General features: G+C 49.4%; 53 protein-coding genes (2 of these 53 cut by a window edge). 39 read left to right on the plus strand and 14 right to left on the minus strand.

Annotated elements, in window-relative coordinates; all coding sequences use genetic code 11:
- Positions 1–638: the 5' portion of a PLP-dependent cysteine synthase family protein gene (locus tag CRO57_RS17050; protein ID WP_097154686.1), read on the minus strand. The gene continues 274 nt to the left of window position 1, outside the view; 638 of the gene's 912 nt are visible here — the first part of the coding sequence; its start codon is at positions 636–638; its stop codon lies off the left edge, out of view.
- Between the two features lie 120 nt (positions 639–758).
- On the opposite strand from CRO57_RS17050, the gene CRO57_RS17055 reads away from it, so the two are divergent.
- Complete coding sequence (locus CRO57_RS17055; RefSeq protein ID WP_097154687.1) at positions 759–1,154, plus strand: winged helix-turn-helix transcriptional regulator; 396 nt, start codon at positions 759–761, stop codon at positions 1,152–1,154.
- 34 nt (positions 1,155–1,188) lie between these two features.
- Here the strand turns inward: CRO57_RS17055 and CRO57_RS17060 are convergent, their stop codons facing one another.
- Positions 1,189–1,752, minus strand: coding sequence for a helix-turn-helix domain-containing protein (locus CRO57_RS17060; RefSeq protein WP_097154688.1), 564 nt, complete (start codon positions 1,750–1,752; stop codon positions 1,189–1,191).
- A 192-nt stretch (positions 1,753–1,944) separates the two neighbouring features.
- On the opposite strand from CRO57_RS17060, the gene CRO57_RS17065 reads away from it, so the two are divergent.
- The 14 genes from CRO57_RS17065 (at position 1,945) to CRO57_RS17130 (ending at position 14,846) form a co-directional block, all read left to right on the plus strand.
- Positions 1,945–3,129 carry a glycine C-acetyltransferase gene (locus CRO57_RS17065; RefSeq protein ID WP_097154844.1) on the plus strand — a complete coding sequence of 395 codons (1,185 nt, stop codon included), beginning with the start codon at positions 1,945–1,947 and terminating at the stop codon, positions 3,127–3,129.
- Positions 3,129–4,190: an L-threonine 3-dehydrogenase gene (gene tdh, locus CRO57_RS17070; RefSeq protein ID WP_244580130.1), complete on the plus strand. Its 1,062-nt coding sequence runs from the start codon at positions 3,129–3,131 to the stop codon at positions 4,188–4,190. Before CRO57_RS17065 ends, tdh begins: the two co-directional genes overlap by 1 nt.
- A gap of 132 nt (positions 4,191–4,322) precedes the next feature.
- Positions 4,323–5,093, plus strand: a complete 771-nt coding sequence (locus CRO57_RS17075; RefSeq protein WP_097154689.1) for an SDR family NAD(P)-dependent oxidoreductase — start codon at positions 4,323–4,325, stop codon at positions 5,091–5,093.
- 29 nt (positions 5,094–5,122) lie between these two features.
- Entirely contained in the window at positions 5,123–5,608 is a 486-nt protein-coding gene (locus CRO57_RS17080) for a MarR family winged helix-turn-helix transcriptional regulator (protein ID WP_210200923.1), read from the plus strand.
- Between the two features lie 2 nt (positions 5,609–5,610).
- Positions 5,611–6,432: an enoyl-CoA hydratase family protein gene (locus CRO57_RS17085; protein ID WP_097154846.1), complete on the plus strand. Its 822-nt coding sequence runs from the start codon at positions 5,611–5,613 to the stop codon at positions 6,430–6,432.
- Positions 6,432–7,595, plus strand: a complete 1,164-nt coding sequence (locus CRO57_RS17090) for an acyl-CoA dehydrogenase family protein (protein WP_097154691.1) — start codon at positions 6,432–6,434, stop codon at positions 7,593–7,595. Before CRO57_RS17085 ends, CRO57_RS17090 begins: the two co-directional genes overlap by 1 nt.
- A gap of 47 nt (positions 7,596–7,642) precedes the next feature.
- Positions 7,643–9,271, plus strand: a complete 1,629-nt coding sequence (locus tag CRO57_RS17095) for an AMP-binding protein (RefSeq protein ID WP_097154692.1) — start codon at positions 7,643–7,645, stop codon at positions 9,269–9,271.
- Positions 9,272–9,302: 31 nt separating this feature from the next.
- Entirely contained in the window at positions 9,303–9,542 is a 240-nt protein-coding gene (locus tag CRO57_RS17100) for an Lrp/AsnC ligand binding domain-containing protein (protein WP_097154693.1), read from the plus strand.
- Between the two features lie 108 nt (positions 9,543–9,650).
- Positions 9,651–10,802 (plus strand): ABC transporter substrate-binding protein, encoded by a 1,152-nt coding sequence (locus CRO57_RS17105; RefSeq protein ID WP_097154694.1) that lies wholly within the window; start codon positions 9,651–9,653, stop codon positions 10,800–10,802.
- 237 nt (positions 10,803–11,039) lie between these two features.
- Positions 11,040–11,963, plus strand: a complete 924-nt coding sequence (locus CRO57_RS17110; RefSeq protein ID WP_097154695.1) for a branched-chain amino acid ABC transporter permease — start codon at positions 11,040–11,042, stop codon at positions 11,961–11,963.
- Between the two features lie 3 nt (positions 11,964–11,966).
- A complete protein-coding gene (locus CRO57_RS17115; protein ID WP_097154696.1) occupies positions 11,967–12,962 on the plus strand; it encodes a branched-chain amino acid ABC transporter permease in 996 nt (331 codons plus the stop codon).
- 4 nt (positions 12,963–12,966) lie between these two features.
- Positions 12,967–13,734 (plus strand): ABC transporter ATP-binding protein, encoded by a 768-nt coding sequence (locus tag CRO57_RS17120; RefSeq protein WP_097154697.1) that lies wholly within the window; start codon positions 12,967–12,969, stop codon positions 13,732–13,734.
- Positions 13,731–14,420, plus strand: a complete 690-nt coding sequence (locus CRO57_RS17125) for an ABC transporter ATP-binding protein (RefSeq protein WP_097154698.1) — start codon at positions 13,731–13,733, stop codon at positions 14,418–14,420. The genes CRO57_RS17120 and CRO57_RS17125 overlap by 4 nt, the downstream gene beginning before the upstream one ends.
- Before the next feature lie 12 nt (positions 14,421–14,432).
- A complete protein-coding gene (locus CRO57_RS17130) occupies positions 14,433–14,846 on the plus strand; it encodes an acyl-CoA thioesterase (RefSeq protein ID WP_244580132.1) in 414 nt (137 codons plus the stop codon).
- 43 nt (positions 14,847–14,889) lie between these two features.
- Here the strand turns inward: CRO57_RS17130 and CRO57_RS17135 are convergent, their stop codons facing one another.
- A complete protein-coding gene (locus CRO57_RS17135) occupies positions 14,890–15,567 on the minus strand; it encodes a DUF2270 domain-containing protein (RefSeq protein ID WP_097154700.1) in 678 nt (225 codons plus the stop codon).
- A gap of 49 nt (positions 15,568–15,616) precedes the next feature.
- Positions 15,617–16,456 (minus strand): alpha/beta hydrolase, encoded by an 840-nt coding sequence (locus CRO57_RS17140; protein ID WP_097154701.1) that lies wholly within the window; start codon positions 16,454–16,456, stop codon positions 15,617–15,619.
- A gap of 253 nt (positions 16,457–16,709) precedes the next feature.
- Between CRO57_RS17140 and CRO57_RS17145 the strand changes: the two genes are divergently transcribed.
- From CRO57_RS17145 to CRO57_RS17160, 4 genes are all read left to right on the plus strand, one after another.
- Positions 16,710–19,007, plus strand: coding sequence for a bifunctional salicylyl-CoA 5-hydroxylase/oxidoreductase (locus tag CRO57_RS17145; protein ID WP_097154702.1), 2,298 nt, complete (start codon positions 16,710–16,712; stop codon positions 19,005–19,007).
- A 66-nt stretch (positions 19,008–19,073) separates the two neighbouring features.
- Positions 19,074–19,913: a tryptophan 2,3-dioxygenase gene (locus CRO57_RS17150; RefSeq protein WP_097154703.1), complete on the plus strand. Its 840-nt coding sequence runs from the start codon at positions 19,074–19,076 to the stop codon at positions 19,911–19,913.
- Between the two features lies 1 nt (position 19,914).
- Positions 19,915–21,111, plus strand: a complete 1,197-nt coding sequence (kynU, locus tag CRO57_RS17155) for a kynureninase (RefSeq protein WP_097154704.1) — start codon at positions 19,915–19,917, stop codon at positions 21,109–21,111.
- A gap of 26 nt (positions 21,112–21,137) precedes the next feature.
- Positions 21,138–21,581, plus strand: a complete 444-nt coding sequence (locus tag CRO57_RS17160; RefSeq protein WP_425291288.1) for a RidA family protein — start codon at positions 21,138–21,140, stop codon at positions 21,579–21,581.
- A 390-nt stretch (positions 21,582–21,971) separates the two neighbouring features.
- Here the strand turns inward: CRO57_RS17160 and CRO57_RS17165 are convergent, their stop codons facing one another.
- Positions 21,972–23,060, minus strand: a complete 1,089-nt coding sequence (locus tag CRO57_RS17165) for a response regulator (protein ID WP_097154705.1) — start codon at positions 23,058–23,060, stop codon at positions 21,972–21,974.
- Between the two features lie 155 nt (positions 23,061–23,215).
- On the opposite strand from CRO57_RS17165, the gene CRO57_RS17170 reads away from it, so the two are divergent.
- The 7 genes from CRO57_RS17170 to CRO57_RS17200 all read left to right on the plus strand — a co-directional run bounded on the left by CRO57_RS17170 (position 23,216) and on the right by CRO57_RS17200 (position 32,629).
- Entirely contained in the window at positions 23,216–23,761 is a 546-nt protein-coding gene (locus CRO57_RS17170; protein WP_097154706.1) for a heme NO-binding domain-containing protein, read from the plus strand.
- Complete coding sequence (locus CRO57_RS17175) at positions 23,731–25,143, plus strand: PAS domain-containing sensor histidine kinase (RefSeq protein ID WP_097154707.1); 1,413 nt, start codon at positions 23,731–23,733, stop codon at positions 25,141–25,143. The genes CRO57_RS17170 and CRO57_RS17175 overlap by 31 nt, the downstream gene beginning before the upstream one ends.
- 2 nt (positions 25,144–25,145) lie before the next feature.
- On the plus strand, positions 25,146–26,156 hold the full coding sequence (locus CRO57_RS17180; RefSeq protein ID WP_097154708.1) for a response regulator: 1,011 nt from the start codon (positions 25,146–25,148) through the stop codon (positions 26,154–26,156).
- Positions 26,157–26,176: 20 nt separating this feature from the next.
- Positions 26,177–27,352: an HD domain-containing phosphohydrolase gene (locus tag CRO57_RS17185; RefSeq protein ID WP_097154709.1), complete on the plus strand. Its 1,176-nt coding sequence runs from the start codon at positions 26,177–26,179 to the stop codon at positions 27,350–27,352.
- A 104-nt stretch (positions 27,353–27,456) separates the two neighbouring features.
- On the plus strand, positions 27,457–28,368 hold the full coding sequence (locus CRO57_RS17190; protein WP_210200916.1) for a phosphate/phosphite/phosphonate ABC transporter substrate-binding protein: 912 nt from the start codon (positions 27,457–27,459) through the stop codon (positions 28,366–28,368).
- The gene (locus CRO57_RS17195) at positions 28,353–30,284 is read left to right on the plus strand and encodes a sensor histidine kinase (protein ID WP_097154710.1); all 1,932 of its coding nucleotides are present in this window, start codon (positions 28,353–28,355) and stop codon (positions 30,282–30,284) included. The genes CRO57_RS17190 and CRO57_RS17195 overlap by 16 nt, the downstream gene beginning before the upstream one ends.
- Positions 30,285–30,610: 326 nt before the next feature.
- Complete coding sequence (locus CRO57_RS17200) at positions 30,611–32,629, plus strand: TonB-dependent receptor domain-containing protein (RefSeq protein ID WP_210200917.1); 2,019 nt, start codon at positions 30,611–30,613, stop codon at positions 32,627–32,629.
- Between the two features lie 90 nt (positions 32,630–32,719).
- On the opposite strand, the gene CRO57_RS17205 is transcribed toward CRO57_RS17200, so the two are convergent.
- Positions 32,720–33,178, minus strand: coding sequence for a MarR family winged helix-turn-helix transcriptional regulator (locus tag CRO57_RS17205; RefSeq protein WP_097154850.1), 459 nt, complete (start codon positions 33,176–33,178; stop codon positions 32,720–32,722).
- 271 nt (positions 33,179–33,449) lie between these two features.
- Between CRO57_RS17205 and CRO57_RS17210 the strand changes: the two genes are divergently transcribed.
- The 4 genes from CRO57_RS17210 to CRO57_RS17225 are packed head-to-tail and all read left to right on the plus strand — an operon-like array spanning position 33,450 to position 37,081.
- Positions 33,450–34,367, plus strand: a complete 918-nt coding sequence (locus CRO57_RS17210) for a siderophore ABC transporter substrate-binding protein (protein ID WP_097154711.1) — start codon at positions 33,450–33,452, stop codon at positions 34,365–34,367.
- Positions 34,368–34,383: 16 nt separating this feature from the next.
- Complete coding sequence (locus CRO57_RS17215; protein WP_097154712.1) at positions 34,384–35,376, plus strand: ABC transporter permease; 993 nt, start codon at positions 34,384–34,386, stop codon at positions 35,374–35,376.
- Complete coding sequence (locus tag CRO57_RS17220) at positions 35,370–36,326, plus strand: iron chelate uptake ABC transporter family permease subunit (RefSeq protein WP_097154713.1); 957 nt, start codon at positions 35,370–35,372, stop codon at positions 36,324–36,326. The genes CRO57_RS17215 and CRO57_RS17220 overlap by 7 nt, the downstream gene beginning before the upstream one ends.
- Complete coding sequence (locus tag CRO57_RS17225) at positions 36,323–37,081, plus strand: iron ABC transporter ATP-binding protein (RefSeq protein WP_097154714.1); 759 nt, start codon at positions 36,323–36,325, stop codon at positions 37,079–37,081. Before CRO57_RS17220 ends, CRO57_RS17225 begins: the two co-directional genes overlap by 4 nt.
- A gap of 18 nt (positions 37,082–37,099) precedes the next feature.
- Here the strand turns inward: CRO57_RS17225 and CRO57_RS17230 are convergent, their stop codons facing one another.
- The 5 genes from CRO57_RS17230 to CRO57_RS17250 form a co-directional block, all read right to left on the minus strand.
- Positions 37,100–38,176: a Gfo/Idh/MocA family protein gene (locus tag CRO57_RS17230; RefSeq protein ID WP_097154715.1), complete on the minus strand. Its 1,077-nt coding sequence runs from the start codon at positions 38,174–38,176 to the stop codon at positions 37,100–37,102.
- 215 nt (positions 38,177–38,391) lie between these two features.
- On the minus strand, positions 38,392–39,564 hold the full coding sequence (gene nagA / locus CRO57_RS17235; protein WP_097154716.1) for an N-acetylglucosamine-6-phosphate deacetylase: 1,173 nt from the start codon (positions 39,562–39,564) through the stop codon (positions 38,392–38,394).
- Complete coding sequence (locus tag CRO57_RS17240) at positions 39,564–40,613, minus strand: SIS domain-containing protein (protein ID WP_170956152.1); 1,050 nt, start codon at positions 40,611–40,613, stop codon at positions 39,564–39,566. Before CRO57_RS17240 ends, nagA begins: the two co-directional genes overlap by 1 nt.
- 40 nt (positions 40,614–40,653) lie before the next feature.
- Positions 40,654–41,409 carry a GntR family transcriptional regulator gene (locus tag CRO57_RS17245; RefSeq protein WP_244580133.1) on the minus strand — a complete coding sequence of 252 codons (756 nt, stop codon included), beginning with the start codon at positions 41,407–41,409 and terminating at the stop codon, positions 40,654–40,656.
- Positions 41,402–42,382, minus strand: a complete 981-nt coding sequence (locus tag CRO57_RS17250) for a glucosamine kinase nucleotide-binding domain-containing protein (RefSeq protein ID WP_097154719.1) — start codon at positions 42,380–42,382, stop codon at positions 41,402–41,404. The genes CRO57_RS17245 and CRO57_RS17250 overlap by 8 nt, the downstream gene beginning before the upstream one ends.
- 207 nt (positions 42,383–42,589) lie before the next feature.
- Between CRO57_RS17250 and CRO57_RS17255 the strand changes: the two genes are divergently transcribed.
- From CRO57_RS17255 to CRO57_RS17275, 5 genes are all read left to right on the plus strand, one after another.
- Complete coding sequence (locus CRO57_RS17255; protein WP_097154720.1) at positions 42,590–43,498, plus strand: N-acetylmuramic acid 6-phosphate etherase; 909 nt, start codon at positions 42,590–42,592, stop codon at positions 43,496–43,498.
- Between the two features lie 110 nt (positions 43,499–43,608).
- Positions 43,609–44,883, plus strand: a complete 1,275-nt coding sequence (locus tag CRO57_RS17260; RefSeq protein WP_097154721.1) for an ABC transporter substrate-binding protein — start codon at positions 43,609–43,611, stop codon at positions 44,881–44,883.
- A 127-nt stretch (positions 44,884–45,010) separates the two neighbouring features.
- Positions 45,011–45,922 carry a carbohydrate ABC transporter permease gene (locus CRO57_RS17265; protein WP_097154722.1) on the plus strand — a complete coding sequence of 304 codons (912 nt, stop codon included), beginning with the start codon at positions 45,011–45,013 and terminating at the stop codon, positions 45,920–45,922.
- Between the two features lie 12 nt (positions 45,923–45,934).
- Positions 45,935–46,780 carry a carbohydrate ABC transporter permease gene (locus CRO57_RS17270; RefSeq protein ID WP_170956153.1) on the plus strand — a complete coding sequence of 282 codons (846 nt, stop codon included), beginning with the start codon at positions 45,935–45,937 and terminating at the stop codon, positions 46,778–46,780.
- Positions 46,781–46,850: 70 nt separating this feature from the next.
- A complete protein-coding gene (locus CRO57_RS17275) occupies positions 46,851–47,972 on the plus strand; it encodes an ABC transporter ATP-binding protein (RefSeq protein WP_097154723.1) in 1,122 nt (373 codons plus the stop codon).
- 98 nt (positions 47,973–48,070) lie between these two features.
- Here the strand turns inward: CRO57_RS17275 and CRO57_RS17280 are convergent, their stop codons facing one another.
- Entirely contained in the window at positions 48,071–51,505 is a 3,435-nt protein-coding gene (locus CRO57_RS17280) for a molybdopterin-dependent oxidoreductase (protein ID WP_097154724.1), read from the minus strand.
- An 83-nt stretch (positions 51,506–51,588) separates the two neighbouring features.
- On the opposite strand from CRO57_RS17280, the gene CRO57_RS17285 reads away from it, so the two are divergent.
- The gene (locus CRO57_RS17285; protein ID WP_097154725.1) at positions 51,589–52,482 is read left to right on the plus strand and encodes a LysR family transcriptional regulator; all 894 of its coding nucleotides are present in this window, start codon (positions 51,589–51,591) and stop codon (positions 52,480–52,482) included.
- Between the two features lie 180 nt (positions 52,483–52,662).
- Here the strand turns inward: CRO57_RS17285 and CRO57_RS17290 are convergent, their stop codons facing one another.
- Positions 52,663–54,270 carry a BCCT family transporter gene (locus CRO57_RS17290; protein WP_097154726.1) on the minus strand — a complete coding sequence of 536 codons (1,608 nt, stop codon included), beginning with the start codon at positions 54,268–54,270 and terminating at the stop codon, positions 52,663–52,665.
- 426 nt (positions 54,271–54,696) lie between these two features.
- Between CRO57_RS17290 and CRO57_RS17295 the strand changes: the two genes are divergently transcribed.
- From CRO57_RS17295 to CRO57_RS17305, 3 genes are all read left to right on the plus strand, one after another.
- Positions 54,697–55,734, plus strand: a complete 1,038-nt coding sequence (locus CRO57_RS17295) for a GlxA family transcriptional regulator (protein WP_097154727.1) — start codon at positions 54,697–54,699, stop codon at positions 55,732–55,734.
- A 197-nt stretch (positions 55,735–55,931) separates the two neighbouring features.
- Positions 55,932–56,630, plus strand: a complete 699-nt coding sequence (locus CRO57_RS17300; RefSeq protein ID WP_097154728.1) for a corrinoid protein — start codon at positions 55,932–55,934, stop codon at positions 56,628–56,630.
- A 4-nt stretch (positions 56,631–56,634) separates the two neighbouring features.
- Positions 56,635–57,300 carry a DUF1638 domain-containing protein gene (locus CRO57_RS17305; protein WP_097154729.1) on the plus strand — a complete coding sequence of 222 codons (666 nt, stop codon included), beginning with the start codon at positions 56,635–56,637 and terminating at the stop codon, positions 57,298–57,300.
- A 19-nt stretch (positions 57,301–57,319) separates the two neighbouring features.
- On the opposite strand, the gene CRO57_RS17310 is transcribed toward CRO57_RS17305, so the two are convergent.
- On the minus strand, positions 57,320–57,671 hold the 3' portion of the coding sequence (locus CRO57_RS17310; RefSeq protein ID WP_097154730.1) for a GFA family protein. The gene runs 26 nt beyond the window's last position; the window shows 352 of its 378 coding nt (coding positions 27–378); its start codon lies off the right edge, out of view — the gene reads right to left on this strand; the stop codon is at positions 57,320–57,322.

A 57,671-nucleotide genomic window follows, 5' to 3' on the forward strand; every position in this document is an offset into this window, starting at 1 on the left:
CTGGTATCCCCACCTGAAACATTGCGCACATGGTAGGGTTCCACTCCGATGATGCGGGTGTTGGGATCATGGTTGGTGAGGATTTCGGCATTGCCGGAAATGCAACCACCACCGCCAACAGCCATGACGAATTCATCAATCGGACAATCAATCTGGTCTATGATCTCCTTGCCCATTGGATGATAACCGCGTTTATTGTCGAGATTGTTTACCTGATCCGGCCAGAAAGTGCCTTCATCTTTCGCTAGATCCTTGGCACGGGCAATCATGCGGTCAATCACATCAGCAGTCAGGATACCGTCCTCGGCATGGATGATTTCAACCTCGGCCCCAAAAGCACGCATGGTCTGTAATTTTTCTTCGGAAAAACCGTCAGAGGAAACAAAATGTGCCCCATATCCTCGCTGAGCACAGACCATGGCAAGCGAGCTGCCCGTGCTGCCGCCGGTATATTCAACCAGTTTTCCGCCCGGTTTCAGCTTGCCGCTTTGCTCAGCCCCTTCGATCATGGAAAGCGCCATACGGTCTTTCATGCTGCCGGTGGGATTGGCACCTTCCCATTTGACATAGATATCCGCGCAGTCTGGACCGGTCATGCGTTCCAGTTTGATCAGTGGTGTCTTGCCAATCGCAGTCATGATCTCTCTCCAGAAATTTCTCTTATAGTAACTTTCATATTTAAAGTGACTATATATTTCAAGCTTTTATTTTGAAAGTGAGTCCGTTAATCTGTAGTGAGCTACCAAAGGATCTTATGAATGAGCCAGCCAGACCATGACTTTCGATCTCGTTGTTCGATTGCTCGAACACTAGATATACTGGGAGATAAATGGACTATTCTCGTGATCCGCGATCTAATGTGGCATGGCAAGCATAGTTTCAAGGATCTTCAGTCAAGTGAAGAGAACATGCCGACAAACCTATTGGCCCAGCGTCTCAAAAAGCTGATGAAATGGGGGTTGGTCTATCGAGAGGTCTATCAGGAAAAGCCGGTGCGCTATCATTATTATCTGACAGAGCAAGGCAGGGGTCTCGAACCAATCCTGCTGCAGATCATGGATTGGGGCCACCATAATCTGGGTGGTGGCTTTTATGATCCGATTAAGGGCTTTACTGTTAACCCCGCGAAAGACTTAGACGCAGGGCCCAATTGAGTTGTTTGACCAGGTAGCAAAGCAATTGAATGCATCACTCGCGCTTGACGATCATGAAGATCCGGGCTTCATCTTTTGCTTCGATCTTGTGATGGACATCTGCAGGATAACGTGCGGTATCGCTCTCACTCAACTCTGTCATTTCCTCGCCACAGGTTAGCGTGATGGTGCCCTGCAGTACGGTAATTTGCTCCCGCGTTCCTGCACTATGTGCGTTGCTATCCAGACAACCGCCGGGCTTGAAGCGTAAATCATAGATCTCATGTTTCCCTACATCCTCTGGCGGCGAGAGAATGTGGATTGTGCAATCGCTGCCACCTTGATTGATTGCTGGTACTTCATTGGCTTTTAAAACTTCGATTTCTCGCTTGCGCGCGCCTTCATCCAATAGCCCGGCAAAATCAACCTGAAGGGCTCGTGTCAGATTCCAGAGCGTTGCAATGGTCGGGCTGCTTTCGCCGCGCTCAATTTGACTGAGCATGGAACGGCTTACTCCGGATAGCTTGGATACGGCTTCCAGTGAAAGGCCCTTGCCCTGTCTTGCCTTTTTCAGGCGAGCAGGAAGCTGGTCTAGTATAGTGGTATCTGTCTCCGTCATATTGGAACTGTGCGCAACCAGCGTTCAACTGTCAATCACCGAAATGATTGAACCAATTCAGGCATTGTGGTCCTGCAGAAGTCATCAAACTTTTCCTAAAAATCCTAAATAAAGGATTTTTTCCATTTTATTGGATTTCATGTGTTCAACTGCTTCTATGCTCGTGTTACGCTCAGAAAAATGGAGGATGCCATGACTGAGAAATTTCTGTCCCATATTGAAGGGATTCTGAGCGAAATCGACGCTGATGGCCTGATGAAGCGCGAACGCCTGATTACCTCACCACAAAGTGGGGAAATTACTGTGGGTGATCGAAAGGTCATCAATTTATGTGCCAATAATTATCTAGGATTGGCGGATCACCCGGATCTCATAAAAGCTGCGCAAGATGCCATGGCTGCAAAGGGATTTGGTATGGCATCCGTGCGTTTCATTTGTGGCACTCAAGATCTGCATCGCACTTTGGAAATGCGCCTGGCGAAGTTCTTGAACAAGGATGACGCCATTCTGTTTGCTGCCTGTTTCGATGCCAATGGAGGCCTTTTCGAGCCACTCCTTGGTCCGGATGATGCAATCATTTCCGATGCACTCAATCATGCTTCCATCATCGATGGCATCCGTCTTTGCAAGGCGAAGCGCTATCGCTATGCCAATAGTGACATGAGTGATCTGGAAACCAAGCTGCAACAGGCAAAAGCTGAGGGTGCTCGGCATATCATGATTGCAACTGATGGCGTTTTTTCCATGGACGGCTATCTGGCAAAATTGCCCGAAATTACCAAGATTGCAAAACAATATGATGCCTTGGTGATGGTAGATGATTGTCACGCCACCGGATTCATGGGTCCCAACGGTGCTGGCACTCCAGATCACCATGGTGTGGACGTCGATATCTTGACCGGTACTCTGGGCAAAGCTCTCGGTGGTAGTATCGGCGGTTATATTGCAGGTCCGCAAGCAGTGATCGATCTGTTGCGCCAGCGTGCAAGGCCTTATCTCTTCTCAAATTCCTTGCCGCCAGCAATGGTTGCTGCTGGTATCGAGGCTATTCGTCTCGTGGAAGAAGGCGCGGAGCATAGGGTGCAACTGTTTGAGAATGCCGCTTATTGGCGCGCTGGCCTGACAGATCTTGGCTTTTCATTGCTTGACGGCGAGCATCCGATCATTCCTGTGATGCTGGGGGATGCCAAGCTGGCTCAGAAAATGGCAGCGGGCCTGTTTGAAGAGGGGGTTTATGTCTCTGGTTTCTTCTTCCCCGTTGTGCCGCGCGGTCAGGCACGCATCAGAACTCAGATGAATGCTGCTCTTTCCAAAGAAGATCTGGATCGGGCACTGACTGCCTTCGGTAAGGTAGGGCGTGATTTGGGAGTGATCTGATGACTGCCAAAAGCAACATGATGACAGCTCTTGCCAAAACCAATTCCAAGGAAGGGCTCTGGAAGGTTGAGGCTCCCTTACCAGAAATTGGTCCTGATGATGTTCTGATCCGCATCAACAAAACAGGGATTTGCGGAACAGACATGCACATCTGGAACTGGGATGAATGGGCTTCTCATACTGTTCCGCTTGGTCTGATCACCGGTCATGAATTTGCGGGTGAGATCGTGGAGCTGGGTCGTAATGTCAGCAATCTCGATGTCGGGCAGCGCTGTTCGGGGGAGGGGCATCTGGTCCAGTCGGATAGCCGTCAAAGTCGAGCGGGAAAATTCCACCTTGACCCAGGCACCCGTGGTATTGGTGTGAACGAACAGGGTGCATTTGCTCAATATTTGCGCCTTCCCGCCTTTAATGTTGTGCCGCTACCTGACGATATTCCAGATGACATCGGAGCGATACTCGATCCATTGGGCAATGCCGTTCACACAGCGCTGAGTTTTGAACTGCTTGGCGAGGATGTTCTGATCACGGGTGCCGGTCCCATCGGTATCATGGCCGCCGCGATCTGTTTGCATGCTGGTGCCCGCCATGTGGTGATTACCGATATCAATTCCGATCGTTTGGCTCTGGCAGCAGACGTGGCTCCCAATGCACGCATTGTCGACGTCTCGAAAGAAGATCTCAATGACGTCATGCATGAGCTGGATCTGACGCAGGGCTTTGATATAGGGCTGGAAATGTCCGGAAATTATCGTGCCTTTGATCAGATGGTCGACGCCATGGTAATGGGAGGCAAAATGGCCATGCTGGGTATTCCTCCGGGAGAAATGCCTGTCAATTGGAGCCATATCATCTTCAAGGCCATCACCATCAAGGGCGTCTATGGGCGCGAAATGTTTGAGACCTGGTACAAGATGATTGCGATGCTGCAAAATGGATTGGATGTCAGCAAGGTTATCACTCATCGCTTTGACGTCACGGATTTTGAGCAGGGCTTCAAACTGATGAAAGAGGGTAAGTCTGGTAAGATCGTGCTGGATTGGACCGGGATTGGACCCTGAAGTTATCTTCTTGGACTGAGGTCATCAAAGAGGTATTGCAAGATATTTCAATAATAAATATTTTATGCTTGAAATAAATTAATTCTGCGCTAACCTAGGTCATAAGGATAAGACCGGATAGCAGGATGAGCAATGACCGATGATGATCTCGATCTTGGCAAACATGCCTTCGTAACCGGAGGCGGTAGCGGCGTTGGTGCAACCATTGCGCAAAGCCTTGCCGAGAACGGTTATGCTGTGACCATCATGGGCCGCAATGAAGCTGCGTTGGAAGACGTAGCCAATGGTCATGAAGCCATCGGCTGGGTCACCGGTGATGTAACTGATCCGGCCTCGGTTCAGAATTGTATGGATCAAGCGATCAATGGCGCAGGCCCGATCTGTACAGTCATCGCCAATGCCGGTGCTGCCAAAAGCAAACCCTTCAAAGCCATGACCATTGCAGATCTGGATGATATGCTCAGTGTGAACCTCAAAGGCGTATTCAACTGCTTCCAAACCGCATTGCCGCATATGGAAAAGGCCAAGCGTGGCCGCATGATAGCAATTGCCTCCACCGCAGGCCTTAAGGGTTACCCTTATGTGTCTGGTTATTGCGCCGCCAAACATGGTGCCATCGGACTGGTAAAAGGCCTTGCAGTTGAATTGGCCAAAACGAACATCACCGTCAATGCCATATGTCCCGGTTTTATCGAAACACCGATGCTGGAGCGTTCCATTGAAAACATCGTTGCCAAAACTGGCATGAGCGAGGAGCAAGCGGCCAAATCCTTGCGTGCAGGCAATCCGCAGGATCGCTTCATTCAGACCGATGAAATCGCCGCCAGCGTGCTTTGGCTTTGTTCCGACGCTGCCCGCTCCGTTAATGGTGCCGTGATCCCCATCACAGGGGGTGAAATATGACCAATTCTATTGAAGAAACAAGCAAGACCATGTCCCAAGACACCCAACCCAATGCCGCTGATGACCCGGCTTCCAAAGCGCGCCTTCGTCTCTGGCTGCGCTTGCTGAAAGGTCAGCGCAAGATCGAAAATCGTCTGCGTGAAAAGCTGCGCGACGATTATGGATCGACCTTGCCGCGTTTCGATGTGCTGGCAGCATTGAGCCGGGAACCGGACGGCTTGAAAATGAGCCAGCTCTCCGGTGTCTTGAAGGTCTCCAACGGCAATGTCACCGGCATCGTGGATCGTCTATCCAAGGATGGTTTTCTGGAACGGGTGCCAGTGGAGGGTGATCGCCGCGCCATGCGTGTTTGCCTCACCAAGTCAGGCCGGGATCATTTCGCAACTTTGGCGGAAGCGCACGAAGGTTGGATCGACGACATGTTGTCCGAATTTACCGCCGATGAGGCGGAAGATATTGCAGCCCGTCTGGCGAGCCTGCTGGATCATATGAATGAAGGAGATGACCAGGCATGACCATGACCAATCCACGTGCCAAGGCACGCACAGACATGCGGCATTTCCTTTGTGAGATCGAAGACGGTATTGCGCGTGTCTCACTTGATCGGCCAGAGCGCAAAAACCCTCTGACCTTTGAAAGCTATGCTGAGATGCGCGATTGGTTTCGCGATCTGCATTATGCCGATGATGTCAAAGCGGTGGTGTTTCTGCCCAATGGCGGCAACTTCTCTTCCGGTGGTGATGTTCATGACATCATTGGTCCACTGGTCAAGATGGATATGAAAGGCCTTTTGGCTTTTACCCGCATGACAGGTGATCTGGTAAAAGCGATCGTCAATTGCGGGAAGCCAGTGATTGCGGCCGTTGACGGCGTCAGCGTTGGGGCGGGAGCCATTATTGCAATGGCATCAGATCTGCGTATTGGTACTCCTGAGAGCAAAACTGCATTTCTATTCACTCGCGTCGGACTCGCTGCCTGTGATATGGGCGCTTGTGCCATTTTGCCCCGTATCATCGGGCAAGGTCGTGCTGCAGACCTTCTTTATTCCGGTCGCTCCATGTCAGGCGAGGAAGGTGAACGTTGGGGCTATTTCAATCGCCTGACTGATGCTGACAGTCTTGAAGAAGACGCCATCAATTGGGCCAAACGTCTGGCAGATGGACCGAATTTCGGCCACATGATCACCAAGACCATGTTGGCTCAGGAATGGTCCATGTCCATTGAGCAAGCCATCGAGGCGGAAGCGCAAGCTCAAGCCATCTGTATGCAGACCGGCGATTTTGAGCGCGCTTACCGGGCCTTCGTTGCCAAAGAAAAACCAATCTTTGAGGGCAACTGATGGCAGATCAATCTTATCTTTCCTGGCCATTCCTTGAGGACAAACATCGTGAGCTCGCGACGACCCTGCGCCAATGGGCAAGTGATAATTTAAGTAATATCGATCATTCTGATGTCGATAATGCCTGCAAGGATCTCGTTGCCAAACTGGGTACTGCTGGCTGGGCCAACCATTCAGCGATTGATCCGACAGATGCAAGCTCCAGGCTTGATGTGCGTAGCCTTTGCCTGTTGCGTGAGACATTGGCCTATCATGATGGATTGGCGGATTTTTCCTTCGCCATGCAAGGTCTGGGGACCGGGGCCATTTCGCTCTTTGGGTCTGATGCCCAAAAGGCGGAATGGCTTCCGAAAACACGATCAGGGCAAGCCATTGCAGCTTTTGCTTTGACAGAACCGAGTTCCGGATCTGATGTTGCCAATTCCACTATGACGGCAACCGAAGATGGCGATCACTTCATTCTCAATGGTGAGAAAACCTGGATCTCCAATGGTGGCATTGCGGATGTTTACACGCTTTTTGCGCGCACCGGTGAGGCTCCAGGCGCGAGAGGGCTATCTGCTTTTGTCATTCCGGCAGGGTTGGAAGGTTTTGAGGTCGCCGAACGACTGGAGACAATCGCTCCGCATCCTTTGGCTTTGCTGCGCTTTACTAATTGTCGCGTTCCCAAGTCCTGTTTACTTGGAGAACGTGGGCAAGGCTTCAAGATTGCCATGTCCGTGCTGGATGTTTTTCGCACCACTGTTGCCGCTGCAGCGCTCGGTTTTGCACGACGTGCATTGGATGAAGCACTGGTTCGCGTTACCAGCCGAAAGATCCAGGGTGCGCCATTGTTCGATTTGCAAATGGTGCAAGGCCATATTGCCGATATGGCACTGGATGTGGATGCAGCAGCCCTTCTTATCTATCGCGCAGCTTGGGCCAAGGATAGCGGCGCACCGCGTGTGAGCCGGGAAGCGGCCATGGCCAAACTATTTTCGACTGAGCAGGCACAAATCATCATCGACAAAGCCGTTCAACTCCATGGAGGAGACGGGGTTCGCCATGGTGAAATGGTGGAGCAGCTTTATCGCGATATTCGGGCATTGAGGATCTATGAAGGCGCATCAGACGTCCAGAAGATCATCATTGCTCGCCAGACACTGACGGCCTTTGAAAGTTAGAGACTGGCAAAGGCTTCTAATCAGAGGGACAGGCATTGGGAGGAACTATGCTGGGACCAACTGCACATATCGACAGCTTTACGCGGGACAATCTACCGCCCGCTGATCAATGGCCTGATTTCTTGCTTGATGGCTTTGATTACCCCGAGCATATCAATGCTGGTGTCGAGCTGACTGATGCCATGGTCGAGAAAGGCTTTGGCGATCACACTGCCCTCATCGGCAATGGCCGCCGCCGCACTTATAAAGAGCTCTCAGACTGGACCAATCGATTGGCCCATGTTCTGGTTGAAGATCTTGGTGTCAAATCCGGCAATCGCATCCTCATTCGCTCGGCAAACAATCCGGCCATGGTCGCCTGTTGGCTGGCTGCGACCAAGGTAGGCGCTGTTGTGGTCAATACCATGCCTTTGCTACGTGCTGGGGAACTGGCGAAGATTATCGATAAAGCAGAGATCTCCCACGCTCTTTGCGATACGCGCTTGATGGATGAGATGCTGCTCTGTCAGGAGATGTCCGAGCATCTGATATCTGTGACTGGATTTGATGGTACCTCCAATCACGAAGCCGAACTGGATCACCTCGCTCTCGAGAAGCCTGTTCTCTTTGATGCCGTGCAAACCGGACGTGATGATGTCGCCCTGCTTGGTTTCACCTCAGGCACCACAGGCTCTCCGAAGGCCACCATGCATTTCCATCGTGATCTTCTGATCATCGCCGATGCTTATGCCAAGGAAATCCTGAAAATCACGCCCGACGATGTTTTTGTCGGTTCGCCTCCACTTGCCTTTACGTTCGGTCTTGGCGGTCTGGCAATCTTCCCGCTTCGCTTTGGTGCAGCAGCAACGCTTCTTGAGGCTGCAACGCCACCAAAGATGATCGAGATCATCGAGAAATATAAGGCGACTGTTTGCTTTACCGCTCCAACGGCCTATCGCGTCATGCTGGCTGCCATGGAAGAGGGGGCAGATCTCAGCTCTTTGCGTGCAGCGGTCTCGGCTGGGGAAACACTCCCTGCACCGGTTTTTGATGATTGGAAAGCCAAAACCGGCAAGCCTATGCTGGATGGCATTGGCGCGACAGAAATGCTCCATATTTTCATTTCCAATCGATTTGATGACCATAAAGCTGCTTGTACCGGCAAGCCGGTTCATGGCTATGAGGCGAAAGTGATCGGGGAAGATGGCACCGAAGTGCCGAGAGGCGAAGTTGGTCGCTTGGCTGTGCGTGGTCCGACCGGATGCCGCTATCTCGCCGATGATCGCCAGGCAGGCTATGTGAAAGATGGTTGGAATGTCACCGGCGATTCCTTTAGGCAAGATGAGGATGGTTATTTTCATTTTGCAGCTCGCAATGACGATATGATCATCTCTTCTGGCTATAACATTGCCGGACCTGAGGTCGAAGCCGCGCTTCTGTCCCATCCGAATGTGGCGGAATGTGCCGTTCTAGGTGTGCCGGATGAAGCACGCGGCACGATTGTTCGTGCATATGTTGTGCTCAAAGACGGAATCACTGAGAGTGAAGACACGATTAAGTTGCTGCAAGATCATGTAAAAGCTACCATTGCTCCGTTCAAATATCCGCGCTCGATTGTTTTCACTCAGGCGCTTCCAAAAACTGAAACAGGCAAAATTCAGCGGTTCCGTCTGCGTGAGGCTGCAAAATCCGAATGATGCGAACCACGAACCAGCTTGAGGAAAGATCATGACACCTGCTGTCTTTGTACAAATCAGATGCACGCCGGGAACCACCTATAAAGTGGCCGATGAGATTGCCAAACGCGAGCTCTATTCCGAGCTTTATTCCACCTCTGGTGAATATGATCTTCTCATGAAGCTCTATGTGCCAAAGGACGAGGATATTGGACAGTTTCTCGACGAAAACCTGTTTGATATTCCGGACATCAAACGCACGCTGACAACCTTTACCTTCAACGCTTTTTAAAAAGGTAAGACAAGCGTCAAACAATTCAGCACTGACAACAATCATATCACCATCAATAAACCAGTCAGTGCTTTCAAAAAGACTATTCATATCTTCTGGGAGGAAATTATGAGAAAGATCAAATCACTCGCTCTGGCGGTATCCGCACTGGCTTTGGCAAGTGCAAGCTTTGTACCGGCACAGGCTGGTGCATTGAAAGTCGGCATGATCACCACCTTGTCCGGCGGCGGTGCTGGCCTTGGTATCGATGTGCGTGATGGCTTCTTGCTGGCGCTTAAAAAAGCTGGCCGCAAGGATATCGAGCTTGTCATCGAAGATGATCAGCGCAAGCCTGATATTGCCGTGCAGTTGACCGACAAGATGATCCAGTCCGAGAAGGTTGATGTTCTAACTGGTATCATCTGGTCCAACCTCGCCATGGCTGTAGTGCCTGCAACAACCGCGCAGGGCAAATTCTATCTTTCTCCGAATGCTGGCCCCTCTGCTTTGGCTGGTCGCGGCTGCCACAAGAACTACTTCAATGTCGCATGGCAGAATGATGCTTTGCACGAAGCGGCTGGCGCATATGCCAATGATGCTGGTTACAAAAAGTCCTTCATCATGGCTCCAAATTATCCAGCAGGTAAGGACGCTCTGACCGGCTATAAGCGCATGTTCAAGGGCGAACTGGCAGGTGAGGTTTTCACCCGTCTGGGTCAGACCGATTATGCTGCTGAAATTGCGCAAATCCGTGCCTCTGGTGCTGACAGTGTCTATTTCTTCCTGCCAGGTGGCATGGGCATCTCTTTTCTTAAGCAATATGCAGCATCTGGTATCAAAACCCCGGTCGTCGGTCCTGCTTTCAGCTTTGACCAAGGTATCTTGCAGGCGGTTGGCGCAGCAGCTCTTGGTGTGAAGAACACCTCACAGTGGAACAAGGATATCGACAATGCAGCCAACAAGGCTTTCGTCGAATCCTTCCAGGCTGAATATGGCCGTCTGCCATCCCTTTATGCTTCCCAGGGTTTCGATACTGCCAATCTGTTGATCAGCGCCTCGGCTGATGCGGATGTGAACGATCAGGATGCATTCCGCGCAGCGCTGAAGGCTGCAAAGTTCGACTCTGTTCGTGGTGACTTTGCCTTTGGTCCAAACAACCATCCAGTTCAGAACATCTATGTCCGTGAAGTCGTCAAGGAAGGTGATGTTTTCACCAACAAGCGTATTGCAACCGGCCTGACCAATCATGGCGATGTCTATGCCGCTGACTGCAAAATGTAAGCAGTCTTTCGCGTAAATCAAAATGGCATTCCCCCGCCATCAATCAAAACACATATACGGCGGGGCGATGCATCCAAACCAGTGATAGGTTTTCCCTGATATCAGGAGAGATCAACTCTCCTGATCATCGGAATGGGAAAGCTGCGGCCGGTCTTCTCGCTGTAAGTTGCCTGATAGCTAAGGCTTGGAAGCGAAAATTATGAGATCGAACCCGCCAAACTTGGGTGTTTGAGATACATGTCAACTCTTCTGCTCATAGAACAGATACTCAACGGACTTCAGTTCGGAATGATGTTGTTTCTGATGTCCGCCGGATTGACTTTGGTGTTCGGCGTGATGGGGCTGATCAATCTGGCCCATGGATCGCTTTACATGATCGGAGCGTTCGTGGCTGCCAGCATGGCCGCAGTTACCGGTTCTTTCTTTCTGGCTCTTATTGCTGCATTGGCTGCTGCTGCTGCTGCTGCTGCTGGTGTGTTGGTCGAAATGCTGGTGATCCGACGCCTCTATGATCGCGATCATCTCGATCAGGTTCTGGCAACTTTTGCGCTCATTCTGATTTTTTCCGAAGGCACCCGCTATATCTTTGGTTCTTTCCCACTCTTTCTCGATGCTCCCTCTTATCTGTCCGGATCGGTTGAGCTGTTCGGCGGCATTCAATATCCAGCTTATCGCCTAGCCATCATCGCCATTGGTCTTGTCGTGATGGTGGGATTGTTCCTGCTGATTTCCAAAACGCGACTGGGCATTCAGATCCGTGCGGGGGAAAGCGATCGTGAAATGATTGCGGCTTTGGGCGTTGATATTTCTCGCCTTTATACGATCGTCTTTGCTGCCGGTGCTGCTCTGGCCGGTTTTGCAGGAGCCATGGTCGGGGCCATTCAGGCCGTGCAAGTCGGTATGGGTGAGCCTGTACTTATTCTGGCCTTTGTGGTGATCGTGATTGGTGGTATCGGATCGATCAAAGGAGCATTGATTGGCTCATTGTTGGTTGGTCTCACCGATACCTTGGGGCGTTTCTTGCTGCCCGCCATGCTTGGCACCTTCATGGAGCCATCAGCCGCCACGTCGGTTGGTTCCTCCATCGCCTCCATGCTGATCTATATCTTGATGGCAGGTGTTTTGATCCTTCGGCCTTCCGGCCTGTTTGGGAAGGCTTGATCCATGACCAATCATTTGAACCGGGAACAAGTTCTCAATTCCTTTGTCATTTTTGCCCTGCTGGCTGTACCGCTCTGGGCATGGCAAATGGACGAACCTTTTCTGATCACACTTTCCACCAAGGTTGCCATTCTGGCCCTGGCAGGTGTGGGGCTTAATTTTGCCCTCGGCCTTGGTGGCCTTGTCAGTCTTGGTCATGCTGCCTTCTTCGGAATTGGTGGCTATGCCATGGGCATTCTGGCAAGCCATGCCCAATCCTATACCCCGTTGATGGAATGGCCTTTTTTGATTGAAGGCACCAAATCCATGCCGATCATCTGGCTTGTGGCCTTGATCGCATCCGGCTTGGTGGCTCTGGTAATCGGTGCGCTGTCTCTGCGTACCTCCGGCGTCTATTTCATCATGATCACTCTGGCCTTTGGTCAGATGCTGTTCTTCTTTGCGATCAGTTGGCCTGCCTATGGTGGTGAGGATGGTCTCTCCATTTATGTTCGCAATAGCTTTCCGGGCCTGAACACGCTGGCACCCATCGAGTTCTTCGCGCTTGTCTATGTCATCCTCTGCTTGGCTTTGTTTCTGGTGGCGCGTCTTGCCAAATCCCATTTTGGTCTTGCTTTGCAGGCCACGCGCCAGAACCCGGAGCGCGCAGAAGCCGTTGGCCTTGCTCCCTTCCGTTTGCGTCTCATCGCCTTTGTCATTTCCGGCATGATCACAGGCTTGGCTGGTGCGCTCTTTGCCGATCTCAATCGCTTCATCAGCCCGACCATGTTCAGCTGGCACACCAGTGGCGAGGTCATGATTTTCATCATCCTTGGTGGGGTAGGGCGTCTCTATGGCCCTGTTGTGGGTGCGGCTCTCTACATTCTGTTGGAGCATATTCTGGGTGGTTTATCCTCTTATTGGCAGATTTTCCTCGGCGTCCTGTTGCTGCTAGTTGTTCTGTTTGCCCGTGGTGGTGTGATTGGAGCCTTGGTTGGACGGGAGAAAGCTGGTGAGTGAAACAATGACCAACGCTGATACCAAACCTGTTCTGAAGGTCGAAAACATCACCAAATATTTTGGTGCTCTCAGGGCCAGTCATAATATCTCTCTGGATCTTCGCCCCGGTGAAATTCACGCGTTGATTGGACCAAATGGAGCAGGGAAATCCACCCTGATCAAGCAGATCGCCGGGGGACTGACACCCGATGAGGGGCGTATCGAGTTTTTGGATGACGACATCACCAGTCTCGACACGATAGCTCGCGCTCGTATGGGACTTGGCCGTACCTTTCAGATCTCTTCCCTCGCACTGGACTATAGTGTTTTGCAGAATGCGGTGCTGGGAGCCTTGGGTGCCAAACGCAAAAGCTATGGCTTCTTTCGCTCTGCGATGAAAGATCAGGAATTGCTGAACATTGCCCATCAGGCCCTGAAGCGTGTGGGATTGGATGAGCGTGCCAATATTCGCACCTCAGAGCTATCCCATGGGGAAAGACGTCAATTGGAAGTCGCGGTCGCCCTGACCCTTTCGCCAAAAGCCTTTCTGATGGATGAACCCATGGCGGGTTTGGGAGCGGGGGGATCTGCCCGGCTCACCACTTTTTTGGATGAGTTACGTCATGAGGCGCCGATCCTATTGATTGAACATGATATGGATGCCGTTTTCAAACTGGCGGACCGCATCAGTGTCCTGGTCTATGGTGAGGTCATTGCAACCGGTAGTGCGGATGAAATTCGCTCCAATGAAGACGTGCGAAAAGCCTATCTGGGTGAGGAGACAGACGAATGAGCTTGCTTGAAGTCTCGAATGTAACCGCCTTTTATGGCCCCTCCCAGGCCCTGTTTGGTGTCGATCTGACCATTGAAGAGGGTGAAGTTGTTGCCCTCATGGGCCGCAATGGCATGGGTAAGACCACGACTATTGCTACCATCTGCCGGATGTTAACCACCAAGGACGGCAACATCACCTTTGCTGGTCAGTCTCTGGACAATCTGCCTTCGCATAAAGTTGCTCGACTTGGGATAGGTCTTGTGCCTGAAGGGCGTCGCTGTTTTGCCGGTCTGACGGTAGAAGAGAATTTGATCGCAGCTGCCCGACCCGGTTATTGGACCTTTGAAACGGTGGGGGAGTTCTTTCCTCGATTGAAGGAACGTCGTGACCAGAGCGCAGGTTCTCTTTCCGGTGGTGAGCAGCAAATGCTTGCCATTGGCCGCGCTTTGATGACCAACCCGACATTGCTCATTCTGGATGAAGCAACAGAAGGTTTGGCCCCTGTTGTGAGACAGGAAATCTGGTCGGCCATTGCCAGATTGAAGGAGCAGAGCGGCCTTGCCATTCTCGTGGTAGATAAATCTTTGAAAGAATTGTCTTCTATTGCAGATCGTGCGGTCATTCTGGAAAAAGGCCAATCTGTCTGGCAAGGGGCCATGACAGATCTTACCAGTGAACTGACTGACAAATATCTCGGTGTCTAAAAGGGGAAAATCGTGGCTTTTCATCACCCGCAGAAAATCCTCTTTCGTCATTGTGACCCGGCCGGAATAGTCTTCTATCCGCGCTATTTCGAGATGATCAATGACACAGTCGAGGCCTGGTTTGATCAGGGCCTGGGTTATTCCTTTGAGGAAATTCACGGATTGGGAAAAGCTGCTGTGCCGACCGCTCGTATTGAGACCACCTTCAAGGCGCCCAGCAAACATGGCGATCATCTGATCATCACGCTATCCGCTACTCGATTGGGACGATCCAGTCTGGATTTATCCTTTGAAGCAAAGGCAGGGGAGGAAGTTCGCTTTTCTGCCAGCTCCACTCTTGTCTATGTCAATGATACAGGTAGACCTGTCAGTTGGCCCGATCATTTACGGGCTGCAATCGAGAAACACTTGGACCTTTCAAACTGAAACTTGTCTCATTCCTGCTTGAGGGCGACAGCTGTATTGCAGATCACCCCAAGGCATTGCTGGTATTGCGCTGCCTGACATTCGCCGCATCAGTTCGACTGACCGAACGTGCCAAATAAGCAAAACACATGACATATATCAGACCTGCCGCAAGAATGAGTTCACCAGGAATAGGCCCCACGCTGGCCCGTTCGATGAATTGATCAAAGGAGAGCACCGGCGTTGGGTGAATGAACAATTTGCCGAGATAAGCTATGGCCTGAATGAGCAGAATCCAGAGATAATTGCGCCGAATTCGACGTCCCATAGCTGTCACATAATCGATATGATATTCAGGCTTTAGATAATCTTCCGCCAGCACCGCCTGCCAATGAAAATCGATCTGGTAATCCTGATGTTGTAGCATTGGGACATAAAAGTGCTTTTCCATCCAGCGCGCCCGAGCACGCCAGACATTGAAATATCGATATCGTCGGGCCTCCAGCATCATGAATAGCCAGATCAATATGCCGACAATCAGCAAGGGCAGGGGAGATGCCGTCGCAGACGAAAAGGTGATGGATAGCGCAATTCCGAGTGAAACAATGGCCCAATTGGTTGTGGTATCCAGCCTGGTTCGCCATGTGGTACTTCGATAAATCTCACCTCGATAGAGATGCGCGAGCGCTCCAATTTCTGCTGATGATAAATCCTTATATTGATGCTTGGGTTCTTCGGTCATAGAGGTCCAATCGTCGGCGAGGGTTAGGTGTGCATCCTATTTTCGGCTTTCACGCCGTATCACCAATAAGATTTGACACCAAATCACTATCAGGATTGCACAAATCCTCAACCACATCAAAATGATGCTTGCCCTCAGCAAAGTACAATCCAGTCTTCGTGCCCTGCATAGCCCATTTCTCAGCCAACAATGAAGACTGACGCAAGAATTCAGGCCGTTCCGCTGCACCCACCCAGCACAGAATGTCCGAACCCTCAATCGCTTCGTTCAGATAGGCACTCTCGGCACTGGCACTATCCGGTGTCAGTTTCAGATTTTCGTTCATTTTGGCAAGCTGCAAGGGGCGTAGGTCATGTAGACCGCTGATGGAAATGGTCTTTTTGATGCGGCTTTGAACCTCTGTAGGCAAAGGACTGTCCTTGCAGATCATTCGAGAGACCAGATGCCCCCCTGCAGAATGTCCTGTCAGATTGATTGGCCCCGCAACCTTTTGCGCAGCCAACGTAATGGCCTGGCCAATCTGTTTGGTAATTGCCGGGATCGTGGCCTCAGGCGCCAATATATAGCTAGGTAATGCCACGGCCCATCCGTTCAACAGAGCTCCTTTAGCAAGATGGGACCAGGAGGACTTGTCAAAGGCAAGCCAGAAGCCGCCATGAACGAAAACAACCAGTCCTTTTGCACCAGTTTTCGGTACAAACAGATCCAGGCATTGCCGTTGATGGTCTCCATAGCTCAATTCTTGGTAGTCATAAGCTTCATGGTCTGAGACCCAATCACGGAAGTCTTGTGCTTCCTTCGCCCAGCGTGGAGGAAATTCCATGCCGCCGGGAATGAAATCGGCATTGGCAAATGCTTCGGTCCAGTCAATTCCAGTTTTATCGCTCATCTCGATTCCGCAGTTCTGTTTCAACACTTCCAAATATCAATGCATATCAAAGAGCCGTCACGCAAGAAAAGCGTTAGAACCCAATCAGATATCACGCTCGCCGGTCACGATCTCTCCACATGCATGAATTGAAGATTACAATAATATTTCAAGCTTAAAATTTCAAGCTTGAAATAAATTGATATTGGCCTTATCCTGACACCCATACAAAGCGCCGAAGAGCGTCATCACATGACATCTGGAGGAGAGTCACATGCGGATCGCCTGTTTGGGTGGAGGACCAGCTGGTCTCTATTTTGCCATTTCAATGAAGTTGCGCGACCCAAGCCATGAGGTCGTAGTGATTGAGCGTAACCGGGCCAATGACACATTCGGCTGGGGAGTGGTTCTCTCAGATGATGCTCTGGAAAATCTGCAAATCAACGATCCAAAGAGCGCTCAGGCCATTCGCGATCATTTTGCCTATTGGGATGACATCGCTGTCGTCCATGATGGTGTGCGTACCGTTTCTGGCGGCCATGGTTTTGCGGGCATCGGCCGCAAGCAAATGCTGGTCCTGTTGCAGGAGCGTGCTCGCGAATTGGGTGTAGAGCTGCGCTTTGAGAGCCAATTTGATACGGCAGCCGATTTCAAGGATGAGTATGATCTTGTCGTGGCTTGTGATGGCATCAATTCCAGCACCCGCAGTGCATATGCCGAGCATTTCAAGCCTGATATTGATGTGCGTGCTTGTAAATTCATCTGGCTTGGCACTCATCAGAAGTTTGATGACGCCTTTACTTTTATTTTCGAGAAGACCGAGCATGGCTGGATCTGGGCGCATGTCTATCAGTTCGATGATGACACGGCGACCTTCATCGTCGAGTGTGCGCAAGAGACCTGGGACAAGTTCGGCTTTGAGGCCATGTCCAAGGAAGAAATTGTTCGGACCTGTGAGGAAGTCTTTGCCGATCATCTTGGCAGTCACGCTCTCATGTCCAATGCCGACCATCTGCGTGGATCTGCAGTCTGGATGAACTTCCCGCGGGTTCTTTGTGAGAAATGGTATCACGACAATATCGTTTTGCTCGGCGACGCTTCTGCAACTGCTCACTTCTCGATCGGCTCTGGCTCGCGTCTGGCCTTTGATAGTGCGATTGCGCTCGCCAACTATCTGCATAGCGAGCCAGATATGGAAGCAGCCTTCAAACGCTATCAGGAAGAGCGCCGGCTGGAGGTTTTGCGCCTGCAATCCGCTGCACGTAACTCTCTGGAATGGTTTGAGGAAGTGGAACGTTATCTGGATCTCGATCCGGTGCAGTTCAACTATTCTTTGCTGACCCGCTCTCAACGCATCAGCCACGAAAATCTGCGCCTTCGAGATGCCAAATGGCTGCAATCAGCCGAAAAATGGTTCCAGACAGAGGCAGGTGTTGCTGATAATGAGCCGGTTCGTGCCCCAATGTTCGCCCCATTCAAATTGCGTAATATGGAGTTGAGCAACCGCATCGTCGTTTCGCCCATGGCACAGTATAAAGCAACAGATGGCACTCCCAATGACTGGCATCTGGTCCATTTGGGCGAGCGCGCCAAAGGTGGAGCAGGCCTTATATATACTGAAATGACTTGCGTCTCGGATACAGGCCGTATCACGCCGGGCTGTCCTGGTCTTTATGCGCCAGAGCATGAAGCAGGTTGGAAACGCATCACCGACTTTGTCCATTCCGAGACTGACGCCAAAATCTGCTGTCAGATTGGCCATTCCGGTCGCAAAGGTTCCACCAAACTTGGCTGGGAAGGTATGGATCAGCCGTTGGATGCGGACAATTGGGAGCTGATCTCAGCTTCAAGCATTCCTTGGTCGGCAAACAACGCCACCCCACGCGCCATGACCAGAGCAGATATGAACGAAGTGACGGCTCAATTCGTCTCCGCAACTCAAATGGCAGATCGTGCAGGCTTCGATATGATCGAACTTCATGCTGCTCATGGCTATCTCATTTCAAGCTTCATTTCTCCGCTCTCCAACCAGCGAGATGACGACTATGGGGGCAGTCTGGAAAATCGCCTGCGCTATCCTTTGGAAGTGTTCAAAGCCATGCGGCATGCCTGGCCGAGTGACAAACCATTGGCTGTTCGTATTTCTGCAAATGACTGGGTAGGGGAAGACGGCGTTACGCCGTCCGAGGCAGTGCAAATAGCCAAAGCTTTTGAAGCAGCAGGGGCTGACATCATCGATGTCTCTGCTGGGCAAACATCCGTCGATGCTAAGCCGGTCTATGGTCGTATGTTCCAGACCCCTTTCTCTGATCGCATTCGCAATGAAGCAGGCCTGAAAACCATGGCCGTTGGCAATATTTATGAAGCCGACCATGTCAATTCCATTCTGATGGCAGGTCGTGCTGATCTCGTCTGTCTGGCTCGCCCGCATCTCACCGACCCATATTGGACACTGCATGCTGGCACTGGCATCGGTGATCGCCATGCCAAATGGCCATTGCCATATGAGGCTGGACGGGATCAGTCCTGGCGATTGGCGGATCGAGATGCCGAGATGGTTGGCAAAGTCTGATCAACGAGCAAGTGCGGGCTCGGTTAGTAAAGCGGGAAATATAGGAAGTTTTGGTGAGGACCAATTATGAGCAATAAACCCTATAATCCAGGCTCGGAAGGAGCCAGGATGAATTTCAAGGACGCCATGTCTTATGGAGATTATCTGAAACTGGAGACAATGCTGGAACTGCAGCATCCATTATCTGACGCTCATGATGAGATGTTGTTTGTCATTCAGCATCAGACCAGTGAGCTCTGGATGAAACTGGCTTTGCATGAAATGTCTGCTGCCCGAAATGCTCTTAATTCAGGCGATATCGCCAATATGTTCAAGATGCTGGCGCGTGTCTCGCGTATCTTTGAACAACTAAACAATGCGTGGGATGTGTTGCGAACCATGACGCCAGCGGACTATACCAAATTTCGCGAAGCTCTCGGTCCGTCATCCGGTTTTCAATCCTATCAATATCGTATGATCGAATATGTGCTGGGCAATAGAAATCCCAATATGCTCAAGCCTCATGCACATTTGCCGGATATCCATGAAATGCTGAGTGATGAGCTTGCACGTCCGAGCTTTTATGACGATGTGATCCGCCTGCTCTTCACCACAATTGACGGTCCAGATACCGATATCCCTGCGCCGCAGCTCGATTCTCCTCATAAGGCTGTGCCGGAAGTGCAGGAGAAGTGGAAGCAGGTCTATGAGAATATCGAGCAATATTGGACGCTTTACGAGCTGGGCGAGAAGCTGGTCGATTTGGAAGACTATTTTCGCCGTTGGCGGTTCAATCATGTTACCACCGTAGAACGTGTCATCGGTTTCAAGCGTGGCACTGGCGGTACGGCTGGTGTGGAATATCTGCGCCGTATGCTGAGCGTCGAACTGTTTCCAGAATTATGGCATCTGCGTGGAGATCTCTGATATGTCGATCCAATCTGTCTATCGGAAGGAACTCTTTGATATTCCTTCCGATATTCTCTATCTCGATGGCAACTCCCTTGGTCCTTTGCCAAAAGGTGCTGTGGAGCGGGCCAGCCAGGTGATCAAATCTGAATGGGGTGGAGAGCTGATAAAGGCTTGGAATAGCGCCGACTGGATCTCTCTGCCAAAGAAGGTTGGAGATCAGATCGCTCCTATCATAGGTGCACCCGCTGGTTCTGTTGCGACCGGTGATACTCTATCCATCAAAGTCTATCAGGCTTTGGCCGCGGCCCTGAAAATGCGCCCGGATCGCAAGATAATTGTCTCGGACAATGGCAACTTTCCAACCGATCTTTATATGGCGCAAGGCCTGATAGGGACCATCGATAAAGGCTATGAATTGCGCACTCCTGCGCCGGAAGATGTTGCAGACTCTATCACGGATGATGTTGCTGTGGTGATGCTGACACAGGTCGATTACCGATCCGGACGTATGCATGACATGAGCGAGATTACCCGTAAGGCGCATGAAGCAGGTGCGGTTATGATCTGGGATCTGGCCCATAGCGCTGGTGCCGTGCCGTTGGATCTGGCTGGATGCAATGCCGAGTTTGCCGTTGGCTGTACCTATAAATATCTGAATGGTGGTCCTGGAGCCCCGGCATTCATTTATGTGCGTCCTGATATCATTGAAGATATCCAGCCTGCCCTTGCTGGCTGGATGGGGCATGATGCTCCTTTTGCCATGGAGCTTGACTATCGACCTGCCATGACCACCGAGCGTATGCGCGTCGGTACCCCGCCTATTGTTCAGCTTTCCATTTTGCAAGAAGCCTTGAAAGCATGGGAGGGCGTGGAGATGGAGGATCTGCGAGCAGCTTCCATTGCTCTGTCAGAGCTATTCATTCGCGAGGTCGAGCAGCGTTGTCCGCAGCTAAGCCTTGCCTCGCCGCGTGATCCGGATAGTCGTGGATCGCAGGTTTCCTTTGCCTTTGACCATGGGTATCCTGCGATGCAGGCATTGATTGAACGAGGTGTGATCGGGGATTTCCGAGCGCCGAATATCATGCGGTTTGGCTTCACTCCGTTATATCTGAATGAAGGCAATGTGGTTGCTGCGGCCAAAATCATTGAAGATGTGATCAATCATGATCTGTGGCAGAATCCGAAATACCAAATCAAGTCTCGCGTAACGTAAAAAGCCAGGTTTGGAGAGACCCCTTGATGGGTGACGTCTATCAATCGGGAAATTTTAAAAGGATAGAAATGATGAACCTGAAAGATATTCAACCCGAAGGATGGGCACCGGCCCTTGGTTACGCCAATGGTATACTGGCCAAAGACGGGACGCTACATATTGGCGGTCAGATTGGTTGGAACGAGAATAAGGAATTTATTGCCAAGGACTTTATCGGCCAGATGGAACAAACCTTGTGCAACATCGTTGCGATTGTCAACGCGGCAGGTGGCGATGTAACAGATATTGCCCGCCTTACCTGGTATGTCAAAGACAAGTCGGAATATCTCGCAAAACAAAAGGAAGTAGGCCAAGTCTATCGTAAAGTGTTTGGAAGACATTTTCCTGCTATGGCCATGTTGGTGATTAATGATCTCATCGAAGACGAAGCTTTGATCGAGATCGAAGCCACGGCCCACATTTCCAAATAATCCGTTGATCTTCTTCTAACCACCTCCGCCCAATCAGGTGTTTACAGCAAAATGGGCGGAGTATATTCACTCCTGAAACGCCAACTATGCGAATATAAAAAAGTTCCATAAGATATATTATAGGTGCAGCCTTTGTGGCCGGGGTGGGTTCTATTTCGAAGTGCGACTTTCAAGCGATATCAATAAGTTGATAGTTGAAAGGACATGCGCGTATTATCGGAAATTCCCTCCCCTACATATTCTCATATCACCATAGAAGAACGCCGCAAGATTGAACGCCGGCGAGCGGCCAAGAGAAGCACAAATTCTGGCGAGTAATAAACAATCCACTCGCAAATCCCCGTTGGAACGGAAAAGCATTCATCACTAGCTCACTATGTTGCACCGAGTTCAAATCTTCAGCGTAAGCGAGAAAATCTGATGATTGTTATCTTCGTCCGATAATTCCAGATGCCCGGAGTGCAAATCACATAGCTGTTCCACCAATTGTTGCTCCAATTGTGCCAAGGAAATCGCGGGTAATCGAAGCTCCGGATCTGGAACAATGGCATTCAATCGGATGCAGACTTTCTGTTGCTCATCTATATTTGGACCAATGTGAAGCTGCAAACGACTGTTTGAAGGAACCAGCTCGATTGCAGCAGACACCAGAATGGATAAAATCATATGCATGGACCGAAACTCGACTTTAAGACCCTCTAGATCTGAAAAAGCATGAGTTGATAATTCACAGTCGCGGGAAACAAGCTTTCCTCTCACTGCATCACTAATTATTTCGAGCAGAAGTGGAAGCTCAAGCCATTGTGTGCTTGCCCTCGACTGGTAATCCTTCAAGGACATGAAAGTCAGAAAGCGATTGGTTTGCTCAGATAATTCCTTAACCTTATCACAAATTGTCCTGCAATAATCGCGTACATACTCAGGTTGATGTGTATCTGAGGCCCATTGATCACTAAATTCGAGAAGAATGTGCAAGGGAGTCGCCATTTCATTCTCAAAGGAATGCAGCAATTTCTCGATCCGTTTGCGCTGATCTTTAACCCGATCATACTCATGAAGTGCTTCCAAAAGTATCTTTTCCATGTCATCAGCGCCACACGGTTTGTGTAGCAGACGAAAGACGCCACCACGATTGATCGCTTCCTGCGGTGTGTCCCTATCCTGATCTCCTGTCAGCATGATACGAACAGTGGCCGGAAACAGATTTCGCACTTCCTTCAGGAAGGTTGCACCATCCATGTCAGGCATGCGCATATCGGAGACAACAACAGCGAACTCGCCAGTTTCCTTCATCATATCAAGTGCTTGCCGTCCTCCAAGGGCACCTTCAACTTCAAAATGCTGACGCAGGTTTCGTTTGAGACCCAATACGATCGGTATCTCATCATCAACAAAAAGAATACGTGGTCTTTGTTTGAGGTTTTCATGCTCGAATGACTCGGTACTGGATTGCTGTATATTTTGAGCACCAATGTTCATTATAGTATTCACCTCCAATTTTCAGATATTATGTTAACTCATCATAAATCATGAGATAAGTTTAAATATCTATATTTTATTTTAATAACAATTACTCAACTAGATCATCAATATATTACCAAATATCTTATTTTTATTGGAGAGAGATTTTTGGCATGAAAGGTATAGTATTTACGGAATTCATTGAGCTTATGGAAACCAAATTTGGGGCGGATCTGGCCGAGCAGGTCATTATGGACTCCAATCTGCCATCCGGTGGAGCCTATACCAGTGTGGGTACTTACTCCCATGATGAAATTGTCGCTCTTGTGATCACCTTGTCTCAAAAGACAGGTATTGAGATATCCGATCTCATTCAGGCTTTCGGCACCCACCTCTTGAAGCGTTTCTCAATCCTGTTCCCGGAATTTTTCTCCGAAGTGCCAGTCGTCACCGATTTCCTGTCCAATGTAGATGACTATATTCACGGTGAAGTGCTCAAGCTTTATCCTGATGCAACCCTTCCCGATCTTGATACCAGCATCAAGGAGAATGGCGATATCGAGTTGCTCTACAAATCAGACCGCATGATGGGAGATCTGGCAGAGGGACTGATTGTCGGAGCAATTGATCATTTTGGGCAAACCCACACCTATCATCGCGAGGATTTGAACCAGGAGGGAGGCGCTCAATGCATTCGTTTCATCGTAACGGCCAGGTAGAAGAAGATCGAAAATCAGCTGAATTGTCGTCAGAGCAGATGGCCCATCGGCTGCGCAGGGAACGTCTTGCACGGCGTGAAGCTGAAAAACTATTGGAGCAAAAGAGCAAAGAATTGTTCGAGGCCAATCAAACCTTGAAGCTCACAGCAAGTTCTTTGGAAAATCAGCGCCTGCAACTGAATACCATTCTGGATAACACGATGGCAGGAATCTGCCTGACCCAGACCGACATGACAGTCATTCGCGCCAACCCGGCTGCATTGGACATGTTTGGTCAGTCGGAAAAAAGTTTCGATGTCACGGAACTTTTCGCCAATTGGGATGACGTCAGCCGCTTCGTCATGCTGGCTGCAGAGCCGGAATTGGAGACCAATCGTACTCTTTTTGAAGCGACCGGACGTCGTGCTGACGGGAGCGAGTTTCCGTTGGAATTCGGTATCACTTGTCTGGATCATCTGGGATGGGATCGGGCCGTCTGGATTTTCAACGATATCACCCAGCGTAAACATGAAGAAGCCAAACGTGTTGCTCTGGAGCGAGAGCTAAACCAGACCCACAAGATGGAAGCTTTGGGCACCTTGGCCAGTGGTGTTGCCCATGAGATCAATACCCCCATCCAGTATATCTCCGATAATATGCGATTTCTGGATGAGACAATCTCGGATCTTCGCAACCTTATCGAAACATATCGTTCAAATATTGCGAACTTGGCAAACCAAGGTATCGATCCATCACTGATTGAGCAAGTTCAGTTGGCTTGCAAGGACAAGGAAGATGAATTGGATCTTTCCTATCTGCTTGAAGAAGCGCCAGAAGCTATAAACCAGTCACTCGAAGGTGCTCAACAGGTTGCTACCATCGTCAATGCGATTAAGGAATTCAGTCATCCAGGTGAGGATGAAAAAGTGGATGTCGACATCAACAAGATGATCGAAACCACTTTGGCCGTTACTCGAAATCAATGGAAATATGTTGCTGATCTGGATCTGGATCTGGAGGAAAATTTGCCGCAAATTCCGGTCATGCCAAGTGAGATTTCGCAAGTGGTGCTCAATCTCATAGTCAATGCGGCAGATGCCATTTCAGATGCAGAAATGAGCGATCGTGGAGTTATTTCCATTCGGACCCGACAGAAAGATGAAGGCATCGAAATTCTCATCTCGGACAATGGTCCTGGCGTGCCAGTCGATATGCAGGAGCGAATTTTTGATCCTTTCTTCACGACAAAAGATATCGGCAAAGGATCGGGTCAGGGCTTGGCAATCGCCTACTCCATCATTCATCAGAAGCATGACGGAACATTGCGTTACATTGGTGAGGAAGGAAAAGGAGCAAAATTCTCTATTTGTCTGCCACAAAAAGCAAGTATGCAGGGAGACTGATCATGGTCAAACCGCTCATTCTGTTTGTAGATGATGAACCCAATGTATTGAATGGACTGAAACGTTTCTGTCGTTCTCAGCGTCATATTTGGGAAATGCAATTCGTTGACGGCGGAGAAGCAGCTCTTGAAGCACTTGCCGAGCGAGCTGCCGATGTCGTTGTAAGCGATATGCGAATGCCGGGTGTCAATGGAGCGGATCTGTTTGAACAGATATCCCAACGTTGGCCTGGCACCATTCGCATCATGCTATCGGGTGAAGCAGAACCAGACCAAACCATGCGCACAGTCGGACGCAGTCATCGTTTTCTGGCCAAGCCTTGCGACCCAAAGGCACTTGTAAGAGCAATCGAGGCTCCCCTTCATATGCGAGAAATGCTCGGGCTTGCAGACATGGGGCGAGAAAATTCATATCTGGAGCGCCTGCAAACACCACCACAGATCTTTGAGCAATTACGCCTGCTTTTGGAAAAAGAAGAGGTGAGCGAGCAAGATATTGCGAGCCTTGTCATGTGTGATGCAGCGCTCTCGGCTCGTATTTTGCAACTTGCCAACTCAGCCTATTTTGGAAGGCCGGTTTCTACTTGCAATATTACAAAGGCAGTTGAAACCATTGGTAGCAACAGAATTTCAAAACTGTTGGACCTTCAAAGGCTTGGGAATCATGAGAGCACCCTGGCCAGTAATTTTACAAGTACAGAACCCTGCGAAGCACAGCAATTCAGTATCTTGTGCCATGACTATTGCTCCCAAAATAATATTCCCCAAGATCAGCAGGATCTGATTTTCGCAGCCGGTCTTTTTCAGGACCTAGGTCAGAATTCAGCTGAGGAAATATCGGCTCAATCAGTGCAATCCATACCGGCCTATATGGTCACTCTTCTCGGGCTTCCTGACCGGTTGACCGATTTGATGACCAGATTGATCGGCAAGGTCCCAGCCCAGTCGGAGCTGCAAAGTCGGTTGGACCTTATTTTTTCTGCAATACAGCAGTCAGCAACACCCGCGGAATAAGACGACAGGAGACACACTATATGGCGGAAAAAATCAGAGTTCTCTTTGTTGACGATGACACAAATCTATTGAAAGCGGCCAAACGTCTGCTGCGTAAGGAAATTGATCTCTATATTGCGGCGAGTGGAGAAGATGCTTTGCATTCATTGGCACAAAATGGTCCATTTGATGTGCTTGTGAGCGATCAGAATATGCCATCCATGAAGGGTGTGACACTATTGGGAGAAGCAGCCAAGAAATGGCCTTCGACTGTACGCATCATGTTGACTGGTAATGACGATCAGGACACTGCCATCTCAGCTGTCAATGATGGCAAAGTTTATCGTTTCGTACGCAAGCCTTGCCAGCCCGCGGATCTACTTGCTGCGATAAAGGATGGTGCCCAACATCATGCTTTGTTGATGCGCGAGAAAAATCTTCTGGAGCAAACCCTTTCAGGCAGTGTGAAGGTGCTCACGGATATGCTGTCGCTGGCTAAGCCGGAGGCCTTCAAGAAGACTTCCAAGGTGCAGAAATGGGCCAAGGTGCTTGCACCCACCCTGGATATGCCCAATGGTTGGGAGATCAATCTGGCAACGATGCTTTATCCAGTTGGTGCGGTTACACTTCCCGATAGCATTGCTGCGCGACATTATTCAGGCGAACCTCTGGATCCACAGGAACAAAAGCTGGTCGAGGCCCTTCCTCTGGCTGCCAAGGAACTGATTGATAATATACCGCGTCTTGAGGGGGTGGCACGTGCTATCTATTACAGTCGGAAATCTTACGACGGCTCCGGTTTCCCCAATGACGAGATAAAGGGCAATGATCTGCCTGCGGTTTCTCGTTTGTTGAAAATCCTTATTGATTTGGTGGACCTGGTCAGTGACCAGGACCTGAGCCTGCAAGATGCATTCGAGGAACTCGACGGTTGTTCCCATCTTTATGACAATGGCATCCTTCAAGTGGCAAAGCGTCTTCTTCAGGACGAAGAAGGCTATGACGGCCCTAAAATTCAAGTTTTTGAACATCTGCCCGCCACACGCCTACATGAAGGTGACATGATCATGAAACCTGTCAAGGACAAGCAAGGGCGCATCTTGCTGGCAAGTGGCGCAGAACTGACTTCCATCCTCATCAAGCGGTTGAAGTCCATGCAAGAAGCAGGGTTGATTGATGACGCGGTGCAGATTTCCCGCTGGCAACAAGCTTCCTAAAAGCCAGAACAATCCAGACTGGTTTCCCTTTATCGAGAGCCAGGAAAATTGAGATCGAAGGAGCATCAGACGCTTTTGAGAACCATATTCCAAAGGAGATAAGAATGATTACCAAGCCTAGCTATAATTCCCCTCAGATGGTGCCTTATTCAGGTCATTTGCGCCGAGCCTGTTGGATGGTCAGTCTGGCTCTTGTTTCCTGCTTCGCGACCACTCATGGTCAGGCAAGTGAAAACAAAACATTGATCTTTGGAATTGTTCCGCAACAGTCTGCCACGCGCCTGGCTCAGGCCTGGGTTCCCATGATGAAGCATCTGAGTGAGAGGACAGGTGTCAAAATCACGTTTGCGACTGCCAAAGATATTCCATCTTTTGAAGCCTGTCTGGCCAAAGGTGCTTACGATCTGGCTTATATGAACCCTTATCATTTCACTGTCTTCAACAAGGCAGACGGCTATCGCGCCTTTGCTCGTCAAGCTGACAAGAAACTGAAGGGGATCATCATCATACCCAAGTCAAGCGACTATCAATCACTTGAACAGTTGAACAAGATGGAAATTGCTTTTCCCTCGCCAGCTGCTTTTGGAGCCAGTGTCATTCCACGCGCTGAAATGAAACAGCGAAATATGAATGTTTCTCCCGTTTATGTTCGTTCCCATGATTCTGTTTACCGCTCGGTTGCTGCCGGTCTGTTTCCCGCAGGTGGCGGGGTAATGCGCACGTTTGGTAATATTCCCCAAGGAATAAGGGACAAGCTGCGTATCCTATATAAAACTGACGGTTATACGCCTCATGCTTTTGCGGCTCATGCACGGATCTCCCCGGATATAGTTCAAAAGATTACTGCCACCATGGCCGACATGAACATTCAGCGGGATCCTGTATTGAAATCCTTGGGCATGAAGGCATTTTCCATCGCAAAAGATTCAGATTGGGATGATGTTCGTTCCCTAAATTTGACTGATAAGCAAACAGAAATCATCAAGGATAACAGCTTGCAATGTCATTCAGGCTAAAAACAATTCTGGGTATTGCAGCGATTGAAGCTTTACTCCTGACAATCTTGATTGTCAGCGGTCTTCACTATCTGACCGTGTCAAATCAGGATCAATTGCTGCAAAGAGGTCAATCTACGGCAAAACTCGTCGCTACCATGACAGCAGATGCAGTGATTGCAGTTGATCTGGCTACTCTTGATGCCTTGATCGAACAAAGCCTCCAAAACGAAGATATTGTCTATCTTCGCATTCGCAATCAGTCGGGTCAGGTACTCAGTCAGGGAGGTGATGACAATGCGCTGGGGCAAACTTTTAGAGAAGACAATACCATTGATGCTGCGCAATCTGATCAGAGGCTTGACGTCTCCGCACCCGTGCAGATTGCTGGTACAAATTTTGGCCAAATCGAGCTGGGCCTTTCCACTGCGAAACTGGAAACCACCATTGCTGCGGCGTTCAAATGGATGGCATCCATTGCCCTTTCGGAAATGGTTCTTGTTGCCCTCGCGGGTTGGATTCTGGGTACCTATCTTACGAGGCAACTGCGTTCTCTGAAAGCAGGAGCCAAACAGGTTGCAACTGGAGACTTTGGCCACCAGATTTCCGTTCGTGGCAAAGACGAACTTGCTGATACGGCAATCAGTTTCAACCAGATGTCGCAGTCCCTGCGACGCTATGCCGACTTGGCAGAAGAGGCGCGTCTGAAAGCAGAATCCGGACGTGAGTTTGCTGAGAATACACTGCGTGATGCATTGGACAGCATGCAGGATGGTGTAGTCATCTTTGATAAGAATGAAGACATCGTTCTGATGAATAAGTCATATGAGGCATGTTATAATCTGACTGACAAGGTCACAAACGGGTCAATAAAATCCGCTCGAACCCTCTTTTTCGCTCAATCATCCTTCCATAAAAAAGATCAAGCCAGTTTTCTTCAGTCCGCACTGGACAAGTTGCACAACCCGGACCGCCATAGACGCTGGGAACATAACCTGAAGGATGGCCGCCATCTATTGATTGCCCAGCAGACCATGTCCAACGGTGGAATTGTTCTGGTACAGACCGATGTTACGCAATTGTATGAGACACTTGAGGAAAATCGACAATTGCAGATGGAGCTGATGCAGCGCCACAAAACCGAGGCTCTCGGTACAATGGCAGGTGGCATGGCGCACGAAATCAATACACCCGTACAATTCATATCCGATAATATTGCCTTTGTTGCATCTGGGGTGAGCGATCTCTGCAGCATGATAAATGACCTCCGGGATCGAAGCAAAAAGACCGGCTCATTAACCGAGATTCATCTGTCTCAGGCGATGGAAACAGCTGATTGGGATTTCCTTCACGAAGAGCTGCCACAGGCAGTAAACGAGATGCAAACAGGTATTCAACGTATTCGCGACCAGATTGTAACCTTCAAACAATTTGCGTCGGCTGATAGCGGTGAAAAGGAACTTGTCAATCTCAAGGAAGCAATTCAAACGAGCCTGAAAATCTCTCAAATGGATCTTAAGTCAGATATCAAAATCGATGTGAATGCTCCATCAGATGATCGTTTGGCGAGTATTTCGTGCAACCGCACACAGATCAATCAGGTTATTCATAGCCTTGTAAGCAATGCCTTTCATGCAATTGAAGACACCCACCGTTCTGATGGCAAAATTGATATCGAGCTAAAAAATCACGGCGAGAGCATTTCAATTGCCATTCGCGATAATGGTTGCGGGATCCCGGAAGATCAGTTGCCAAAAATCTTTGATACGCTCTATACGACCAAAGAACCCGGAAGAGGGACAGGGCATGGTTTGGCGCTATGTCAGCGGATTGTCGAGCGGGATCATGGTGGTGCGTTTGACGTGTCGTCCAAACCAGATCAGGGCAGCTGCTTCACTTTTTCTCTCCCCTTCAAAAGGACATATAAAGCTGCATGATATCTGGAAGATTGCCAGATTTTAGCGGTCTCCGAATACAGGCGATGAAGCTGATAATTATGTCACTCGCCATATGGCTTCCCAGCCGTGAAAACCGGTTCGGTTCTTTAAATCATAATCAAAAACTATATAAATATTTGAATAAAATAAGAAAACAAGATTATTAACAAAAGTTGAAAATTCCACTCAATTTATAAATATGCAATTGCATGTTTTTGGATTTCCGATATAGTCCACCCTGAATAATATGAGTCCACAATTCATAAAAACTTCGCATGAACGAAGATGAAAGCTGACGGACGGGCAGAAGGCTGAAGGGAAATCAGATGGGCATGAACAAGGCGCATTGGCTATGTAGCGTTGCCACCGCAAGTTTGCTTTTGATCCACACATCAGGAGCAGGCTTAGCTCAAGAAGCAGAAGCTCCTGGTATGCAGGATCAAGTTGCAGAAGAAATTGGCTCGGAAGCACTCGAGACCATAGTTGTTGTTGGCAACTACAATGGTGACCGTTTTGCTGAGGCCGCTGATCGTAATACCTCGATTTATATCTCGGAGACTGCTGTTCAGGCAGCAGAGACCGGCGATCTGAAAGATCTATTTGCTGAAGAAGCTTCTGTTACAGTTGGTGGCGGTATTCCAATCGCTCAAAAAATCTATGTCAATGGCGTGGATATGCTGAACCTGAATGTTACCATCGATGGGGCAATGCAGAATAACCGGTCCTTCCATCATGTCACGGCAAACTCTATTGATCCCGGTCTCTTGAAGGCTGTTCGCGTCGATGCTGGCGTCGCAGCAGCAGACTCCGGGCCAAATGCTATTGCCGGATCTGTGGCCTTTGAAACAAAGGATGCACTTGATCTTCTTGAAGATGGCCAGACCGCTGGTGGTAAAGTCATTCTCAGTGCGGACAGCAATTCCAAAACATTCAGTGAATCGCTCACGCTTTACGGACGCCAAGGCGGATTTGATTTTCTCGGATATGCCAAAAATGCCAAGGGCGAGGAATATACAACAGGTGATGATTGGAAAATTCCAGGAACTGCCGCAGATCTTCAAAGCTTGATGCTCAAAGCTGGCTTCACCACCGAAAGTAACAACCGTTTCGAAGCTGCTGCTCAGATATTGCGCGATTCCTCTTTGCGACCTTATCGTGCGAACTTTGGTGCTTTGCCAAGCAAGCCTACACAAACGGTTCGCCTCTATGACTCTATCCGCAAGAACTTCTCTTTTAATTTCTATACAGATGCACCGACTGATTTCTGGGATCCAGAAGTAAACCTCGGTTTCAGTGAGAATGAAATCGCTGTGCCGGTCCCTTATGGCAGTAAAGGTGTCTCCAACACTCTTAACGGTAAGGTTGCAAACAGCTTCCACTTTGCTGATGTGAACACCGTTACCACCGGATTTGATTTCTACAAAAAGGGATCGACCTATTCCGGTCCAAGTGTTGAGAATGAAGAAGAGAGCCTCAATATTGGTGCATTTGCGCAGGTGCGCCTGCAGCCAATTGATCCTTTGAAGCTCTCTTTCGGCACTCGCTTTGATGCCCAAAAATTCGAAGGTGTTGCTGGTCAGAAGTTCGATGTTAGTGGTCTGAGTGGCAATGCATCTGCTGCCTATGAGATTGTTGATGGCCTGATCTTGAAGGCTGGTTACGCCAATGTCTTTGGCGGAATTGCGCTGGAAGACAATTACACGTTTGAAAAAGCTTGGAACTATACAGGCTTGAAGCCTGCTAGATCTCAAAATGTCACTGCGGGATTTGAAGCAAAGAAATGGAACTTCACGCTATCTGGTGAAGTCTATCAGACCGATGTCAAAAATGCGCGTAGCTCGGTCTATAATTACAAGACCAAAGTGATGACCCGCAACAATGTTGATTTTGTAACCCAAGGCTTCAATGTCGGTTTGGGTTACAATTGGCAAAATGGTTTTGCAAAGCTGACCTACTCGAACAACTCGGTGAAGGTCGACAATATCAAGTCAGATTCCTATACAGCTTTGGATCTTGCTGCCCCACTTGGTCAGGTCATTGCCTTCAATATCGCGCATACTTTCCAGCCTTATAATCTGACGGTTGGTGGTAATATTGATGCCGCTCTGGATTATGATACCGGATCAACAGGCTCGTCGAAAGATCTTGAAGGCTATACCGTGGTCAATCTCTTTGCAGAATATGAGCCCGAGCAGGTGAAGGGCTTGTCACTTCGATTGGCGGCGAACAATATCTTCGACAAAGACTATGCAGATCGAGGAACATATGGTGGCGATTACAACTCAGTGACCGAGTTGAGTGAGCCTGGTCGTTCTTTCCTTGCAACAGTCAAATACAAGTTCTGACCTTATGCGTTCCTAATGCTGGACGGAATGCATAAAAAACCCCGGGAGCTGGTCTCTCGGGGTTTCTTTTTGCTGAGCTTAAGCTCGAACTTAGCGATAGAGTTTGATGAGGGTGCTGAAGAACTGAAACGCCTCTTCCTTGGTCAGCTTGTCGTTCAGCTCCTCTTGAATGATTTCCATATAGTGTGGCCAAATTTCCTTGTTGGCCTGGGTGCCATAGGGAGTGATCCTCAAAAAATGTGCACGTCGGTCCTTCTCGCAAGGCACGCGCTCGATCAGTCCCTTTTTCTCCATTCGCGATAGATGCCGGGACATATTGAACTGGGCCATATGCAATCTTGAAAGCAGGTCGGTGGAGCGAATGCCATCTTCCCCTGCTCTTTCAATTTCAACCAGGGCCTCATGCCAAAACGGACTGTCAAATCCGTGTTTTCGGAGGTGCTTTTCCATTTTCGGATAGAGATAGCGATGGGCGCGGTACATGTGGATCCAGACACGATTGATCAGCTGTTCGTGCGGTTCTTGTTGAATCTCTTCAAGGGATTTCATGACTTTGGCCCTGTTTTTTGGTCTTGGCATATGCAGCCCGGTCGGAGCTGAAATGCTTTCTAACATCTTTAGCAGAAACCGGGATTGTCTAGATCACCGTTTCCTTTGAAAAACACTCAAAATCGTTTGAAAAATTGAATTTTATCTTCCACTTTTCCAAAGATTTATTTATTGATAATGGAACTCAAGTTAACGCAAAAACGCATCACAATTCCATGGGTTACGCAACATTATCGCACATACCCACATCTTAGCTGAAAAGAGGCGCATCATGTTCAACTGCATCCGGAATGCTGGCGCAGCTTCCCTTATTTTGGGCATGCTGGCGACTGCTCCAGCACATTCCGCAGATATTGAAATCAAGACACCACGTGGCATGGCAGAACTACCTTCCACGCCGGCAAAAATCGCCGTAATGGATATTACGGCTCTGGATACGATCGATCTGCTCGGTGTCAAACCAGTTGGTGTTCCGGAGCGGCTTTATGTCGACTATCTAAAGGATTTGGGTGACGATGCCCAGAAAACTGGAAGTTTGTTCCAACCGGACTTCGAGGCCATTCACGCGCTTCAGCCAGATCTCGTTGTCGTTGGTGGTCGGTCCTCCAAGCAATATGATGCCATGACCAAGATTGCGCCAACCATCGATATGACCGTCTGGGGTGAAGATATCATCGGTCAGGCCAAAGCACGTCTTGCTGCTTATGGTGCTTTGTTTGGCAAAGAGAAGGATGCAAAAACCCACCTTGCAGCCTTTGAAGCAAAGATTGCTGAAGCCAAAAATACCGTGAAAGACAAAGGCAATGCTTTGATCATTCTTACCAACGGTCCAAAGATTTCTGCCTATGGCGCGTCGGGTCGTTTCAGCTGGCTGCATGAAGCAATCGAGCTGCCTGAAGCCATCAAGAATGTGGAAGAAGCCACTCATGGTGAGGCTGTGTCTTTTGAATTCATCCGTGAGGCAAATCCCGATTGGCTCATCGTGATTGATCGCTCAGCAGCAGTTGGCAACAAAGGTGTAACCGCGAAAGAAACGCTGAACAATGCGCTTATCCATGACACCAAAGCATGGGAATCCAATCAGATTGTTTATCTGGATGCAGCCAATATCTACATCGCAAGTGGTGGCATCCAATCCATGACCAATACTCTGGATGAAATCATCACCGCCTTCGGCAAAGCGCAGTAAAGCGAGTAACATACACATGCGCAAAGGCTGGTTTGTGGCTGTGCCACTGCTCCTTTTTGGAGTAGTGGCAAGCCTGTTCATTGGTGTGATTGATGTCAGTCCCGCTGCTCTGTTCAGTGCGGATCGCACCATGTCGGTCATGGCTATCAGTAGAATTCCGCGTACGGTGGCAATCATTCTGACAGGGTCTTCCATGGCGGTTGCGGGATTGATCATGCAAATGATCGTTGCCAATCGCTTCGTGGAGCCAATGACTGCGGGGTCGGGATCCAGTGCTGCCTTGGGTGTTCTTCTTGTCACCTTTTTCATGCCGGCCGCTTCGATTTTTACAAAGATGCTGATTGCCTGCCTTGTTGCGCTTGCCGGAACGGCAGGCTTTCTGATGCTGGTGCGTAGATTGCCACCCCATCAGCCTTTGCTTGTGCCTTTGGTTGGTATTGCCTATGGAGGTGTTATCGGCGCGATCGTTACATTCATCGGCTATCAGACCGATCTGCTGCAATATATCGAGGTCTGGTTCAATGGCGAGTTTTCCGGCATTTTGCAAGGCCGGTATGAATTGTTATGGTTGGCAGGAATATTGACTTTGCTGGCCTATTTTGTGGCCGATCAGTTCGCCATCCTTGGCCTTGGCAAGAATGTCTCCATCAATCTTGGCCTGAACTATCAGCAGATTGTCCGGCTCGGACTACTTATTGTCTCTCTCATCACCGCCATGACGGTTGTAACTGTCGGCATGATCCCCTTTGTCGGATTGGTCGTGCCCAATATCATTTCTCGCTGGTTGGGAGATAATCTTCGCCAGACCCTGCCAGTAACCGCATTGATGGGAGCCTGTCTGGTTCTGGTCTCTGATTTGATCGGCAGACTGGTTCGCTATCCGTTTGAAATTCCGGTTGGAACCATATTCGGTATCGTTGGCGCTGTGATTTTCCTATGGATTCTCTATATGCCAGCAACAACGAAACGGGGTTCGAATTCTGACAAGCGCGAGGCCTCGAAATGCTGACGCGCCGTATGTCCTGTCTCGTTGGGTTATATCTGCTTTCCTGCCTGGCATTCCTGACGATCAATTCGCGGGGCAACTGGGATTTTATCCTTCAGTTTCGCGGCACCAAAGTGCTAGGGATCACTTTGGTAGCAACTGCTATTTCGGTCGCGACCCTTCTGTTTCAGACCCTAAGTCGCAATCGAATTCTGACGCCATCCATCATGGGCTTTGATGCACTTTATGTTTTGCTGCAAACATTGATGATTTTTGTACTAGGCGGGTTTGGTTTTGCCAGCTTGCCGCAAGAGATCCCCCTCTTCCTATCCTTCATCATCATGATGCTGACATCTTTGGCGCTATTTGGAACTCTACTGGGCAATTCAAGTCAAGTCAGTGGAGATGACCTGCATCGATTGCTGCTGACAGGCATCATTTTCGGTGTGTTGTTTCGCTCGATCACGTCATTCATGCAGCGTGTCATTGATCCCAACGATTTCGTCATTGCTGCCACCAGTTCCGTGGCCAATTTCAGTCACATCAATAGTGATTTGCTAATGATATCAAGTTTGCTGACAGTGGGGGCTCTCGCAGCTGCTTGGCATTATCGTCATCAATTGGATGTTATGGCCCTTGGCAAAGAAGTCGCCATCAATCTGGGTGTTCCCTATAAGCGACGGCTCTATACGATCCTGATCATTATTGCCTGCCTGGTCTCCATCTCAACTGCTTTGGTCGGCCCAATTGCTTTCTTTGGTCTTCTGGTGAGTAACCTCACCTACCAGCTTCTGCCTACTCACCGCCACGCGATCCTTTTGCCTGCAGCCTCATTGATGTCGGCTTGCGTTCTCATTGGTGGCCAGGTTGTTCTGGAACAGGTCTTGAATTATTCGACCCCTTTGGTTGTGGTCGTTGAGTTCCTTGGTGGTTTGACTTTTCTTCTTCTTATTCTGCGGGGAGCTGCCCGATGATTGAAATCTCTTCCATTCAACACACGATTGGTAACGCTCCGATTTTGAAGGAGATTTCCACCCAATTGCCGAAAGGACAGATCACAGCACTGGTTGGCCCAAATGGTGCGGGCAAATCCACGCTCCTGTCTCTGATCTCTCGATTGCAGGACTTGCAAACAGGCAGCATTTCAATTGACGGGATGGATGTATCGGGAACATCCAGCACGGAACTGGCCAAGAAACTGGCCATCCTCACACAATCAAACACAATCACCTCTCGTTTGACCTTGCAGGATCTGGTCAGCTTTGGCCGCTTCCCCCATCACAAAGGGCGGCCAACAGCAAAAGACCACAAGAAAGTTTCTGAAACACTTGATGTTTTTAAGCTGACGGATTTGGCACCGCGTTTTCTGGATGAATTATCAGGCGGCCAGCGGCAAAAGGCCTTTGTGGCTATGACATATGCGCAGGATACTGACTATCTGTTGCTGGACGAGCCGCTGAACAACCTGGATATGGCCAGTTCTCGCGCCTTGATGCAGCAGCTTCAATCTCTGGCACACAAAACTGGCAAGACGATTATCATCGTCTTGCACGAGATCAATTATGCTGCGAGCTATGCCGATTGGATCGTTGGCTTGCGAGAAGGGCAGTTGGTTGCAAGCGGCCCTGCTGACAAGATCCTGGCTCCTCAAACTATAGAAGATATCTTTGGTATCACGGTCGATATTCATCAGATCGGCGATAGGAAAGTGGTCATGCATTATAGCTGATTTAGGCCAATTATGGCGTCAATCCAGCAAGATGATCTCACCGCTTTTGACCGACTTGTCTGCCGCTAGCACGATGGCGAGAGAATTGATGGCGTCCTGCATATGATCTGAAAGATCGCGATCAGAACGGATCGCATCAAGGAAGAATTGCTGCTCGCGCAGGCATAAATCATCGTGACCAGGTTCATCTTCCATATTGATGATCTCATCACCCTTGGCAAACTCCCCTGCCCCATCCAGATGGGCGGAATGGACGCGCAAGGCGCTGGTCTTGGTGTGACTATCAATATCATCTGATGCGCGATCAGGATCCGCTTGTTCCGTCGCGACAATGGAGACGCACCCTTTGGGACCGATCACGTCCTTGATGAAAAAGGCCGTTTCACTCATCATCGGACCCCAGCCAGCTTCATACCAGCCGACAGACCCATCATCGAATGTCACTTGCAGCTGGCCGTAATTATACTGGTCCGTTGCTACCTCATCACTGAGCCGCGCACCAATGGCATGAACCTTGAGTGGCCGCGCACGTGTCATCAGACACATCATGTCCAGATAATGCACTCCACAATCAACTATGGGAGAGAGGGATTTCATCAGGTTCTTATGAACCGTCCAGGTATCACCGGAACTTTGCTGATTGAGATTCATCCGCATGACCAAAGGCTTGCCCAGTTTATGGGCTTCCTCGACAAAATGACTCCAGCTTGGATGATGGCGCAGGATATAACCGATGACCAGCTTACGTCCCATCTCGCTAGCCATGGCAACAACTGAGCGAGCTTCTTCCACTGTTTCCGCTATTGGTTTTTCAAGGAAAACATCAGCACCAGCAGAAAATGCTTTTCGGGCATAGTCTGCATGGGTGTCTGGGTAAGTGCAGATGCAGACGGCATCTGGTTTGCTGGTCGCCAAAGCTTCTTCATAGTCGTTATAGCGAGGGATGCCATCATAAATGGCGTCAAGATCCATGCTGGTTGCCTTGCGGCTGCAGAGGCCGACAATTTCAAAACCGTCCATACGCAGATACGCTCTGGCATGGGACAAACCCATATTGCCAAGACCAACCACCAGAATTCGGACTTTTTCAGACATCAACCTTCCCCTTCTCCCAATAGATCACTTCGAAAAAATGAAGCGAGCTAAACCTAGTCACCCGAATCTAAAGTTCGTCACATTTTTCAGCGAGCACCGAACGAACTTCAGATTCGAAAGGGTGACTAGCAAACATATGTTTCTAGCGTGGTTTTAGGAATTGAAATAGGCAAGAGAACCTGCTGATAAATGATACCTATTCCAATTCCACCACACTAGTGCTTTTGATGTTGGCCACCAATCCAGCTATGCGCGACATTCCAGCTTTGCATATCGAATGCGACCAAATCAGCGATTAATCCAGGGCCGACGGAACCCAGATTGGCACCCTGTTTCATGAATTGTGCTGGATAAAGTGATGCCATGCGCAAAGCTTCGGACAAAGGTAGGTTCAGCATCTCGACGCAATTGCGCACGGCACCAATCATATCGAGATCTGATCCGGCCAATGTTCCAGTTTTCGTTTGGCATTTTCCATCTACGGCAACGATGGTCTGACCATATAGATCGAAACTTTTGTCCTTCGCCCCGACGCTGGCCATTGCATCAGTGACTAGCATCATCTTGCCTTTCGGCTTGGCTTTGATTGCGACCTCCAGTGTCGCGGGATGAACGTGATACCCATCGACAATCAGTCCGCACCAACTTTCTTCATCATGAAGTGCTGCGCCGACTACGCCGGGTTCGCGGCTATTGAGCGGTGTCATGGCATTGAAAAGATGAGTGAAACCGCGCAAGCCGTTTTTGAGAGCATTGGTGATTTCGTCAAAACTTCCAGCGGAATGACCCGCACAGGTGAGCACATTTCGCTCATTCAGAGCCGAGATGAAATCCACCCCGGCAATTTCTGGAGCCACAGTCACCAGACGAATGCCGAGAGAGGGATCGGAATAAAGTGCCAAAGCCTCTTCATCGACCCCTCGCAAGATCTCCTTTTTATGGACGCCCTTACGCTCAGGGTTCAAATATGGCCCTTCAAAATGAACACCCTTTACCGATCCAATGCTGTTGTCACCTTTCTCCTCGGCAGAAAGAGCCAATGCCTCTTTGGTCAGGACTGCCACATGACGCATGGCAGATAGCTCATCTGAGATTAAAGTCGGCAGCATTGTGGTGGTGCCATAAGCCCTGTGGGCTTCGGCCATGATTTTCAGACCATCCAAGTCAGTTTGGCCATTGATCATGACACCGCCGCCGCCATTGACCTGAACATCAATGAAACCGGGGCAGAGAATTAGGCCGTCCAGATCATGAACTTCATCCCAATCTGACAGATTAACGGGCTCTTCCAGAATGGCATCAATCTGATCATCGATAAGACCTAAAGCCTTATTTTCGTGAAATACCTTACCATCAAAAATTCGAGCTCTTCGGAGAAGCTGCTTCATCACACTGTCTCCGTTACTTTTTTGAGATGTTTTGGCTTATCAGGATCATATCCGCGTAAAAATGCCACCGTGTTCGCCAGTTGATAGAAACTCGATACTGCTGCGATTGGTGCAAGGGCAGGATGTAAATCAGGTACAACTGGCAGCGCAAAAGCGTGATCATCTGCTTGATCTGCCCAGAATACCCGGGCACCGCGTTGGCGCAGGTCTGATGCCAATGTCTGCAAATCCTTGCGGCATTCGTCATTCTGGCTGAATACCAAAAACGGCATATTATCGCGCAGCAAACCAAGAGGTCCGTGTCGCACTTCGGCAGATGAAAAAGCTTCCGCATGCAGCACGGATGTCTCCTTGAATTTCAACGCGGCTTCCTGTGCCACGCCATAGGATACACCCCTGCCGATGGTTAGAAGAGACGGGCTGGCTGCGAAAATCGGGGCAAAGTCCGTCCAGTCCTTGGTTTGGCTTTGCTGCAATATCTCCGGCAGAGTTGGAAGCGCTGTAGCCAGTGTTTGATCTGGGCAATAGCTGGCAACCAACTGAGCAAAGGCTGCAAGAGATGCAATAAAGCTCTTGGTGGCGGCGACGCTTACTTCCTTGCCTGCCTCCAACGAGATCACCATATCGGCTTGTTCGGCGACTGGAGAATTTACGTCATTCACGAAAGCCAGAACAAATGCCCCATTCTCCTTGGCCCATTTTGCATTAGCAACCAGATCTGGACTGCGGCCTGATTGAGAGACAAGAATGAAAAGAACATTCTTGAGATTCATCGAGACCTGATAGAGGGAAGCGATGGAAGGTGGGGCCGATGAAACCGGGATAGCCATGCGGGTTTCGATCAGATATTTGCCATAGCTCGCAGCGTGATCGGAGCTGCCTCGGGCGCATGTCATGACAAGGCGGATTTTCTCCAATGGTATTTTTCGAGCCAGATCAGCAAACTTTTCTTGATTGGTCGAGATTTGCCGTTCCACGCAGTCGGGAGCTTGCAGGGCCTCGCAAGCCATCAGGGTTTGCGTCTGGTTGTGACCAAGGCAATCAATCATAGGGGCAAGTCCTTTGCTTGGCAGTGTCTCATTTGATTTTTTAGAGCCGTAATTCGGCAACAAACTCATAGGAATCGCCGCGATAATACGAGCGAACAAATTCTATTGCTTCATCATTGGGCAGGAAGGATGTTCGCTCGATATACAAGCAGGGTGAACCGGTGGGAACACCCAGCAAGTGGGCATGACTGATATCCAGAAGTCGGGCGGAAAGCTTCTGGATCGCCCGCGTGGGGCGTCTTTTCTGCTCTTCCAGATAATCATACAGGGAGGTTTCAACGACGGTTGGGTCTTCAAGATGTGTTATCGGCAAAACAGCATGTTCGATACACATGGGTTTTTCGTCTGCGAGCCGCAAACGATAGAGTCTTGAGACGGCTGTTGAGCTGTCGATATTAAGCGCCTCGCACTCTTCGGGGGTTGGCAGTCCAACGGATCGATCGAGCCATTGCACATTCACAGCCATGCCGCGCTCGCTCATATCTTCGGTAAAACCGGTCAATTGCTTGAGAGGTTGTTCAACGCGTGAGGCTACAAAGGTTCCTGCACCATGACGCTGTACCAACATGCCCTTGTCAACCAATGCCCGGACGGCATTGCGTACAGTAACACGGGAAACCCCCAGAGCGTTGGCAAGTTCACGTTCTGCCGGCAACGCATCATTGACTGCTATCATTCCCGCTTCAATAGCCTGCTCCAGGCCACGTTGAACGCGTAAATAGAGCGGAGTAGCGCTCTTTGCAGCAAGATTGGTTTCCTCGCGCAAAATATTGATCAGATTAGATTGATCACTCACCGGTTGCATCCTCATGTTTCAACATAGATGGTTGTCCGATCACGCCTCCAGCCAAAAGGATGGCACCATCCCTGGCATCGTGAAAACGTGGCACCAGCATCTTTTTCATTTCAGATCGTAGGTAGGGTTCCACATGTTCGGCGAAACCACCCACTAGAGAGACCGCTTCAATACCTCTGGTTTTCATGGCTCCTAACATCGCCTCGGTTTGCCTGCCACATGTTCGCATCAGATCAAGGGCAGCTTCATCCCCTTCATTGGCATGGTGCACCACCAGCTTGGTGAATTGGCCATAATCAGTTGGGCGGGCTTTATCGCTCCACAAAACCAATGTCTCGGCATCATGGGAAAAATGCTGCAAGATTTCTTCACTGAGACCCGTGGATGGATAAATCTGATCCAGAACGGCCAGTGCATGACGGACCGCCAGATATCCGGTCACAGCGCCGGATGACATATCGGAAATCTTGAAGCCCCACCCACCAATATTGACAGGTGATCCATCCTTGAAACCATAGCCGCAGGAACCGGTTCCCAGAATAAGGATGCCTTTGCCTTCAACCTCACCATCATGTGCCCCAAGACATGCAATATGGGCATCATTGCAGGCTTCAAGGCTTGCAAACGAATGATCCCAGTTCAGAAAATCATCCAACTGGCTTTCCAGATGAAGACCGGCAAGGCCAACGCCAAGACGGGTCTGCCCCAAGGCGACATTGACTTCATCATCATCTGGCTTGCAGTCCGATGATATAAGTGAGGCCGCTTTAAGGGTCTCTATGCAGACCATCAATACTTGCTCGTGAGCAGCAGCAACACCCAATCGAGTATTGGCAGGGCCACCCATAGCCTCACCGAGGATCTGGCCATTGGTGTCACGAAGACGGCCCCGGCAATTGGTACCACCACCATCAATTCCCAAAATGTAGCTGGCCGTTGCCATGGCTTCCTCATCTTTTTGGTTCATCGACATTAAAGAACCAATTAAAACCAATTTCAAGAAGAACGATGAAAATTAATGAAATATTGTCAGATTGATCAAACTGGAATTAGATTGTTTATTGTATTAGTTATTTGATATTTATATATAAAATTAAAAAGAATGCACAGCCAATAAATTTTTTTATATCCAAGCGGGTTATTTTGGTATTATGTTGGTATTGGCAATGGAGGCTGTCATATGGTTCATACGGAAGATATTTCGCCGAGATACAAGGACTTTGATCTTTGGGACGACCAATCAATCCTGAGTGCCATCTGGGAAGGTCAGATGGCCGCCATATCGAGTCTGCGCCCAACCTTGCCTGCTTTGGAGAATGCTGTTCAGTCCGCAACAAAGCGCCTTCAAGATATATCAACATCCAAGCCCGGACGTCTTGCCTATATTGGCGCAGGCACATCGGGCTTGTTGGCCATGCAAGATGCCATGGAATTGTCACCAACCTTTGGCTGGCCTATGGAACGCATCCTGTTTCTCATGGCCGGAGGCGATATTGCTCGCCTGCGTCCCATCGGCGATTGTGAAGATGATCAGGAGCAGGCTCTGCGTGATGCTGATCAGGCGCAGTTCAATGATCGTGATGTGGTGATTGCAGTCGCCGCCAGCGGATCAACGCCCTATACGATGCAAATGGCTCAAACTGCCAAAAACAAGGGCGCCCTTATCATTGGTATCGCCAACAATCGAAATGCTTCTTTGTTTGATATTGCTGATCATGCCATCCTGTTGGAAACAGGCGCGGAAGTTCTGGCAGGTTCCACGCGCATGGCTGCGGGAACCGCACAGAGGGCTGCTCTTACCAGCTTCTCTACCTTGTTGATGACCCGTCTTGGTTATGTGGTGGACGGGCGCATGGTCAATCTCATCGTCGATAATGAGAAGTTGCAAGGTCGTGCCGAGCAGATTGTTTCTGATCTGGCTCAAAGCACGACAAAGCTTGCCAATGAGGCTCTGATCAAGGCCAACGGCGATGTCAAACTCGCTATTCTGATCGCCAGCAACATGAAACCCCAGCAGGCCGAGAGTTTGTTGCGGGAAAAGGACGGAAATTTGCGCCAAGCACTCGCAGAAGTGCAGGCCTCAAACTGACGCTGCTCTTTTGGAGCAGGATTACTAGCCAAAGCGCCAGGCCTAACCTGACCAGATCAGGTTGAACTGACGCTGATTATTTTCATCTTACGTCTTGGGAGGACGTTCATATGACTCTATCAAAATCTTCCTTGCTCAACGGCACCTGCGCATTTGCGATTGCAGTTGGTACACTTCTCGGCGCTGCAGCATCTGCAGACGCAGCTGGCAAGCTGACGATTGACAGCTGGCGCAATGATGACATCGACATCTGGCGCAACAAGATCATTCCAGCCTTCAATGCCAAACATCCTGACATTGAAGTTGTGTTCGAGGCCTCCCCTCCAGCTGAATATAATGCCAGCCTGAATGCCAAGCTGGCTGGCGGCACAGCTGCTGACCTCATCACCTGTCGTCCATTTGATACCTCGCTCGATCTCTACAAGAAAGGGAATCTGACTGATCTTACTGGTCTGTCTGGATTGGAAAATTTCTCTGATGTAGCCAAATCTGCCTGGCAAACTGATGATGGTAAGGCAACCTTCTGTCTCCCAATGGCTTCTGTTATTCATGGTTTCATGTATAACAAGGAAATCTTTGAAGAGCTTGGTCTTTCGGTTCCAACCACTCGCGAAGAATTCTACACCACTCTGAAAACGATCAAGGAAAAGAGCCGCTACACTCCGCTTGTGATGGGCACTGCCGATCAGTGGGAAGCAGCCACCATGGGCTTTCAGAATATCGGTCCTAACTATTGGAAAGGTGAGGAAGGTCGCAAGGCCCTGATCGCAGGTAAGGGCAAACTGACTGACAAACCTTATGTCGATACGCTGACGGAATTGGCCAGCTGGGGTGAATATTTGGGTAAGGGCTTCAAGGCCCAGAAATATCCTGATAGCCAGAACCTGTTCACGCTCGGTCGTGGCGCCATCTATGCGGCAGGGTCCTGGGATATCGCAACTTTCAATTCGCAAGCTGATTTCAAATTCGGTGCTTTTGGTCCTCTGCCTGCAAAAGGCGAAGAATGCTATATTTCGGACCACACTGATATCGCACTTGGCATCAATCCAAAATCCAAAAATATGGAAGCTGCCAAGACGTTCCTGAGCTGGATGGCAACTGCTGAATTCGCCGAAATCTATTCCAACTCACTGCCGGGTTTCTTCTCTCTGTCCAATCATGATGTGAAGTTGTCTGACCCGGTTGCTCAGGAATTTGTTTCCCTGCGTGGGAAATGCAAATCTACCATCCGCAACTCCTACCAGATTCTATCTCGTGGCAAGCCAAACCTTGAAAACGAGCTCTGGAATGCATCCGTTCAGGTGATCAATGGCACCATGAGCCCACAGGATGCGGCCAAGAAACTGCAGGATGGTCTGGATAGCTGGTACAAGCCAGGCATGTAAGCCAAGAGCCAAGTATGCTGGAAGGTTTGATGTAAATCCCTTCCAGCTTTCGAGCAGGCGAGCCTTTCACGTCCCCAAAAGGCTCGCCTGATCTCAAAGAAAACAACAACAGATCCAAAGGGATATCATGACACACAACCGAAGTCATATATGGGTCTTTCTGGCCCCGGCCGTCCTCATTTATTCGGTCTTCATGATCTACCCATTGCTGGATTCCATTCGCTTGTCTTTCTATGATCAAAGCGAGTCCGGTGAGCTCTCTTTTGCCGGACTTGTCAATTATATTGCGCTGTTTGGCGACCCCAACTGGTCGGGTCCTTTCTGGAATGCACTGGTCAACAATCTCAAATTCTTCGCCATCCATATGTTGGTACAGAATCCGATCGGACTGATGTTGGCAGCCATTCTGAGCCTGCCAAAACTCACCGCACGTGGTTCCTATCGCACTCTGATCTTCATGCCGACCATGTTGTCTGTCGTGATCATCGGTTTCATTTGGCAATTGATCCTCTCGCCGCTTTGGGGTGTTGCAGAAGGTCTGATGTGGAATGTAGGGCTTGGCGATTATTATGATGCCTGGCTCGGTGAGGAAGGCTCCGCACTGATCACTCTCTCCCTGATTTCGGTCTGGCAGTTTGTCGGAATTCCCATGATGTTGATCTATGCAGCCCTTCTTAATGTCCCTGAAGATCTGACCGAGGCTGCTCTGATTGATGGTGCCAATCACTGGAAGATCTTCTGGCGGATCAAGTTTCCTTTGATCCTGCCCACCATCGCTATGGTTTCGATTTTGACTTTTGTTGCCAACTTCAACGCATTCGATCTGATCTATGCTGTGAAGGGTGCCTTGGCAGGGCCGAATTTCTCAACCGATATCATGGGATCCTTCTTCTATCGCACCTTCTTTGGCTTCCAGTTGCAATTGGGTAGCCCGACAATGGGTGCAACGGTCGCGACCATGATGTTCCTTGTCATCCTTGTTGGCGTGATGGGCTATTTGCTGCTCATTCAGCGACGCCTGACACGCTATGCAATGTAGAGAGGCAAGATCATGAGTTTGCAACATCGCGCCAAACGCGGCCTTTCAGCAGGTATGATCCATACCATTCTGTTGTCCTATACCCTGCTGGCACTCTGGCCTATTTTTCTGGTCATCATAAACAGCTTCAAAAGCCGTAAAGCCATCTTCCGTGATCCGTTGGGTCTGCCCGATGAAAAGAGCTTTTCTCTGATCGGTTTTGAAAAAGTTTTGATCAATTCGGACTTTTTGCTCTATTTCTCCAATTCCCTGATCGTGACGGTGACAGCGTTGGTCATTTCCATTGTCATCGGTGCCATGGCGGCTTGGGCATTGTCCGAATATCGCTTCAAGGGTAATACTTTATTGGGACTTTATCTTGCCATCGGCATCATGATCCCGATACGTCTCGGCTCGGTTTCCATTCTCAACTTGATGGTGGCGATGGATCTGGCCAATACATTGACTGCACTGATCCTTGTCTATATTGCGCAAGCCTTGCCACTGATCATCTTTATCCTCTCGGAATTCATGCGCCAGATCCCAAATGATCTGAAGGAAGCAGCCCGCTGTGATGGTGTGAGTGAGTACAAGATCTTTTTCCAGATCATCTTGCCGCTCAGTCGTCCTGCTCTCGGTACGGTTGCTGTCTTTTCCATGGTTCCTATCTGGAACGATCTGTGGTTTCCGCTCATTCTGGCACCGGGTGAAGAAACCCGCACCATCACGTTGGGCGTTCAGCAATTCATTGGCCAATATGTGACGGACTGGAACTCGGTTTTGGCATCGTTGACGCTGGCAATTCTTCCGATCCTGCTGCTTTATCTGCTTTTCTCCCGCCAGCTTATCCGTGGTATCACGGCAGGAGCGGTTAAATGACACAATCAAGGCCAGCCTGCAATCTACTGACCATTCGACCCTTTGACCATTCATACAGGCAAACAGACCCATGGCTTCTATTCAACTAAACAAAATCAAGAAATCATTTGGCCCTGTCGAAGTTCTCAAGGGCATTGATATCGATATCAAGGATGGCGAATTTGTTGCCTTTGTAGGTCCGTCCGGTTGCGGTAAATCCACGCTTTTGCGGACCATCGCGGGCTTGGAGACCATCACCGATGGAGAGCTCTATATTGGTGACAAGCTGATGAACGATCTCTCGCCAAAGGATCGCGGCATTGCCATGGTCTTTCAGTCCTATGCCCTCTATCCGCATATGAATGTTTACAAGAATATGGCCTTTGGACTTTCCGTTTCCAAGGAAGACAAATCCACAACCAACGATCGGGTGATGGAGGCGGCCCGCATTCTTCAACTGGAAGATTATCTCGACCGTTATCCTCGCCAATTGTCCGGTGGTCAGCGCCAACGAGTAGCGATTGGCCGGGCGATCGTGCGCAATCCGCAAGTCTTTTTGTTCGATGAACCGCTTTCCAATCTTGATGCAGCATTGCGCGCTGACATGCGTGTCGAGTTGGCGCGTCTGCACGGGGATCTCAAAGCCACCATGATCTATGTGACGCATGATCAGGTGGAAGCCATGACATTGGCTGACAAGATCGTGGTGCTCTATAACGGTACGCTGCAACAAGTTGGCACTCCACTGGAACTCTATCACCAGCCAGCCAACTTGTTTGTTGCCGGTTTCATCGGTTCTCCCAAGATGAATCTGATCAAAGGCAAAGTCGCCTCGATTGATGACGAGGGCATACAGCTGGATGTTCCCAATCTCACATTGGGCAAAATAAAGTTCAAGGGTTCCGAGCGCCTTTCGCAAGGCGATGACGTCACTCTTGGCCTGCGCCCCAGTGATTTCAGCGATATTGGTGAGGGGTCTGGTTCCTTGGATGGCACGGTTGTGCTGACGGAGCGCCTTGGTAACGAAACAGTGGTGAGCATTGCTGCAGGAGACCAGACCTGGACCGCTACCATTGGTGGCCTCAACCCGGTTCGGCGAGGGGAAGAGCTGACGGTGACATTTGATCCTGCCAACGTCCATCTCTTCGATAAAGATGACTTGGCTCTGGAAAGACTTAGCCTTCCGGATGTCATCCATCAGAGCTTGAAATAGATCACTTATTCGGAGCAATAATCAAAAGCTAGAGCAGACCTCCCCATATGATGGCTTACCCGTATATCAGGAGTGGGTAAGCCGATCTATTCCTGTTTTCAGCTATCAATGGTGATGTTGGTTATGGGAACTGCCTGACAGGCAAGGCAATGATTCTGTTCATCAAAAGCAAGTTCTGTGTAATGCATTGCTGATCCTTCCACGATTTTGATACGGCAGCTTTCACATTGACCGGCACGACAGCCATGGGCCAACGTAAGACCATGATTTTCAGCCAAATCCAATAGGCTACCCGAAGATTTGGTCCATTCGATTGTCCTTCCGGTTTTTGCGAAAGTCACCTGAAATGGTCCGTCCGGAATTGATTTGTCAGAGGTCAACGATGCAAATGCTTCTCTGTGAATGCGCTCAGGTGGATACCCTGCTTGAACAAGTGCATTTTCAACTTCTGCCATCATTGGCGGTGGACCGCACTGATAAACCTCCGGCATAGCATTTTGCCAGTCTCGCAGAATATCGTGTGTATCAACAAATCCAGTTTTATCGTGCGAAGATCCCAAAACATCCGATTCTAGTGGATCACTATAAATATTCATAACCTGCAGGTTGGGCAACAGATCTTGAAGGAAGGAAATGCGCTCGCGATAGGCGTGACCCGAGCCGTTACGATTTGCGTAGATCAACCTGACTGGATGAGAGAGATCAAGTTCTGCCAAAGTTTCCAGGTAACTCAAAAAAGGTGTAACCCCAATGCCACCCGCAACCATTACAATTGGTCTGTCTGTCTTGATTGGAAGGATGAAACGACCGGATGGTGCTCTTAATTCAACATGTCTTCCGGGATATAACTCGTTGTTGAGAAAGCTCGACATTAGTCCATCCCGCACCCCATTTGCATTGGTCGGAGCAGGCACAAATCGAACCATAATCTGATACACCTGTCGATCCGGATCAACAGCACTGCCAATCAGTGAATAGCAACGCACGATCGGCTTATCACTGCTGGGTATGTTGGCTTTGAGAGTAATGTGCTGACCAGGCAGAAAATCAGGAAGTGTATCCATCTCCGCCACTGAAAATGCGATGCGTGTACAATCGTGGGCAACCTGTTCGAGCTCCTGTACAAAAGCAGATCTGAAGCCTTGCCACGCAGGTTTTGCGAACTCACGCCCTGGTAGCGGTTTGATAGAGCAGCGAGTAGAGCGATGTGGAACTGAGCCGCTGATCGGGTCGTGCGTTTCGCCCGAGATCAGCCTGTTATAATTTGATCCCTTTTTCGAAAAGGGATCATAACTTGGCATACTTAAGGTCGTATTGCCTTGCCACCAGCCGTAACTACCGACAACGACGGTTGGATGAAGATTGGGGTCCAACACAACATACATTCTGGCTGTACCATGTGGAGAGGACAGTTCGGCCCAATCGCCATCTTCAAGCCCCTGTGCCCGCGCTGTATCAGGATGAATTCGCACCTGTGGTTTCGACATTCTTTTGCGCAAGGAAACGATATTACGGTGCTGTGAATGGCAATAATATCCGCTTTTGGCGGTTGTAAGACACAGAGGAAATTCATCCGTTCTATCTGTAGAGACCTGATCTTCAAACCTCGGAACAGGTTCATAACAGTGGTTCAATAGTTGTTCGGAAAAAATCTCAACCAGACCAGTCGGAGTGGTAAAGCCACGCATACCGTTTTTGGTTGCCTCGGCAAATTTTCTTTCACGGAAAGAAAGTGGGCGACAGATACCTTTCGGTTGCGCGCGCAGGTCGCCAAGTGTCAATTTGCTAGGCAGCAACTGCCATGCGCGCGCTGCGTCGATGTTTCCATCGAAAAAGGCGTCACCCATCCCAAGTCGCACTGCGAGGTCGAAGACAATCTCGACATCCGAGCGTGTTTCTCCTTTTGATGCCACCACAGCGGGGCGAAGTTGAATCAGGCTTTCTGCCTCTTGACTGACCTCGAACCCATTACGTAATGCTTCTCGTTCCCAAGGAGTATTTGCTGGGAGGAGATAGTCTGCAAACCGTGCTGTAGGTGTTTCAACACTGTCAATCTGAACATGAAAATCCAGTGCTTCCAATGCCGTTACAGCCATTTCGGTGTCCCCATGCGAAACCGACATATTGGAACCGAAACCAATCAAGGCGCGAATTTTATAAGGCTTTTCTTCAAGAATGGCCCGATAAAGATCTCGTGCGGCAATCCAGCCTTGGGATGGTGGTCCAAGCGGTCTTTCCTCATATCCCAATGCCTTTTCAATTTGACCATCGGGAAACAGATCAAAGCCAGAAACATTGTTCATCGGGTGTTTTGAATAGGCGACATTTCCCCCAAATCTATCATATCCTCCCTTGAGGGCCATTAACAAAGCAATCGCACGGTCGGTCTGGGTTGCATCGACATGCTGCCCTACCCCGGACCAGCAATAATAGGCAACTCGGTCGGCTCTGATTAGCGTTTCGCTTGCATTGAGAATGTCTTGTACCGGTATGGTCGTTTCTTCGGACACACGTTCAACAGGCCATTGTGCGCAGGCGTCCATGTAATGTAAAAATGCAGAGCGGCAGGATATACAACCGGAGTTGGTTTCAACTTTGATTTTAGCGTGTAGATCGAGCGAATCATGAGGGGTGTCAAAGGTCTTGCTAATTGGATCATAGAATACGAAGCCACCATCATTGCTGACAGCAACATAACGTTTGGCATCGGCGATATCTGACAGATCCTTCTCGCGCAAAAACTCTCCGGTATCATCTCTGACCAAAAGACTGGCGTTGCTCCACCGAGCAAGAAAATCAGCATCGTATGCGCCGCGTTCAATCAATAAGTTACCAAGTCCTAAAGCAAGCGGTCCATCCCGACCCGGCATCACACGCAGCCAGTGATCGGCTGCCAATGCATAACCAGCTTTGCGGGGATCAACCGAAATGATTTTGGTACCTTGTGCTCTGGCTTCTGCAATCTGAGTTGCCTGATCCAACCAGACTGCGCTAGGGTTGAAGCCCCACAAAAGAATTGCATCAGCGTTCTTATAGTCCGGATAGAGGATGCCTGATCCGTATGTGAATCTATGTGCATGGTCCTTGTGCCAATTGCATATCTCTGTGCCATAGACAGTATTGGGGCTTCCGAACAGGCGAATGAACCGTTCAATCCACTCGATAGAGTCACTTATCGGGGTGCCGCTTGGTGTGGTTACGCCAAAACCGACCGCTTCTGCTCCATGATTAGACCTGATCTCGTCAAGCTGTGCTGCTATGTCGGCAAGGGCGGTTTCCCATGAAACGCGTTCCCAACCTGGATCGAATTCAGATTTTGGATTGGTTCTGCGAAGGGGATAAAGTAGACGGTCGGAATTGTCCCAGATTTCGGGAGCTGCTTTCCCTTTCAGGCAAAGGGCTTTGCCGGTGGGGTGATCCGGAGCGGGTATCGCAGCGATCAGCTTTCCATCCAAAACCTTGAACTTTGCGCCGCAACGTGAACGGCACAGGCAGCAGAAACCGTCAATCTCATCTTTCGTAGATAATGGCATTTGGTATCCTCCGCGACCAATATTGATGTGGTGACAGAGGAATAGCTAGTTTTTATATTTTATTAGTGATATTGATTAAATTTATGCTTCCTACAATTCGTCAGCTTGAATTTTTTGTTGCCACCGCTGAAGCCGGGCAAATTTCCCGTGCTGCAGCGCTCATCAATGTGACGCAGTCCTCGATTACCATTGCTATTCGGCGGTTAGAAAGCCTGCTGGGATATAGGTTGTTCAACCGAAAGTCTCATGGCATGGAATTGACCCCGCAAGGAGAAGATTTTCTGCGCCATGCAAATGCCATATTGGCTTCGTTGCATGAAGCAATAGAAGCGCCAAAAGAAATAGCATCCGATATCTCGGGAACGGTACGTCTAGCGGTAACAGATACTATCTCCGGTTATTTTCTGCCTGTTGTCTGGCAGAGAGTAGCTCATGACCATCCCGGATTACGACTATCGGTGACCGAAGCTAGCCGCCCGCAAATTGAAGAAGGATTGTTTGCAGGCACTTATGATCTGGGTTTGGCGCTGACGTCAAACCTGCCGAACCCGGAACGCTATCAGCTTCGCCAAGTCCTTTCATCTCCTCGGAACCTCTGGGTAGCGGCCAATCATTCTCTTGCTGATCGTGAAACCGTAAGTTTTGCCGAGTTAAACAACGAAAACTATATTCTTCTCACAATGGACGAACATGAGAACACAATGCGGCAGATTTGGGAAAAATACGATTTTGTTCCGCGGATTCTATATAAAAGCAAGTCCATGGAAGCACTACGTAGTATGGTTGCGCAGGGAATGGGTGTCAGTATTCTTTCTGACATGGTTTACAGGTCATGGTCGCTGGATGGGCAACGCATCGTTCGAAAACACTTGAGTGATACTGTTCCAAATATGGACACGGGTGTATTTTGGCCGAAGGAAAACTCGACCACCACAGTAACGCGAGCGCTGATAAAGTGTATTTGCCGTGGCAAGTGACTAGCAAATGTATTTCTGTATTTTCAGAACTATGATCCAATCTTCTTATACATCCCATACATGAATTTACCCAGACTGTAAGAAATCCGAGGAAGTTGGTACTCAAAACAATGCCCGGAAGAAACAGTCGTCCGGGCATTGTTTTTGTTCAGCTTTTCACCAGTCAGATTGGCAAAAAATTTAGCTGTACATTTTGTACTCTTTTCGCAATCCCATAAAGATCGCGACCATCATGCCAAGAAGCACGAAAGTGAACGGGACGCCTGTTGCGACTGCAGCCGCCTGCAAGGCACCCAACCCGCCGCCAAGCAGCAATGCAATTGCAATCAGACCCTCGAAGATGGCCCAGAAAACACGTTGGACCACCGGAGCATCAATCTTGCCACCAGCTGTGATGCCGTCGATGACCAATGATCCGGAATCAGACGAGGTGACGAAGAAGACGATGACCAGAACGATGCCGACAAAGGACAGAACCTCAGTAAGAGGGAAAGCCTTGACCATTTCAAACAGCTTGACCGGTTGAGCAGCACTGGAAACAGCTTCGTTGCCCATGGTTACGACTTGATCGATTGCGGCACCACCAAAGGTGGACATCCAAAAGATACTGACAACTGTTGGGATGATCAGAACGCAAGTGATGAATTCCCGCACAGTCCGGCCTTTGGAAACGCGAGCAATGAACATACCCACGAAAGGTGCCCAGGAAATCCACCAAGCCCAATAAAAGGCAGTCCAACCTTGCATGAAGTTCTGGTCTTCACGACCGAACGGATTGGAGAGCGGAACAATTTCACGCAGGTATGCACCGATATTTTCAAAGAAACCTGAAACAATGAAACCAGTTGGGCCAAGCAGGAAGATGAAGGCCAGCAATCCGATTGCCAGGACCATGTTGATCTCGGACAGTCGCTTGACCCCGGCTTCCAGACCGGCAACCACGGAAATCAAGGCGACACCCGTAATGCCAAGAATGAGAACCACCTTCATGGTGCCAGTTACCGGAACACCGAACAGGAAATTCAGTCCGGCAAGAGCCTGTTCTGCACCAAGGCCCAGTGATGTTGCCAAACCAAACAATGTCGCAAAGACACCCAGAATGTCGATGACATGCCCAGGCCAGCCCCAGACTCGGTCTCCCAGAATGGGTTGAAATGCCGAGCGAAGCGTTAACGGAAGTCCGCGATTATAGCTGAAGAAGGCAAGCGCCAAAGCCACAATCGCATAGATTGCCCATGGATGCAGACCCCAATGGAAAATGGTTGCTGCCATGGCAAGCTGACGCGCGTCATCAACATTGCCAGCAGCGCCGCCCAAAGGTGCCCAGTCTGTCCTTACGCCATTTTCCATAGCTGTTCCACCAAAGGAACTGCCATAATGAGACAATGGTTCGGATACACCGAAGAACATCAGGCCGATGCCCATGCCGGCTGCGAAAAGCATCGCAAACCAGCCAGCATAGGAATAGTCCGGTCGTGCTTCCTTGCCGCCCAAACGTACTTTGCCCAAAGGTGTGACAATCAACAACAACGAGAAAAGGACAAATAGATTGGCTGATGATAGCAACACCCAGTCAAAGGTATTGGTCATGGTAGGGCGTAACCAACCAAAAAATGCACCTGCACTTTCCTGAAACAGAAGTGAGATAACAACAAAGGCCACAATGACCACAGCCGAGATTGCGAAAACGGGGTTGTGAATATCCAACCCCATGACTTGAACATTGTCTTGCCCAAGTTGGTAATGAGTATCGTTTTCCTGATCATTCGTAGTTTCTGAATCGACCATTAACTCCTCCCCACAGTGAATTTATGATTATACCCATGTCGGATAACACAGGGCCTTCCAGTTAGGATCACGCCGTGCCCTTGCTCTCGGTGGTCAAAAAGCGACATCAATCCTTCTAAATCCGCCGAAAAAGGGTCAAATGCTGTTCACCATCCATCTTCGCAATAGTTGTGAACAAAATTCTCTCTGCTCAGCCGTGTCATTATGATCATCTGATTTGGTCTTCAAAAATGGCAAAAACCGCTGGTTTTTCCCGTCAGGAAATCTGCGTATCTGAAGAAAATCTAGATATGGTCAGATCATAAAATGCGAGGGGGGTCACAAAAAATTTGCTTGCGCATAATCAATTTTTCAAACAGGGTTCGGATCGGAGGACCTGCATATAATGCAGCAAAAGGAGAATCCCTAATATAGAGAGAGCCAGCCATGGCGGTAGGTGAAACACGGTTTAAAACCTGTAGTGATATTGACGACAAGCCACAAAAAGTGGCCTTCATCGTTTTGGAACGTTTTTCCATGATTGCCCTCGCTGCGGCGATAGATCCCTTGCGACTTGCCAACCGCATTTTGGAACGGGATCTGTTTGAATGGACCATTTACAGTTTGGACGGACAGCCGGTACGTTCTTCCAATCACATCGATATTGCTGCTGATGCCTCACTTGATCAGCTGGATAGCGCCGATATCGTATTGGTTGTAACTGGTATAGATGTAGAACGGGTTCAACCCTCACCTCTTTTGGGACAGAAGTTACGGATGCTGAATGCCCGTGGAGCCATTCTCGGCTCCCTGTGCACCGCAGCTTATTTGCTGGCTCAATACAATCTGCTGGATGGCTATCGTTGCACCATTCATTGGGAGAATTTACGCAGTTTTCGCGAAGAATTCCCTGATATAGATGTCTCCAATGATATATTTGAAATTGATCGCAAACGCATGACATGTGCAGGCGGAACCGCAGCGCTTGACATGATGCTGATGTATATCGCCACTTTCCAATCGGTTTCCCTTGCACAGGAGGTGGCCGAGGTTACCTTGCATCAGCAAATTCGTACTGGTGAAGAGACCCAGCGCTATGATCTGGAGAATCGCCTTGGTATCAACAACCGAAATGTTCTGGCTGCGGTTGCCGCCATGAATGATCATGTCGAAGACCCCCTCAGTTGCCAGCAACTGGCTATGATGATGAATATCTCATCCCGACAGTTGGAAAGGTTGTTTCGGAAATACTTCGATTCCACACCAGGTCAGTATTACCTGAAGCTCCGTTTGGAAGCCGCTCGGGATCTTTTGCGCCGGACCAATCGACCAATTCTTGATGTAGCCGTTGCCTGTGGCTTTACCTCCACCTCGCATTTTACCAAATGCTATAGAGAGCATTTTGGCCCGACACCCACCAAGGAACGGCAAAATATGTTCTGGGCAGCAGGCAACAAGAACCATGATATAGCTCGCAAGCCTTAAGTGCTTGGCGAAACAAATTCCTGTTGCATAACCATTTTTGCCTCTTTCTCCTGCTTCGTGGCAAGACAGTTTTATCACTTTAGTTCTTTAAATGTCGGTCTGACAGAAATCAGATGTCGGATTACGAACAGTCCTTACTCGTAAAAACACGGTACCCTTTTGTGAATGGACTTCGCATTCGGCAACTGGAGGACTGCATGTCTGATGAAGAAATGATTGATCTGGCGTCCCTTGGTGATGAAGATCTCGTAGCCCAAATGCACGACGATTTGTATGACGGACTGGCCGAGGAAATTGAAGAAGGTGTACGCATTCTCCTTGATCGGAAATGGGAGGCATACAGGGTTCTGACCGATGCTCTCGTTGAAGGCATGCGAATTGTGGGCGTTGATTTCCGTGATGGAATTCTGTTCGTGCCGGAAGTTTTGATGTCTGCCAATGCCATGAAAGCCGGTATGGCCATTTTGCGGCCACTCTTGGCTGAAGCTGGTGCTCCGCGCATGGGTAAAATGGTCATTGGTACCGTCAAGGGCGATATCCATGACATTGGCAAGAATCTTGTCTCCATGATGATGGAAGGTGCCGGATTTGATGTCATTGATATTGGCATCAACAACCCGGTTGAAAACTATCTTGAAGCATTGGAAGAGCATCAGCCTGACATCCTGGGCATGTCAGCTCTGCTGACCACAACCATGCCTTATATGAAGGTTGTGATCGATACGCTGGAGGAAAAAGGTCTCCGTGACAAGTATATCGTCATGGTTGGTGGGGCTCCGTTGAATGAGGAGTTCGGTGAGGCTATCGGTGCCGATGCTTATTGCCGTGACGCTGCTGTCGCTGTCGAAATGGCCAAGGATCTGATTGCTCGCAAGCATAACCAGTTGGGAGCCTGATGCCATGAAGCAGGATGATATCTCCATCATTGAGGCAGGGAGTAAAGCCCTGCCGATAATCGGGACATCATTCGCAACGGTTGGAGAAAAAGCTTCGGTACTGGTCATCGCCTGTGGTGCATTGGCTCGGGAAATTCTGGCCGTCAAGGAACAGTTGGGTCTGGATCACCTGACCCTGACCTGTTTGCCTGCGAATTTGCATAATCGCCCCGAGGATATTCCGCAGGCAGTGCGCGATGCAATTCACAAACATCGCGCCAATTATGGAAAAATTCTGATCGGTTTTGGCGATTGCGGTACCGGTGGTTTGCTGGATCGAGTATTGCAAGAAGAAGGCGTAGAGCGGTTGGAAGGTGCTCATTGCTATGCTTTCTTCAGCGGTTCCAAGGCCTTCGAGACCCGAGCTGATGAAGAATTTACCAGCTTTTATCTGACTGATTTCCTGGTCCGGAATTTCGAAACCATGGTCATTCGTCCCTTGGGGCTCGATCGATTCCCGCAACTGCGTGACACTTATTTCCAGCATTATGAAAAACTGGTCTATATAGTGCAGCATGCTGAAGACGGCATGATCGACAAAGCAAAAAAAGCCGCGGAGCGTCTTCAACTGCCGCTGGAAATTCGCCAGACTGGTTATGGCGACTTGGAAGCTTTTTTGGCAAGGGCGTGAGCCTGGTTTCCCAATCAAATTATGATGTCTTTTCTGCCGATAACACAGGCAGAGAATAATAATCTCCCTTATCCTCGCAATAAATCTGCTGTTCAATGGCAAGGCCGGTATTGCCGTCGAGGGTACCGGCCATGACAGAGGTCACATCTTTGTCTCGTGGTTGCCAAAAAAGCTGGCTGCCACAGGTGCTGCAAAAGCCGCGCCGGGCTTGGTCAGAAGATTGATACCAGCAAATGGCGTCGCTTCCCTCAATTTCAAGATTGGCCGTTTTTACTTGTGTGGCTGCAACATAATGCCCGCTGGTCTTGCGACATTGAATGCAATGGCACGCGATAACTGGTCGGATTGAACCGTGGAGCCGATATTGTACT

The sequence above is a fragment of the Cohaesibacter gelatinilyticus genome, from assembly GCF_900215605.1.
GTDB lineage: Bacteria > Pseudomonadota > Alphaproteobacteria > Rhizobiales > Cohaesibacteraceae > Cohaesibacter > Cohaesibacter gelatinilyticus.

Bases quoted from the DNA above. Each gene is read 5' to 3' on its own strand.
- CRO57_RS17055 (WP_097154687.1), top strand. From the start codon at position 759: ATGAGCCAGCCAGACCATGACTTTCGATCTCGTTGTTCGATTGCTCGA.
- CRO57_RS17060 (WP_097154688.1), bottom strand. From the start codon at position 1,752: ATGACGGAGACAGATACCACTATACTAGACCAGCTTCCTGCTCGCCTG.
- CRO57_RS17065 (WP_097154844.1), top strand. From the start codon at position 1,945: ATGACTGAGAAATTTCTGTCCCATATTGAAGGGATTCTGAGCGAAATC.
- tdh (WP_244580130.1), top strand. From the start codon at position 3,129: ATGACTGCCAAAAGCAACATGATGACAGCTCTTGCCAAAACCAATTCC.
- CRO57_RS17075 (WP_097154689.1), top strand. From the start codon at position 4,323: ATGACCGATGATGATCTCGATCTTGGCAAACATGCCTTCGTAACCGGA.
- CRO57_RS17080 (WP_210200923.1), top strand. From the start codon at position 5,123: ATGTCCCAAGACACCCAACCCAATGCCGCTGATGACCCGGCTTCCAAA.
- CRO57_RS17085 (WP_097154846.1), top strand. From the start codon at position 5,611: ATGACCAATCCACGTGCCAAGGCACGCACAGACATGCGGCATTTCCTT.
- CRO57_RS17090 (WP_097154691.1), top strand. From the start codon at position 6,432: ATGGCAGATCAATCTTATCTTTCCTGGCCATTCCTTGAGGACAAACAT.
- CRO57_RS17095 (WP_097154692.1), top strand. From the start codon at position 7,643: ATGCTGGGACCAACTGCACATATCGACAGCTTTACGCGGGACAATCTA.
- CRO57_RS17100 (WP_097154693.1), top strand. From the start codon at position 9,303: ATGACACCTGCTGTCTTTGTACAAATCAGATGCACGCCGGGAACCACC.
- CRO57_RS17105 (WP_097154694.1), top strand. From the start codon at position 9,651: ATGAGAAAGATCAAATCACTCGCTCTGGCGGTATCCGCACTGGCTTTG.
- CRO57_RS17110 (WP_097154695.1), top strand. From the start codon at position 11,040: ATGTCAACTCTTCTGCTCATAGAACAGATACTCAACGGACTTCAGTTC.
- CRO57_RS17115 (WP_097154696.1), top strand. From the start codon at position 11,967: ATGACCAATCATTTGAACCGGGAACAAGTTCTCAATTCCTTTGTCATT.
- CRO57_RS17120 (WP_097154697.1), top strand. From the start codon at position 12,967: ATGACCAACGCTGATACCAAACCTGTTCTGAAGGTCGAAAACATCACC.
- CRO57_RS17125 (WP_097154698.1), top strand. From the start codon at position 13,731: ATGAGCTTGCTTGAAGTCTCGAATGTAACCGCCTTTTATGGCCCCTCC.
- CRO57_RS17135 (WP_097154700.1), bottom strand. From the start codon at position 15,567: ATGACCGAAGAACCCAAGCATCAATATAAGGATTTATCATCAGCAGAA.
- CRO57_RS17140 (WP_097154701.1), bottom strand. From the start codon at position 16,456: ATGAGCGATAAAACTGGAATTGACTGGACCGAAGCATTTGCCAATGCC.
- CRO57_RS17145 (WP_097154702.1), top strand. From the start codon at position 16,710: ATGCGGATCGCCTGTTTGGGTGGAGGACCAGCTGGTCTCTATTTTGCC.
- CRO57_RS17150 (WP_097154703.1), top strand. From the start codon at position 19,074: ATGAGCAATAAACCCTATAATCCAGGCTCGGAAGGAGCCAGGATGAAT.
- kynU (WP_097154704.1), top strand. From the start codon at position 19,915: ATGTCGATCCAATCTGTCTATCGGAAGGAACTCTTTGATATTCCTTCC.
- CRO57_RS17160 (WP_425291288.1), top strand. From the start codon at position 21,138: ATGGGTGACGTCTATCAATCGGGAAATTTTAAAAGGATAGAAATGATG.
- CRO57_RS17165 (WP_097154705.1), bottom strand. From the start codon at position 23,060: ATGAACATTGGTGCTCAAAATATACAGCAATCCAGTACCGAGTCATTC.
- CRO57_RS17170 (WP_097154706.1), top strand. From the start codon at position 23,216: ATGAAAGGTATAGTATTTACGGAATTCATTGAGCTTATGGAAACCAAA.
- CRO57_RS17175 (WP_097154707.1), top strand. From the start codon at position 23,731: ATGCATTCGTTTCATCGTAACGGCCAGGTAGAAGAAGATCGAAAATCA.
- CRO57_RS17180 (WP_097154708.1), top strand. From the start codon at position 25,146: ATGGTCAAACCGCTCATTCTGTTTGTAGATGATGAACCCAATGTATTG.
- CRO57_RS17185 (WP_097154709.1), top strand. From the start codon at position 26,177: ATGGCGGAAAAAATCAGAGTTCTCTTTGTTGACGATGACACAAATCTA.
- CRO57_RS17190 (WP_210200916.1), top strand. From the start codon at position 27,457: ATGATTACCAAGCCTAGCTATAATTCCCCTCAGATGGTGCCTTATTCA.
- CRO57_RS17195 (WP_097154710.1), top strand. From the start codon at position 28,353: ATGTCATTCAGGCTAAAAACAATTCTGGGTATTGCAGCGATTGAAGCT.
- CRO57_RS17200 (WP_210200917.1), top strand. From the start codon at position 30,611: ATGGGCATGAACAAGGCGCATTGGCTATGTAGCGTTGCCACCGCAAGT.
- CRO57_RS17205 (WP_097154850.1), bottom strand. From the start codon at position 33,178: ATGAAATCCCTTGAAGAGATTCAACAAGAACCGCACGAACAGCTGATC.
- CRO57_RS17210 (WP_097154711.1), top strand. From the start codon at position 33,450: ATGTTCAACTGCATCCGGAATGCTGGCGCAGCTTCCCTTATTTTGGGC.
- CRO57_RS17215 (WP_097154712.1), top strand. From the start codon at position 34,384: ATGCGCAAAGGCTGGTTTGTGGCTGTGCCACTGCTCCTTTTTGGAGTA.
- CRO57_RS17220 (WP_097154713.1), top strand. From the start codon at position 35,370: ATGCTGACGCGCCGTATGTCCTGTCTCGTTGGGTTATATCTGCTTTCC.
- CRO57_RS17225 (WP_097154714.1), top strand. From the start codon at position 36,323: ATGATTGAAATCTCTTCCATTCAACACACGATTGGTAACGCTCCGATT.
- CRO57_RS17230 (WP_097154715.1), bottom strand. From the start codon at position 38,176: ATGTCTGAAAAAGTCCGAATTCTGGTGGTTGGTCTTGGCAATATGGGT.
- nagA (WP_097154716.1), bottom strand. From the start codon at position 39,564: ATGAAGCAGCTTCTCCGAAGAGCTCGAATTTTTGATGGTAAGGTATTT.
- CRO57_RS17240 (WP_170956152.1), bottom strand. From the start codon at position 40,613: ATGATTGATTGCCTTGGTCACAACCAGACGCAAACCCTGATGGCTTGC.
- CRO57_RS17250 (WP_097154719.1), bottom strand. From the start codon at position 42,382: ATGTCGATGAACCAAAAAGATGAGGAAGCCATGGCAACGGCCAGCTAC.
- CRO57_RS17255 (WP_097154720.1), top strand. From the start codon at position 42,590: ATGGTTCATACGGAAGATATTTCGCCGAGATACAAGGACTTTGATCTT.
- CRO57_RS17260 (WP_097154721.1), top strand. From the start codon at position 43,609: ATGACTCTATCAAAATCTTCCTTGCTCAACGGCACCTGCGCATTTGCG.
- CRO57_RS17265 (WP_097154722.1), top strand. From the start codon at position 45,011: ATGACACACAACCGAAGTCATATATGGGTCTTTCTGGCCCCGGCCGTC.
- CRO57_RS17270 (WP_170956153.1), top strand. From the start codon at position 45,935: ATGAGTTTGCAACATCGCGCCAAACGCGGCCTTTCAGCAGGTATGATC.
- CRO57_RS17275 (WP_097154723.1), top strand. From the start codon at position 46,851: ATGGCTTCTATTCAACTAAACAAAATCAAGAAATCATTTGGCCCTGTC.
- CRO57_RS17280 (WP_097154724.1), bottom strand. From the start codon at position 51,505: ATGCCATTATCTACGAAAGATGAGATTGACGGTTTCTGCTGCCTGTGC.
- CRO57_RS17285 (WP_097154725.1), top strand. From the start codon at position 51,589: ATGCTTCCTACAATTCGTCAGCTTGAATTTTTTGTTGCCACCGCTGAA.
- CRO57_RS17290 (WP_097154726.1), bottom strand. From the start codon at position 54,270: ATGGTCGATTCAGAAACTACGAATGATCAGGAAAACGATACTCATTAC.
- CRO57_RS17295 (WP_097154727.1), top strand. From the start codon at position 54,697: ATGGCGGTAGGTGAAACACGGTTTAAAACCTGTAGTGATATTGACGAC.
- CRO57_RS17300 (WP_097154728.1), top strand. From the start codon at position 55,932: ATGTCTGATGAAGAAATGATTGATCTGGCGTCCCTTGGTGATGAAGAT.
- CRO57_RS17305 (WP_097154729.1), top strand. From the start codon at position 56,635: ATGAAGCAGGATGATATCTCCATCATTGAGGCAGGGAGTAAAGCCCTG.